We start from the raw sequence: 57,671 nt of genomic DNA, 5'->3' as shown, positions 1-57,671 counted from the left end.
AGAATCATCGGAATCCATCGTGAATAACGCCCCGTTATTTCCACTGGTGTAGACGTTACCCGAAGAATTGAATTCCGTTCCTTCACCTTGGATAGTCGCTGTCGCTTTATTTGTAAATTTCCAAACTTGACCAGATGTATTATTACCACTCTTATAGCTATTGGTTGTTACTTTCGACCCTTCGTTAATGGTAATAACACTATCATCAGCCGTTGTTTCAAAAAATGACGTTGTTTCAGAATTAACGACACTCTGGTTAGTAATTGTAAACAACTTAGCCATCACACCTGGTGTAGTACTTGAGGTTTGGTCATACTCCACATTTGCTCTATCGAAGACCACTGAACTTTCCTGTCGATTGTCAAAATTAGCAATCCTAGCATTATTTGTTTGATCACTTTTTAAATTACCAGTAAAGGTCAAATTAGCGTTCCGTCCATTAAAAAGCATTGAGGTCCCTGTAAAATAGAGATTGTTTACCACTACATCAGATCCTGCCGCTAAGGTGATGGTTCTTGCCCCAAATCCAATTAAATGGTTGTTTCCTTCGATTGTTAATTTTCGACTCACAGTTCCCAATGCGGTGCCTGCTGAGAAAGGTTTCATTATGATGATTTTATCCACACTTGTTTCTATGAGCGCCGATTGAAAGTCTCCCCAATTTGAAACCTCTTTTTCGACAGCATCAACTTTGGGTGTAAATGTTATCACCATTACAACTGCAAATATAAGTGACAAATATATCAGTTTGAATTTCCTCATTGCTGTTTCCATGGTTTCTCTCCTTTTCTCGATGCTTCTATAAATAACATTGTAAATCGTCTGACAACCTTTCTAAGTAAGTGAAATGACGTATTATAAGACAATACTAATCTAAAAAAGTTACTTCTAAAGACAGTTGATATGACCTATTTATAAGAAATGAACTGCTTACAAGCAAGAAATAAGGTCTCACTTAGAATTAGATGTTTTGACATTCCATGGAGAAACTACTCCTATCGTTGAAGTTACACAAGGAAGAAAGGTGTCTATCTTATCTATGGCGTATAGACAGACACCTTTCTATTTTGATACATGAGTAATGCGTTTTTTCTAATTTGATAAAAATGATATCAATACAACTTATTCAAAATCGTTTTATTTTAACCGAATCAAATAGTCTATTTTAAGTTTATACCCTATTAATAAATAATTAATCAACAGTTCATCATTATTTATTTGCTGTACATAATCGTTGTGTATACTAATAATTAACCGATATATAAGGAGGAAAAAAATGAAAACACAAGAGAAGACATTTACAACCTTTTTGATGGCTATTCTAATGATTATTTTAGGTAGCAGAACAGCCTTAGCCACTGAATTTGAACCAAATCAGGTGCTTGGGGCAACAAATTGGGAAGGGACGTTTGTTTACGACGAACAAGGGAATGATGTTACAGCTAGTAACAGTGGGTTTATTGGTCGAGCCAGATATGATGCTGAAACCAATCGTTATGAATTTTTTGATAAAGTCACGAATGAAACCAGAGGTGATAGAGGTGTTTTCTTTATTACACAAGACGGCAAGAAACGAATTTTAATGTCACAATCGGCTAACTACAATGCAGTGGTTGACATGGTTCGACTTGATCATGAAAAATTCACTTATCGACGAGATGGCATTCAAAAAGATAATTCTCGCGGACAAGTTTACGTTGAACATGTTCCTTATGAAGGTCAATTAACCTTTACAATGGCGCCCCCATCTTTAACCACTAGTACTGGTGTCATCGATAAGACTAGATATGGACGTGATATATTATCTTCCACTTTTTGGCAAGGAACAGTGGCTAAAGATCAGCAGGGAAATGATGTGTCTGATTATAACCGAGGTTATCTTGGGTTAGCCCGTTACGATAGCCAAAGTGGCCGTTATGAGTTTTTTGATACGGAAGGTAACTCGCGAAATGATTTCGGATACTTTGACGTAATTAACGGTAACAAAGAGAGAACTCACTTCTCTTTAGGGCGTTATGCGGCAACTTTGGAGCTAACGGAATTAAATGACAAACGATTTACTTATCAACGAAATGGTAAAAACGCAGCTGGTGACGATATTACAATTACAGTTGAACATGAACCGTATACAGAAACACTTCCACTAGAATTTACCTTTGGCAATGAGCAAGAAGGCCCTATTGTGATGCCACCGATTAAAACCGGGAATGACGATAATATAAATTCAAATGCCATCGTTGAAGTTGTTAGTCCTTTATTTGCTGGGACAGTCCGTTTCGCTGAAACAGCGAATATGGATGCAAGTATTGTCTTCGATAAATTAGACACTAAAAACCAACCAACTCTCATTGATGAGAAAGAAAAAGGGTTATCAAAAATATCAGTTGTCGACACACGATCAGGTGCATTAGAAAAAAATGACTGGTCAGTGAGAGTTAAATTATCAGATGGTCCCTTTGGTAATAAAGGATTTTTATTAAATGAATTAGGCATTCGATTACAACCGACCACTAACGACAACACGATAAGCATCAACGGCCCAGTAGACTTAACAAACACGACTGAAAAAGAAGTATTTTCCGTAAGTTACCAGGAGGGAAATGCTCAAAACAAAGGCATTACACTGAATCCTCAATTAACTATTGGAAATATTGATAATTTACAAACAGGCGTATATGGAACCAATGCAATATGGACATTAACACCGAAAGTTTAATTTAATTGTCAGGAAAAGTACCATAAGCTTAAGGTTTATGGTGCTTTTCTGAATTGGAATAGCTAACTAAGGAGACCATCATGAGATATAAGCCACTGACCGTCAAACTACTTATGAAAGGGATGATGTGTTTAGTCATTTTACTGGTTCCAGTCACGGCTAAAGGGCAAAGTGCTGTTAGCTCTGCCATTGTTGAGGTTGAAAACAACGAAACAACTAGCCAATCAGTTAGCGAGATGCCCACTAAACAAACCAAACCTTTACCTCAAACGAATGAAAAACCAGTAGAAAACATACTTTTAATTTTACTAGGGGGTTGGTTGATACTTCTTAGTAGTAAAAAGTTATTAAAAAAATAAGCGCTTCGGACTTAAATTTATATCGGAGGGATAGAATGACGATTAAACAATCACTAATGAGTATCCTGATTCTAACAATAGGCAGTCTTTTAATGGCGTACTCAGTAAATGCTGACGAGGAGACTTCCTTTTATGTCATGCCTGTTTTACCACAAAATCAATTACCTAGTACCTCAGAATATTTTCATCTCCAGACAGATCAGGATATAAATCAACAAATAGAAGTAATGATTATTAACGACAGCGATGAGGATAAGACCTTTCATCTATCTGTTTTAGATGGAATGACAACAGATTTAGGTGATATCAGCTATGATACGCAACATGAGTACGATAAATCTCAAAAAATAAAATTATCTCAACAGATTGATGTTGAAGAGCTCCATACTATTAAAGCAAAAGAGTCAGGTAACGTTGAATTACAACTGGCAGTTGCAGTAGGGGATTTTTCAGGACAGTTATTGGGCGCTATCAATGTCTATGAGCAAACAAAAGGTAATGACAATCCCACCGGGGTCGTTAATCAGTTTGCATACAATATACCGATCAAAATCGATGTTAAAACAAGCCAAATAACAGCCAAATTAGTTTATGATGGATTGAAGGTCACAAATAACGGGACCAAATCAGAGTTAACAGCAGGGTTCATCAACCCTACCTCCACCATTATTCGTGATTTGTCGCTCACTTATAAACTATCGACTAAACAAGATAAAAAATTAATTGTCGAGCAACATAATAATAAGTTGGAAGTTGCACCAAACAGTAACTTTCACCCCAGTATTTTGATAGGAAGTAAGGCTCTTAAGGCTGGAAAATATCGCATCGAGATTCTTGCGGTGTCTGAAATAAGCGGTATTAATGAAACGTGGCAGGAAGACTTTACCATTACTGGCAGGGAATCGAGGGCTTTAAATGAAGGCTTGATCGTAGAACAGACAGGAGTCCCTTGGTATATTTTAGCTAGCCTAATCGTTATTGGGATTGTCATCTTAGGTTACGGGTATAAAAGGCATCGAGGTAAGCGAATGTTATAAAAAAGGTTATGACCGTTATTACTATATTAAGTATCATTTGATACTCTAAACCAACATCACGAAGTGAAATAAAAGTGTCTCTAGTTTGTTACGCTGACGGTTCTATTTTTGGAAACATTCAGCGGAATACGAGCCAATTGTTTACTAGGAGCCAGCCACTGGGAAGGCTCCTATTTGACTGGACTCGTTCTCAATGCCGTTAGTTTATGAAGGGGGTTACTGTTCTTGCTTCAGCAATATCAACTGTCTATCGGTCATGTAAGGATACCTGATGGATTGATTAAGGAATCATGCACAGCTTCAAAGCCTTGAGCCACACTTTGAAGCTTAATTGAACAACAGTCTAAAAGTATACAAACAACCACGTCTTATTTTTTTATACATCAGGGATTAATAATTTGCTCCCCCCGTCTCAACGCTTATCAAGTTCCCATCACATGTTAATGATTCTACTATTATAAGAATAGATGGATTGAATCTCGATAAAAATATGGTTTACTTATTAGTTGCTTATATTAATCACCCATTTTATAATGTATTCAATACCATGAGGTGACTTAATGAAAAAAATAACGCTTGTTGAATTTGATGAATTATTATATGCAGCTACATTTTTAAACTACTATTAGATTGTACTTTGTGTTATGAGTACAAAGTAAACGATACTCACTCATCCTTTATTCGGGATTTTACCGAAAATGATCGTATTGCTCAATTTACTAATCTTAAGCGTAGCCTTTTCAAAATAATAGCGCTCATAAAGCAACAATTGGCTTAACTAAAAGAGTGTTTCGATATAACCAATGAATTGAAATCTATTATTTGGCACGACTAACTGTGGACATAAAATAAGGAGGATTTGGAATGGATAATGAAGAATTGTTTATGAAACGAGCCATAGCTTTGGCGACATTAGCAAAAAAGAACGGGAACGAACCCTTTGGTGCTGTTTTAGTTAAGGATAGCCAGATTGTAAAAGAAGCTAATAATCAAATTCACACTCATACTGATCCCACTAACCACGCTGAACTAGGGTTAATAAGAGACTTTTGCCGCGAAAGTGGCGTGACGGATTTATCTGACTATACCCTCTATACTAGTTGCGAACCCTGTTGTATGTGTTCTGGCGCAATGGTTTGGTCTCGATTAGGTAAAATGAGATATAGTGTGAGTCATTCAGAGCTAGCTGAAATTGCCGGATCTAATATCATGATTGGTAGCGAAGAAGTCTTTTCTAAAAGTCCTAACTTTCCTGATGTTATGTCTGGCCTGTGCAAAGAAGAAGGAATAGAACTACTAACAAGTTATAAATGGGCCTAGGTCTATTAGAAAGAGAGGATATTTCTTTTATGCCTTCCGCAATCCTAAAAGGGCTAAACCTTGAAGTGTTAAGGTTTAGCCCTTTTTTCTATTAACTTTATCTTCAAGAAAACATAGTGTCTTCTATCAAACCCATCATACCGCCACTCTGAAAGAAAAACCTCATTACTTGTGATACGCATGTCATAAGTAGTATATCGCACTCAGATTTATGGTTAATTTGCGAGTTTTTTCTTTATCATCAGTTAACAATTCTAAATTATGAGTTTACCATAACATCAAATATAAATTATCTCAATTTCTAAAATTCATATAGTTTATTTATGTATAGTCATAATAGTCTAAGGTCTGAACATTTCTTCTTCTTCCCAAGAAGCTACTAATCGATCCAATCTTCTTAGCCTAGTTTCTTCTTTTTTAGCACTCATTATCCACCAAATAGAATCTCTCTTATAAGAAGGAGGGAGCTGATTAAAAAAGTCCCAAGAACGTAAATTTTTTTTAATCCTACTCTCATACGCTTTCGTTAATTTAGCATGCCTATTATCCGAAGAATATCCTGTTCTATCCTTTCTTTGATTAAAAACGTTTAATCCTTCAGACCTCATTTGATTCAACTCCATCAATTTATTGACCTTTTCGACATTAACTTTACTCCACACACTATTAAACTTACGCGGCGTATAACGAATTTTATAACGGTCTTCATCAACTTTTTTTCGTATTCCGTCAATCCAACCAAACAACAAAGCACAATCGACAGATTCAGACCAAGTAAGACTCTCTTTATTAGTCTTTTTCTTAAAGAATCCTAACCAAATCTCACTAGTTCTTTGATGATTAACTTCTAACCACTTAATAAAATCTTTTTTATTGTTAAAATAGATTACTTCACTCATTTTTCCAGCCATTTCAAAATCATTTGATTAAGCTCTTCCGGTTTTTCTTCTTGAATCCAATGACCAGAATCCAAAGTTTTAACCTCTATATTGGGTACAAAATCTTTTATATTAGGAAGTGGCGGAATGACATCTTTTTCACCATAAACCATCAATGTTTTCTGAGAAACTATCGGAGATACTTCACCTAATAAATGCCAATTATGATTTAGATTTCTATACCAATTAATACTTGGCGTAAAACCATTTTTTTGGAATCCTGAGATATAAACAGAAAGATCCTCATCACTCATCGCAGGTTCGCCTAAAGGTTTCGTTGCTTTAGCTAGATTAATCATTTCCATTCCTTCACCAGAAGCTTGGACAGGTGTATTTTTTCGATATAAGTTCTTAAAAAATCGAGAGATATTTTGGTCTAATATGGCATCTGCTACACCTGGTTGTTTGTTAAAGTGAACAAAATAGTAATCCTCTCCCAAGAATTCTTCCATAAAATCAATCCAAGGTCTATCTCCACGCACTTGATAAGGTAAGCACAAATTAATCATTTTGCTAACACGTTCTGGATGTAGCAAAGCCATACTCCAAACAACACTTGCTCCCCAGTCATGCCCCATAAAAATGGCATCTTTATATTGATAATAATCCAACAGAGCAACAAGGTCACCTGTTAAATGTTCAATGTCATAGTTTGTCACTTCTTTTGGACAAGAAGAGTCACCATACCCTCGTTGGTTTGGAATAATAACGTGATATCCTGCATCTACTAGAGGAGCTACTTGATGTCTCCAAGAATAGGCATGTTCAGGCCATCCGTGACAGAGAATGATCGGTTTACCTCCATTTTCTTGCCCTGCCTCAAAAATTTCTAGTTCCACACTATTAACCGAAATAAGTTTTGCTGTTGGAAATTTATTATTGTTTGTCATATACTCCTCCTAATTACTGTGAAAGTCACTTACAAAAACAATAGTATCATGGAGGTTTGACAACAGTGTGTCAGCTTTGAAAATATTATTATTTGTATTTATTAGCCATTAATCTAAGTTTAGAAGTAATTGTGTGACGAAAATCGCTTGGAGCTAACACTTCTATATGCTCACCAAAACTAAATATGAGAGAGAATAGCCACTCTTTTTCAGGGAGTGTCGCTGTCACAAGGATCTCACCTGTTTCTATGATCTCGATATCATCTTCATTAAAAATATCCTCGACACGAGACTTCATGATAGGAGAAACTTTTAAGACAAGGGTTATCAATTTTGTTTGTTCATTTTCTAATGCGGTAATTTCATGATAGGATTTTTCTCGACGTTCAAATGATTGCTCCCCAATGTGATAATCACTTATACGGGAAACTCTAAACACTCTAAATTCTTCTTTTAAAAGACAATAAGAAAATAAATACCAAGTGTAATTTTTGAATACCAGCGACATAGGCTCTATTTGTCTTTCACTAGTGACGTTATCATAATTTCTGTAGCTAATGGTCAGTAAACGAGTGTGTGTGATAGCCTGTCTAATCGTTTTAACCAAAGATTTTTGATTAGGAGAATCACCATAAGGATGTAAGTCTATGATGATTTGCTCCGAATGCAGGTTAAGGTAGTCCGCTTTATTTTTAGGAACAATGTTTTGTAATTTTTCTATAGATGATTCCAACTCAATGTCGTCAACTGTAGAATTAATGTCCTTGAGGACAGAGAGGAGTGAAGATAAATTATTAAGCGTTAATACTTGATGAGTTAATTTATAATTCTCATAAATACTGAATCCCCCGTTATTTCCAGAATGAGAAATGATAGGAATACCTGCTAGATTAATTGTTTCAATATCTCGGTAAATCGTTCTAACTGAAACTTCAAATTTCTCAGCTAATTCATTTGCAGTTAAACGATTCCTATTTAGTAACATCACTATAATGGTCAACATGCGCTCTATTTTCATCTTGTCCTCCTTAAAAGTAATAGGTATTTGGTTCACTATTTCATTATCAATTCAGCTCTGTGTGTTTAAATAATCTGATTTCATTCTATATCCGTTAGCAGACTTTGGTATTTCGACATAAATTTTATCTTTTTTGTCATTAAACACACTAAAATCCATCTTATCATTACAAAATCATAATATTTTGCATTCTATTTTTAATCTCTTTTACTATGGTGCGGGTTTGAATAATCACTCAAAAATTCAGTGGAACTAACAACAACACTTGAAAGATAGCAAATAATCGTAGCTTTATCCCCTAACTTCTAAACTATCACATCCATTAGTAAAAGTTGCTATCTCATCAAAATTTCGCTTGGCAAGTAATTGAATTCACTACTTACTTGAGTGACTCAATAACTAGAAAATTTTCTTCATAGACTTTTATTTAGCCCCACATATCCAATGTTTGCTATTCTGTTTCCTACATTGGTTTACATTTTGACTTAAGCCATCTCTATAATCTACTTTTTTTAACTTACATGCCGTTAATTCCTCATGACAATTGCTTTCAATACAAATAAAGAAGCTATTTCACTACATCAGAATGGCCTCTTCGTTTTGGATTACTCTTCACTTAAGCGTTCACCCATTTTTAAAATCGCAATCATTTTTCTAATTTCTCGATAACCAATTCAGTGATAAAATCTGTAAATGGGACAATGTTTCGATCTACCTGAGCTGCCTCCAATGTTCGATTGTACTTTAACCGGGCGGTTGGGTCTGCTTTAACTATTATTGGAGGATAACCATTCCTCGTTAAAGCGAAATTCATCAATAATCTTGCCGTTCGACCATCCCCATCAATAAATGGATGGATAGTTACAAATTTCTCATGTAAGAGTGCTGCGTACTCAACAGGAATTCGCCTATATTAACCAACATTGGATTTATCCATTGCTAATTTATCGTAAACGATACGGTGAATATCTTTGATCAAGCGCTCACTTAAGTGATGCTTAGAGCTTACTAGCTCTTCAACAAAATCAATCGCTTCGTTCAGATTAACCACCTCTATGTACTCTCTCAAAGACTTTTCTGAGATAGTAATGCCTTCTGATAAGATCATTTTAGTCTCAAAACGCGTGATAGTATTTCCTTCCAGAGCATTACTATTATACACTTCGTCAATTCGATCAATCTCTTTCAATTTCGCCACTTCAACTTTATTACGGGGCCTTAACGAATTTAATTGTTGTTTTAACTCAGTTACTTTTACAAACTCCATCCAAACCACTTCTTCAAACATTTTCTTCTAGTCATTATAACATATCCCCCTTTGCCTAATACATTTTGTCTATCAAAAAAAAGAAAAAGAGCCATTGTACGCTTGCAATAGCTCCGTATTGTCATATTTTTTCAAAACATCGTCACTAAAAAACAGATGGAATTTAAGCCAGTTTCTTTCTTGTCTAACGTAACCTTTTCAATAAAATGCTCGCTTGTACAGAATCACATCTATCGCATCCATCATTTTATCAAGATGAGTTGAATCGATCTTTATACCTCCTCGGTGCTCCCATAGCGCCTAATTCAGCTATCTTTTCATAAAGAACTGCTTCTTTTTTGGATAAAACCAATAATAAAGTCTAGCTAGATAATACTGTAAAAATGTAAAAAATACCTTGTTCTTTGCGATATCCATCCTTAAATGAAATATTTACTAATATTTTCTCTATATTACCCAGTTCCTATGACTTATTGATAAAGCATGCCCGTAAGAGTTTGATCCCTTATCTTAAAAATCATCTAATAATTTTGTCTGATTATCAAGTACTTCAACAACCTTATCTCCAAACTGACCTTTAACAGATTCACCTAAACCACTTGTAGCAGTTTTGATAGATGATTTCGCAGATTTCAACTCTGTTTTACCTGATTTTTTCACTTTAGATTTTTTTGTTTCCTTACTCTCATTACCTGACCTACCTACTGCTTTTACCTTTGTCTTCTGTACATTTTTTCTGTACTGCTTCATTATTTTTTCTAGTGCTTCTGACAAATCAATCCGCCTCTCTTAGCTTCTTTAACTCTCTTCGGTAATAATCTTCATTATCATCTTTTTGTTCTTGTACTTTTTTCTTCTCATAAGAAAGTTGGTCTAATACATCTTCTTCTAAATGCGCTAATTCTATACGTGCTTCATTTAATGAATCGACACTTTCTGAAATATCGCTAAGTGTAAAGCGTAATTCAGAATAAGCTTCTGATGCAATTTGCTGAGTTGTACGTTCTAAATCTTTAATGTCATCTTCTTGATTTTCCAATTCTTGTCTGCGAAGTTTATGTTCTCTTAATAATTCTTCTTCCTGATCCATTAATACCACCCTTTAGTTGAATTGCCGTGAGAGTTCTTCATCTTTTTGAACCATATCTGCAATCGTCGATTTTATTTCCAACGCTAATTTTTTCAACTTGTCACCCATTTTATTAGCTTTTTCTATCTTCTTTTGAAATTCCTCACTAGGAATAGTTACCATACTATTTTTATTACATCCGACTGATTCTAAAGCATCCATCACTTCCTGATAACTTAACTCCGACGTATCATTAAATGCTTTACTCTTAATCGTTTCCCATAATTCTTCTAATTCTCTGATTCCATCTTTATATATTTTTATAGTATTCGTCATTACTAGGTCGAATTCGGATGAAAGCAACTGAACAACCGCTAGAGCTTGGCTATCATCCAAATATATACGTTCATTTTTTGAAATACCTCCGCCACTAGCTTTGAATTTCTTTTCTAAAAGACTCAAACTTGCAAGACTTAATATAAACTGATTTCTTAACTCACGTTCTGCCATTTGTCTATGTGCGGTCTTATTGTAATCATTTTTAGGAATGATGAGATTGCCGTTCTCAAATTTCCATGTAGATAAATTATGAAATAGTAAAGGATCAGGCTTAAATCCCATATTCAAACTAATCAAAACTTCCGCTCCAGTTCCATTGCCCATTAAATTTCCTATTCCGTCCCCACGATTACGATAATTAGTTAACCATCCCGGATTTTTTTTAATCCATTCTTTTGCTCCTTTACTTAATATTCCATAAGCGTCTGGCCCATTAAAACCAACGTTTTTCCACTTGTTTTCAGCAGCAATATACATGGCTAAAAACTCACCAAGTGAATGACCGGTGGTAGTAATTGTCGAGTTTGGATATTCATTTTTAATTTTAATAGCAAAATCTTTGGCAGAGACTGTTTGGGAAGGAACTTTATTAGGACTTTCCCACCATCCATTAGTGTTTATCCAATCATTTCCGCCACCAATAGTTGAAAGGTCTGTATTTCTATCTAATCTGTCATCAAAATTCGTTCCTGCATATGCGATAACAACATTAGATGTATCTACTTTTCCATCTTTTATAGGTGAAACCGCCATTGATTGCATTCCGTTACTATCTTTATTATCGTGAATTTCCAAAACTTTAAATTGACCTAATTCAGGATTATCTGGATTATAGTAGTAAATTTCGTTCTTTTTTGGTACATAAGGTGTATCATCTCGCCCTTTTTCTACCCAATAAGATTGCTCTGCTAGAAAGGATAACTGCTCGTCATTCATCTACCGTGACTCCTTCAAATAGACTATTTTTATTTGGCTTATGTCGATCTCTAGGTCACTTGGATTATTATTAGGATTAGATTCTCCAAAAACAGAAACAGGATTTAGTCCTACAAACCCTTCACTTTTATTTAAATCATCATACATTCTAAAAGAAATTCCACTACTCAATGTTTTGTCATTATTTAAAATAAAATTAATTCCATAACTTCCTGTTTTTTTATTCTGATAAAACTTTAAAAAATTTATTTCATCAATATTTTCATAGCTTCTTGCTATCCTTTTAACTATATTGTTCTGTTGTTCAATTGATATAGTATCATTTTTCTTAAACCTCATGACTAATCCTCCTATAATAAACAATAATATAACTACTACCACTAACATATACTTTTTCCTCATCTGTTCACCCCTCCTGCAAGAAATAAGAACCACTTTTACATAATACTATTAATATCTAAAGACGCTTGTGATACCTATAGAACTTGTTAAAATGACACCAATCATCGTTATTATTACTCTTTTTCAATTTCTCGCCACTGTTTTAATAGTAAACACCTGTTTACCTGTTCATCCTAGGATGTATCTCACTATGTTTACATCAGAAACTTAACACGTATCCTACAGTAAAAGATAAACTAATTTGTATATTGCTTATATTTTTATAAATAAAAAAAGGAAATCTCTTTCCTTTTTCTACTTCTATCCGTTGATCTGTGATGCAATATCCCGGTCCGTTTGTTCGACAATTTCTGCCACTTTTTTCAATTGCATGTCAATATCTTCAAGTAATTGCGAAAATTCTTGAATCTTCGGCGTTAAGGCTTGGAACTGATCGTCAAAACTTCTAAACGCTGCCCCATCCCAATTACTACGAATTGTTTCCTGTTCTCGAGTTAACATTTGAAGTGTTTCAGTAATGTTTTGAGACCCCTGTTTATACTTCGCAGCGGACGCTACTAACTCTGCTGGTGTTAATTTAATTTGACTCATCTTAATCCCTCCTCAGTTCTCAACCGCCTTTTTATTATACGTTAAATACAAAACATAAACAATATTTTTGATGATATTACAAAGTTATCCCCATAAAAATAGACAAATACGTCTTAAACTATTATTAATCGCTTTTACAAAATAGAATTAAATGTAATTTTTGAGGACAGATAATTTCTCACTATCAAGTTTAACCAACTCGAATCTGATAATACGCGATCCCCCGATCCATATAGCTTTGGCAACATTAGGAACAAACCCTTTGGTACCATTCTAGTTAAGTTTAACCGCATTGTGAAAGAAGGAAATAATCAAATTCACACTCATACTGACCCCACTAACCACGCTGAACTAGGGTTAATCAGAGACTTTTGTCGCGAAAATAACGTGACTGATTTATCTGACTATACCCTCTATACTAGTTGTGAACCATGTTGTATGTGTTCTGGCGCAATGGTTTGGTCTCGATTAGGTAAAATGAGATATAGTGTGAGTCATTCAGAGCTAGCTGAAATTGCCGGATCTAATATCATGATTGGTAGCGAAGAAGTCTTTTCTAAAAGTCCTAACTTTCCTGATGTTATGTCTGGCCTGTGCAAAGAAGAAGGAATAGAACTACTAACAAGTTATAAATGGGCCTAGGTCTATTAGAAAGAGAGGATATTTCTTTTATGCCTTCCGCAATCCTAAAAGGGCTAAACCTTGAAGTGTTAAGGTTTAGCCCTTTTTTCTATTAACTTTATCTTCAAGAAAACATAGTGTCTTCTATCAAACCCATCATACCGCCACTCTGAAAGAAAAATCTCATTACTTATGATACGCATGTGCTTATCGCAAGTAGATGAGGTTTTTTTAGGATAATCCTAGGCTGTGCACATCATAAATGAATGAGGTTAATTATTCTAAAAACTAAATTTATCAGAAATCAAGTAAAGATTTTATTTTGGGCTTAATATTATATTTTCTGGAAATCCCATTAAAGATAATGAATTATTTATATTACTCGCATTTTTACATTTAAGTATTTTTTTTATATCAGCTTTTAGATGAAATTCCCCCTCGATTTGTAACCACATTCTTTTCCTTATTGTCTCTATACTCGCTATAAGATTCGAATTAAATTTATTTTCTAAATAATTATCTATAAACTCAACAATTCTTTCCTCTTGTTTAAATTCCAAGTTCAACCATTCCAAAGGAGAATAGAAGTACATTTCTATTGTAATCTCTTTAAAAATGCTACTAATCGTTGTTTGTTTATTAATATTATCAATTTTCAGTATAAATTTTTTGATTAATATAGCTGTCAATGTCGCATTTACTTTATAGTAAGAACTTAAAACAGCGGTAATTCCTTGCTCAATAAGATTCTTTCCAAGCGAATATGATTGACCAAACACCACATTAGTTTCACATGCTCCCAAAATCACAAAATCAGGTTTCTTTTCGATGCTGTCGAATACCTGACTGTCTATTTTTTTGTCACCTATAGCTATAGTATTCTCCTTAACCATTCGACTCTCTATGTACTCACCATGCCCATAAATTATTAACACATCAGGCTTTTCCATATTTACAACTTTTTTAAATACTTCTAAAGAACCTACTTCAACAAATTTATAACAATTATTATCATGACTTATTGAACTTAATTTTTTTGTACTTTGATATATATGATCATCACTCTGATTTATTAAACTTATACATAAAATTTTACAAATATTTGTTTTTATTATTTTTGATTGATTAACAGTAGATAACGATTTTGTCACCGCTCTTATTGGTACCCTACTAATTTCTTTTAGCATAACCAATGGTATTTCATTTAACTTTATAAATTCTATTGGTATTTCTGTTATAAATTTTATCCTCTTTATTTTTTTTGAAAAAAATAGTTTTTCTAAAAGCACAATAGATTTCTTAACTTCTATATCAATTTTTGACATTTTTTCTTCTACAATTTCGATTGAGTTCAAATTATTTTTTAGTTCTAAATTTAATTTTTCCATGTTTGTTATATCTACACTATTCGTCCTTACATACGGAGAATAACTCGGTATTGAATACCACAAGAACAATGATGATAAAAACTGCTTGTCTTTTAATCTATCTAATTCTAATCTTAAAATTTCATATAAATCATCATCACTATTAGCAATTTCATATTGTGCATAATTATTAGTATTTTTAAAAACAGTTCTTATATTTTTCTTTTTAAATTCTTTACTTAGCTTTGGTTCGCTATTTAAAATTTCATTAGTATTATTAATAGACGGAATACATACAATCATTTCGTCTTGTTTAAATTTAATAAAACTCTTTCTAATAATTTGAGGTATTAAATTATTAATCTGCCTTTCTCTAGATTTATACTCACTAAATTCAGCATATCCATCTAATATGCTTCGAACGTTATAATCATACAGTCCTTCTCTTTTGTTAATAACATACATCATGGGATCAATAATTCGATTGTTGGGTAATTCTATACTATACTTAGTGTCCTCTTTTGACGTATCATATTTTAGCGATAATGAATTTAGTACATCATTGACTAAACTAGTTTGCTGGTTTTCATCTCCAAAAAAAATTTTGCTCTCACTACTCTTTTTTACTGCACAAAAAATTGTTTCATCAAATACTACTGTTGGATGATTTAACTTCAAACACTTGTAGATAGTATCTTCTAACTTTTTTCTATATTCGATTTTTTTATTTTCTACTAGCCTATCAATCTCACTCTTGCAACATAATTTATTAATATCTTTTTCTGTAATTTGTAATGGAAAGAAAAAATCTTCTATATTCTTAACTAACTTTTTCAATTCGTTTATATTTTTAATTTCTTTTAATTTTCTTTCCTTTATTGTATCTTTGGAGATCAACCTACTATAACCTTCTATAAATATGATTGTATTTTTTGAAAAAGCAGTTTCTTGGCCTACTAACTCATCAATTGTTAAGTATGTTATATCATAAGGTAATTCATTATTACAAAATTGTCCATCAATACTTGTAGGAAATCTTATAAGAGTACTATTAATATATTCTATTCTACACAAATAATCATAAAAACTGTTTACTTTTGTGACTTTTTCTTTCTCGAGTACAACTATAATATATTTCAAAAAACCGTTCATTTTAAACTCCTTTATTTTTATACAATCTCAGTACTGAACTAATAAATATTTTTACGATTTCTAAAATATATGGTTTCTATTTAATAATCGTCATCTTTCGTTAATCATCAGCTGGAAAATCGCTGACAATCACTCTTCGCTGACGATTAGGCTGTTAATAAAATGAAGCCGTATGTTTGATTTTTTTTAGAATGTATATACATTAAATTAATGATTCATTTCTAAGTACATTTTTGGATGAAGTTTTCAATTTATATGTTTGCACGTAATCGTTCCTCTTCAAAAAACTAACCATAAACTTATTATAGAATATGATTAGTTTTACTTGTTATTGAATATTATTTTGAGATCAACCAAACTTATATTGAACTTATAAACTACATGCGCATGTCACAAATGAATGGTTTTTTTATGATAATCAATTCGATACATAAATGCTATCTATATAACTTATCAAACATCTATTTTATTTTTCACCATATCCAATTAAATTAAAATTTATGTTTTTTTAATACACTAAACAACTTTTGTGCATTATCTAAATCTTCTTGAGAATTAACTATCAATTTTAATGTATTATTAGTTTTATCAATAATTAGTTTTTCTACGTCTTTGTCTTGTAAATATAAGCTTCGATAATGATGAAACCTGTTGTAGTCAAAAGAAATTATCATCTGTTTATAAAAAGCTATTCTAAATAAGAACTTATTAACTGCTAAAGACTCATCAGTACTATTACTATATATATGAATATTCGATTGATACCCTGTACTGTGATCTGAAGAATCATAGAAATCTGTTAAGAACGTCTTAAGAAAACTATATGCGTACTCATTAGATATTATCTTCTGAGAAAATTCTTCAAATATTTTTCTTTCTAAAACACTTAGTTTGTCCAATGTAAGGATATCAAACTCTTCAACTTTAATAAGTCCAATATCCAGCTTCTCTTCGATACTTTGGTATAATTTTTTTATAAAAGTATTGTTCTTCATGACTGTTGGAATGTCTTTGTCAGTATTAATAAACAGACTACTCTCTAATAACTTATTGACTATTTTTCTTGTTCTTTTTTCTATAGAAAAATTTAAAATTTGATTTTCATCTAGTATCATTGAATCTGAAATTTTATCAATTCTTATATCATCAAACACTATCTTACTAACTACTTCTTTAGAATACGTAAGAATAGATTTCTCTTTATCTGAAGTAAGACTTATAGTTATACTAGTCATTTGCTTGTTTATTTCTCTTTGAATCAATATACAATTCCACACATAAATTCCAGTTACTGAATCGTTAAAAATTTTTTTATACCTTAAGTGGTTCAAGTCAGAATAAATGTTAGTAATATTAGTTTTTGCTAAAAACGTAGATTCAATATCTTTAGCAAATGATAACGCTCTAGTTGCTTCGCGAACAGTAAAACTAGACTCTGTTTCCAGTTCATGCTCCTCCCTCATTAAATGATAGGTTATACCTTCAATCGCTAATTGGCTTTCTATCCTTCTCTGAGTCGGCTCTTGTGCGAGAAAATCTCTAGGTGTTATTTGATTCTGTCTATTATTTGTTTTAGTTACTTTCTTCAAAAAAGCTTCATCATAGAAAACTTCCTCTTCTTCACTTTCTGAATACGTAGAAATAATTCTAAGCTGCACCTTTACTAATTTTAATTTTTCCCTATTGGCCTCACTTTCTACACCATATCTTCCAATGGTTCCTAAAGTTTGTGCACCATTCACTATACTTATATTTTTACAAGCAAAAACTCCCGCTTCGTAACTAGCTCCGAACATTGATTTTTTCGCTACTTCATCACAAACTAATGTAATTCCATTATTAAAATACCAAAAATTTTCAGGCTCAATTTCAATTGTATCTCTCATCTCAGTATTAATATCAGTCTCGCCCAATAATTTCCGAATATTTAAAGTACTCAAACTATCACCATACTCATCCCACCATTCACACAGTGTTTCAGCAAAAACCTGTCCATAATATGCTTGATTAGTTTTATTATCCTGATTATCAATATTATACTTTCCCCAATAAGTTAGCGGAATATCTAAATCAATACGCTGAGATTCAGCCCTCAATGAGTTGTGCAACCTTTTTTGATTTATTATCTCAAAATCTGCTACTTCATTTGCATTATTTTGAGAAGCCTTAAATTCATTAAACTCTGTTAAAGAGTGTTTGGATAAATTAGTGGCAGTATAAACAAGAACCGCCTTGTATTTTAAACCATCAGTATTAAGTATAGAAATTATTTCGTCTTTTCTTTTATTAACATTATCATTAAATTTATCAAATTTCATGGAAAGTAGATCCTGTATCCCACTTAAAAACTTTTTTATATCTCCTAAGCTTGGTTCAGAATTTCCTTTATGGTTGTATTTAGATTGAACAAAGCATAGCTTATTTGTATTCGAATCATAATATATTAAATCAATACCATTATCGTCTGATCCATCAACTAAATTGTCTATAACAATATCCCTATTTGATTCTGGAAATAAGACACAAATTGCGTATGCTGCTAATGACTTAGACAAAGAAGCATCTTTAATATCTTTAGTATCTAAATCCGGAAAAAACTGTGAATATTCCTGAATTAAGCGGTTTTTTATTTGGGTTAACTCTAGTACTCCCATTGTTTCTCCTCCTATAATAAGAACGGTTTTATTCTATTATAGCATTTAACCCTTACTCTATCAGCTATCTATCCAAATTGTCTAACTTTTTAGTATAATTTTCTTTTATATCTTCATCTACTGTATCTTCCCATATTAAATTTAGTTCTTCTTTTTTTAGTTTGAAACAACTAAAAACATTAATACGTCCCTTCTTCGGTTCTAACATATTAGTTTCTACAAATTCAAATTCTTGCCCCTGCTCTCGATAGAAGTAATAGCTTTTATCAAACTTTTCATACCCAAAACTTTTTACAGTAATCACAACTTCTAAACCAAATTTTTTAAGTTTTGATTGTTGGATTATTTTGATTAAACTGCTAAGCAGTATTTTGCTTTGCTCATTCTTTGAGATGTAACAGAGTTCTACTTTTGCATATTTATCTGTGCGTTTTTCATGATTAAAATTTATATCAACTTTGTCAATACATAAGTATTCTACATTAAGGTCATCCAATGAATTGTTCTTTTCAATTTCCTTATTTAGTATCTTTACATATTTAAGCACTCTTAATAAAATAATATTCCGGTAATATATAGGTTTTATAAGCGATTGATACTTATAATAACTGACAATGTTATCCCACCTCTTTTCAACAAAAGAGCTAGTAGCTTTGTAAAATATCTCTTCAGATTCACTAGATATATCAAATCCTAAAAAATTGCGATCTAGCCTTTTCGCAACTTCTAATGAAATCCCTGTTCCTGCGTAAGGATCCACAACAATATCTCCTTTATTTGAGGATAGTAAAATAATCCGTGCTAACATTTCTGGTGGGAAAGGACACGCGTGTTTTAAAACTTTACTTTCGTCCTTTACTTGAGACCCCCAACTCCCTTGAGGAGGGATCGAGAAACTCCAAATATTTGAAGGGGACACGCCTTTGGGGCTATATTTCTCAGGATGTTTAAACCACCAATGCATGGGTTTTATACTTTTTATTATTTCATCGTTATAAGTGTAATCTTTTTTATCTTTCGTGAAATAAAGTATATACTCAAATACATTTCTTGACTGCCCTTTTCGAGCATATGGTAAAGTTTTCACCTTATCCCATATTATTGTATCTTGATGTATCCATCCTATTTCCTCTAATACTCTAGCAACATCATCGTTAAGTCTTAAAACTTTCCCATTCCTTTTTAACGTATCAATATTTAGATACAATGACGCACTTTCCTTAGATATAGCATACAATCCTTCAAACGTTCTCTTTAAACTGTCTAGATATTCTTTATAAGTTTGATTAACTCCGATTTCTAAGTGGCTATCAGTATATTTTTTTGCATCAAAGTATGGTGGAGAGGTAATAATTAAATCTACAAAGGGATTATTTTCCTCATACAAGGAACCAATTTCTTCCGAAGACTTTAAAATATATTTGTTCAAGCTATTTTTTCTTATAGTTTTCTTGTTTGACATTTCATTCACCTATCTTCTATTTCATAAATTATAGCAGAAATTCATTCTCAGATCTACTTATTACGATTATTACTTTATTTTTAATCATCTCCGCTGTTACACTACTCCGTAACACTCACCCTAGCGTTTTATAATCGCTAGGGTGAGTGTTATGCTCTACCACGTATTCATAGCGGTTAAATCGTTAGTAACAGGCTACCAGTATAATCAAAAAGGGCCGCATCCATTTTACTGGATACGACCTCTCGGTAATGTTCGTTCAACTGATTAATAATCCCCTCGTCAAAATACATCGTCATTTGTAAGTGCGTTTTATCTTGTACATCAAACGTAATTTCTTTAACAAAGGTACGGTAGATCGCTTTTGTTTTAGCTTTTTCACGTCCTTCTAGTAGCTCATCCAATGCCTTGACCAATTTCTTAACATCCTTTACATGTACTTTAATATCTTGATGATCAAGAATGGATAGAATCTCATAGCTACGACTTTTCAGCTCATTTTGTTGCTTTATCAGGGAGTTAATTCTCGGCTGGATATCTTCTATCATTTCAGGTGTCACGTCTAGTACTTGACGAAATCTTGTTAGTTTTTCCTCTAACGAGGTTTGTTCCACTTGATTGACGGCTAATTCTTGTTCTAATGGGGTAACTTGGCGAACTTTTTCTTTGTTCAATTCTTTTACAAGTTGCTCCACTATCTCCGGTATCTGAATGATTTCTTTCAAACGGTCTGCCACAAACGCCTCAGCGACCTTTGCCTGAATGGAATTGGCATGACAGACACTGGCTCCTTTGTTTCGGAAGGTGGCACATGAGTAGTAACGAATTTTTTTCTTGGTGCCATCTTTCAAGGTGTTGGTGGTATTGCTTGCTGCCATAGCTCCCCCGCATTCTGGGCAACGTAATAAACCTGTCAGTAGGTTTTCTCCCTGATGGTTCCAAGTTGGCTGTTTGTTTTCGGTAAGTAAACGCCGTTGAACCTGTTCAAACAACTCTTCTGATACAATAGGCTCATGGGTTCCCTTGACTAAAATCGGGGTTGGATTCTTTCCCTTTCGTCGTTTCTCCTCCCAATTTTGATATTTCGCGTACAAGAGGTAACCGCCATAGACTTGATTATTTAGGATATCCTTAACTGCGTTGGTTGAAAATGAATTGCCTTTTACAGTTAGTCGCCCTTGATTATTCAGCTGGTTTGCTATCGCCCGGTACCCTTTCCCTTGAACGTACTGGCAAAATATCTGTTTGACTATACTGGCTTCATTGGGCTCAATGATGAGCTGCTTCATCCCATTTTCGTCAACTCCTGCGACATAGCCAAGACGGCGTCCACCCGCATATCGTTTCTTGTCTTTGACTAACGATTTCATCCCCAACTGAACGTTTTCAGAAATTTGATTCCGCTCAAATTCACCAAAACTTCCTAGTAACTGCAACATCAGTCGACCAGTACTTGTCGTCACATCAAAGTTCTCTGAGATCGAGTGAAACCCGACACCATGCTTAAATAGCGTTTCCGTCGTGTTTAGGACGTCCCGCATGTTTCTGCCTAATCGTGTCAGCTTCCAAACAAACAGCTCATCATATAGGCCTGACTGCGCATCTTTCATCAATTGTTGATACCCGGGACGATTTTCGGTCCGTTTGCCACTTATGCCCTCGTCGGCGTATACTTTCACGACCTGATAGTCATGTTTTAGACAGTACTCACGGAGAACCTGTTCTTGTGCGTGTAAGCTATAGCCATGTTCTGCCTGTTCCGCAGTTGAGACCCGAATATAAAGAGCCGCGCGTTTAATCGCCACTGTTTGTGTCGGGCTTGATACTTGTTGGCAATCCATCTATCTTAACCCCCTTCAATTTCTTATTGTTTGTTAGATCAATTTGGTTAATTTTATCAAAAATAAGTGAGGTGACTTTCAAGTCTCTCAATTCTAATAACTTACCTAACTGCAATTCCTTCTCATTACTCCAGCTTAGTCTTTGAATTCCTTGTTCTTTCGCCGTTAATGCTTTTAATTGAGCCGTAAATGCCTCTAACGCTAGTTCTCCTCGCTCAAATCGATCCATTAAACGAGTCTTATCAGCTACTATACGCTGAAGTTCTGCTAGTTTATTATCGTTCAAGTCAGCTACTTGGGCGATCATCTCATTTACCAGAATGGCGAACACGTCTTCCTTCATTAAATAGGCAGTTACTAGAGCCAATACCTCTTGTTCAAGCTTCGTTGCCGAGAGATTAAACCTTTTACATATTGGACAATAGTAATACCTGTTGTGCTCATTTCTCGTGCCACAAGTTAGCGTATGTTGGCAACTAGGGCATCGTATTTTTCGTCTGAGCGGAAATGGGTGTTCCTTCCCCTTAGTGATGTGTCTGCTTTTACGAATCGCTTGAGCATGTACAAACTGTGCCGCTGTCACCAAAGGGACATGTTTCCCGTGATAACTTCCTTGTAAGCCCCCCTTAATCATCCCCGTATAAAACGGATTAGTTAAAATGCCCCTAACACTATTGACGGAAAAAGGCTTGTCTCTCTTCACTATTCCCATATCTGTTAATTTTGATGTGAGGCGCCCAAAGCCATATTCGCCACTGGTATACCATTGAAATAGTTTCTTAATAATCTTCGCTTCGTCCTCTACTATAATAGGCTGATTCGTTTCCCATCGATAACCATACGGTACCCTGGCGGATAGATACTCCTTTTGAGCCACTTTTCGGTTCAACGCGATTCGCTGATTCTCAATTAAGGCACTGCGACTAAATTCTGCCATTGAAAATAGGATCGTCACAAAAAGCGATTCCAGATGGGGAGACCCCCTCACTGATTCCGGCAACGGCTCCATGATCGACACAATCTGGACACCATGGCTGTGACAAAGAGACAAAAATTCGATCGCTAAGCGCACATCTCTAAATAGACGGTCGTAACGATAGACGTACAGCTTGCGAGGTTCTGTAGAAGTTTTGATTGCTTCCTGCAATGATTGAAATGCTGGTCGACACACATTCGCACCTGAAAAAGCCTGGTCTAAATAAAATAACGGAACTGGTTCCTCTAACCTATTTGTCATTTCCAGAACTTTACGTTGTTGAGTACCTAAGCTAATCTTATTTTTACGGTGCACTGATGTTCGACAGTAGGATATATTCATTTTACCTTCCCCCAATTACCCAATCTTTGATTATCTGATTGATCTTTCCGATACGATACGCTGTGCTAACACTCAAGTTTTGTCGTGTTAACTGTTTCAACTTATACTTAAAACTAGCTACCGAGACCTGATGAGGTCTCGCCATGTCTACATTACCAAAACCGTCAAAGAGGCTATTTCCTAAGAATTTAAAGTCTGGATGAGTAGGTCTTGTCACCTTAGATTTTGCCCAATTCACGACCAATCCTAGCTTCCTTTCAATAAAGGTCGTCATATTTCGCAGGAGTCACCTAACTGACATGCCACTTTTGACAAAGATAAGGCAATCATTCGCATAACGACCAAATCCCCCCCGCTCTTCCAACACACGATCCAATTGGTTCAACATAATGTTACTCAATAATGAAGATAGGTTGCCACCTTTTTTGGCCCTATAATCGACTCTTTAAAGCCACCGTCCATCTGTATCCCACTCACTAAGTATTTTCTGACTAAAAATATCACGTCTCCATCCTTGATTGTTTTTGCTATCAAGGTCATCAAGTGATTGTGATGAACCGTGTCAAAGATTCCCTCTAAATCAATATCGAAAATCCATTGACATCCATCATTTATATTCGTCAAGGCTTGGCGAATTGCCATCTCCGCGTTTTTATGCAGACGAACCCCATAGCTAGTTGAGTGAAATATCTCTTCATAAATGGGGCTGAATTGTTGGGTAATAGCTTGTTGAATAGCTCGGTCAATCACTGTTGGTATCCGTAGTAATCGTTTGTCTCCATTGGACTTTGGTATCTCCACTCGCATAACTGGTTGAGGGAGATACGTACGGCTGAGAAGTTGATGTCTAATTTCCTCAGAATGTTCTGCGAAGTATCGAACAAGCTCCTCAATTGTCATACCGTCTACGCCTGGGGCTCCTTTATTCTTTTTGACCCGTTTGATCGCTTTTTTAAGGTTTTCTTTGTCTAAGATTTGACTCATTAATTTTTCAATATATATAGGTATTATTCCTTTCTTTCTCGTAAAGTCGGCATCCACTTTTACGCTCTTTGCCAGTGGTCTCTTTCCTCTTTCAATCGAGATTCCCTAACAATAAAGTTGTTCAGCCATTCGCTCTTCAAAGCTTTCACCTTGCGTCATCACTACTATGGCTTCGGCTGACTACTCACCTTCCAAACTCATATCACTATGAGCGTTTGGGGCAGATATGTGAGCCCTCCCCAGTTAGGGACAACCTCTTCCTCTCCATCTATCCGCCACATTTACGCCATCGGATTGTTGCGGTAGTTATGGGACTTTAGCTTCTTTCGCAGCCTTATCCTCAGATGTCACCTCTTATGTGATTTCTGTTCGTCGGACCAGAGATTTGCTTTAAACTTCCTTCAGATTCCACCTCACGATGGACACCCTTGTTCTCAGCTAGGTACTTTCCACTACCGGACGTACTCGGGACTTGAACCCGTTAGAGTTTGCCCATGCTGGGCAAACAAAAGACAGACGCAATGAGACAAATCCCACTACATCTGTTGTTTTATTTTTACGTTTTTTGATCCTCATCAATGTCTAAATGATGAAATAACACCGGTAAGAGTTGCGTCGTCAATTCCTTTAAAAACGTATCATTCATGCTATACTCACCTCCTATCATTCAGCTGAAAGTATAAACTCAGCTAACTTTAAATAATTAAATAATACGTGTAACAATCATTAAATCTAAAGCATCTTGGTTTGAAAGAATTTAAGCAATAGGTTTACCATCTACTTGATTAGCCAAGCTGTCACCTACTTCACACTGACTACATTTATGAGCCCCTTTTTTTGCCAGCCTATCAGGCATGTCATTATATTTGTTCCCACTATGACTTTTTACTTTGATAAATGTGATATCAAGTTGGTCCTTATAGGTCTCCAAATGATAGACATAAGCACCTCCGATTGATGATTTTGTTGACCAATCACCAATCACCCAACTCTCAATTCCTTGATAATCATAGACGGCTTCAACATGCTTATACTCTTTAAAAACAGCTCGGCTAAGTCCCTGAAGAACAGCTACGACCTCACCACCAATCTGACGTTGACTGATGTAGCTTGGGTTCCTTCCTGCACCATAGCCGCTAGAAACCGTTCTCCCACACACAACAATAACAACCCCCCACCCATACTGCTGGTTGACGTTATTCCATGACCCATCAACGTATAATTGAGCATCTATAGGATTTTTGGGTATCTTACGTATTGAGCTGGAGTTCTCTTCATCCAAATAAGCCGTTGCCTCCGGTTCGGTGGCAAATGATTTATATCGGGCATTTGAAAATCCTTTTACTTGCTGTTGACAATCACTCCATGTTGAGTAAATCCCTGGTACTCGCCCTTCTTTTACTGCGTATAGTTTATTAGTCATATCGTTCCTCCGCTATCCTATTTTAAGACTGTGGTTATAAAAAGTAACCTGTTTCTACTTACACTCATCAAAATGATAATATATATTTTAAACTTGTTTTATTGCTATCTCTCTCGTCACAGTCTTCGAATGAAGAAATGGGGCAACTCAAGTGCCTCTGACAAGCATTGGTACTATACTAATCGTTTCCATATCCTTGCTCTTTGTTTGCCTGTATTAGGGTTGTATCCTACATTTTGAGATAAGTTCGGCCTATTTGAAAGCTCACCTTTTTTTTTGAGATTATTTAATCCCGCCCCTATTTGACTCTGAGTATAATTCAGCTGTTTAAAATACACATATAACGCTCGCGTATCAAATTCAACTCCAATTGAATAATGTACCTGAAGATAGTCTCGCAACAAATTTGTCATTTTAATTCTCCTTTTTTTTCACCATTTCCCCGTCGAATTTGAATGCATACGGTCGATTATTTTGCAGCCAATTACAAAATATCCTACGTATTTCAACAGGGTTTTGAATAATCCATTCCTAACGAACGAAGTTCCACATGAGATAAGTGAGCAATAATCACCTGTTAGGATGTTTCTTTGAAGTATTCGGACCTAATTTACATTTTCTAGCGTTAATTAGGTCCATTTTTACCTAGTCCTTCAGATAGTGTGCCATCAGTGCCGACAGGGCTGATTATTTAATCCATCTTACAGTTACTGACATACCGAATTCCACCACTTTTTTTTATCTCAACTTTTCTCTGAAAACGCTCAAAGTACGCCTCTTTAAACTTCTTCCAAAACATCTGCGGACTCATAGCACCTTCAAGTAACTCTTCATTTTTTAATTTCCATTGTTCGTAACGCTCTAAAATGTCGGAGCACATCGCTCTAGCTCCTACTTCAACTATTATTGTCTCTTCTATGAAATCAGCTACCGGGTTCGATATATGTAGGTAATTCTCTTTAGCCTTTCTCATCGACTCACTGACTGTAAAATTGAAATCGTTAGACTTGAGGCGCTTCAAGCCAGCTATCGTCCACATGATAATGCCTGGAATTTCGTTTTCTAATTTAGCAGCTAATTTAGAATCCTGCTCATGCGGAACAAATATTTTACTAAATGGAAGTAGTATTAATCGACGACTAAACCCATAAGTACTTTCAGTGGGGACTGGTAATTTGTTCACCAAGAAACACAGTTTAGTTGGTAGAATCATGCTAGCGGGCGCTATATTCTTTTGGTCAACCAGCAACGGTTCCCCTGCTGTAATGGCCTTTACTCGACTTGTTCCAAAATTTTCAGCGCTTCCCTCGCTACTAACATTAAACTTTCGTCCTATTAGCGATTGTAAACCAAAATGACGATTCAAGTCATCCAAATTGGCGTTCGATATGTTTCTGTTATCAATTACCTTTTCTAACACTTGAAAAAGTGTGCTTTTGCCATTGGCACCATCACCAAAAGCAATTAAAAAAATATTTGCCTCAAAGGAATCACTTAGAACATATCCAAAGAATTCTTGTATGAATAACACCGTCTTTTCATCAAACATACTACCTAAAAATTCTAAAAATTTTGGACAGTTTTCAGCGCCTCCCTCCGGATCAACCTTAGCGTTACTTCCAAAAAACAAATAGTTTTTTGGACTATGCTCTTCTAACATCAAAGTCGCTTGATTGAACGTGACATTAGAAAAAGCAAATTTAGACGGCACACTGCTTTCAAGGATAGTAGTTGCTTTACGTTTAATTAACTCTAGAATTGATTTCTCCAACCTTTCCGTCCATTTGTCCGTTAATAATTCATTCAAATAATACGTCATGATCCTTTTTAAAACGAACGTTTCTGGTACGTAAAATCCTATTTGCATGTCGTAAATGTATAGTTGCTCTGGTTCCGTGCTCTTCACAACAATTTCTAACCGCTTCATCAAGAAATTCGCATATTTATCCTTGTTCACTTTCCATTTTTTTTCTTCCATATAGAAACCAGCTTGCAAAATTAACATATCTTTTCCAAATCGCTTTATCTCACTTAGCAACGGTGGTGCTAATGTGATCCCCTCATCTACACTCAATTTATTGAAGTCAGAATAGGTGATCTCTAAATTTTTACGCGCCAAGATATTCCTAAATAGATTGTAGCTATCCTTACTATAACAAGCTTTGCAATAAGCTTTCAATGTTTCAAAGTCCTGACTTGTTAGTCGGTCGAGCCACTCAGCTAGTACTCCACCTTTTAACGTATTGCACTTCACTACTTCCACATAATCTGCTTTCAAATATCTTCCATACTGGTCCATTTGATTCCTCCTAGTGTTTTTGTGACAACTTATTTTCTCTGCCCTAAATGCCCTAGATGCCCTAACCCTTTTTCTTTAAAATGCGATTGGAAATCTCTGTCACAACACCATCATACCAACATAGAGCGAATCATTTTAACGGCTTTAATGGGCTCTTTGAACTATTGTCGGACCTCTTTATTTTAGAGGTCGTTTCATGTATAATTAAAATTGACAAATTTCAAGAAAGCTGGTGGGAATCAATTTGGTAGTTATAAATGACCTTTTAGAAAACTCATTCTATATAAAAAAGAACGGTGAAATTATTTCCTACGCTGACAATTTTTACACTCATAAACAAGATTTAGTTACTAAAATTAACAATATCGGCACCTTATTAGCTTTTTTAAACGACAGACATCACAGGCCATTAATTGATCAATTAGAAACATGTACGACATGTAACTTAGAAGCATTAACAAAAACAAAAATAGATAGCAATATTGCATTAACAATGTTGATTCTCTTTAGCTCTCACTATATTTGGGACGGCAGCAAAGTAAAACTCCCCTTTCTCAAAGAAAAATATCGGTACCCTGATTTATTAAGAGAAAATCTCTCACTTATCAATGCGCCTCAGTCAGGATTGATTGAAAGAATAAAAAAAGAAAGAGAAGCGCTTTCACATGATAAACAAACCATCCTTACCCATACTGAATACTATAAAGTTTTCGATACGAACCTGGTTGATTCAAAAAAAAGAACGGGATTACTCTGCTTATTATATGATTTCTATTTTTGCATGACTAATAGTGAGTACTATTTTGAACGTTTAGTCAATGATATCTTTGATCTAGAATACATTAACAATAATGGACTTTCTTTTAATACAGATGATTTTTTTTTACCAAATGATTTCAAACGTGAGATTTCGGACAATCACGATAAAATCACAGTCCTTTCTAATTTGGAAAATATTGTCTTCCCTCAAATAGCTCCCTCTATTGTCACAGCGCATGAACTTAAAAAGAAAAACGCGACTCTTCTTAGTAGGGTCAGAACTAGTCTCCGTAGTAAAGATAGCTACTCAACTAAACAGTCCATATATACTCACGAAAATGGTAACGCGGTAGAAAAAAATACTTGCTATAGCTTGACTCGATTTGAAAATGACCTTCAAAAATTCCTGAATGAATGGCAAAATAAAAACCAGTCAAACAAGTAAAAGATAAGGAGCCTTAGTTCCTTATCTTTTTTGGTACTATAATTATTATCCGTCACTAGACACTACTTCTACATAGCACTACAGCGAACAAGAAAAAAATGGTATACTAAATAGAAAAGGAGGCGCCAACAATGGTGAGTCAGCTAGAGAGCTACCGCTCAAATTGGTCTGATACGCTCGGTTTATCAGAACTTTCAGATACGGAACTACTCAATCAATTACTCACTTATTTGGACTCGTATAAAAACTGTTTTTCACATCCGTCTCAATTTCGTTATTTTTCTACGTTTGAAAAGGGCTTACTAAGCGATTTGGATCGTAAAAGTATTGAACCGATTGCATTAGCTTTCTTAGGCGAGTCCTCCGTTAGAAGCCTCCAACAGTTTTTCACCCGCTCGACGGGGTTTGAAGAGTCGCTACGACGCTCCTACCACCAACAACTTTCAGATACTCTATCAGCTCCTGATGGCTTTCTTTGTGTCGATGGCAATTTTATCAAGAAAGGGAACAACAGTGCCGGAGTGGCTCGTCAATACTGTGGTCGATTAAGGAAAACAGAGAATTGCCAAGCAGGCATTTTTTCAAGTTATGTTTCGGAAAAAGGCTATGGCTTAATTGACAGTCAACTTTATTTGCCAAAACAGTGGGTATCAGATGACTATGTCGCTAAAAGAAAAGACTGTCGTATTCCTGACGACACTTGCTTTCAAACAAAAAATGACTTGGCACTTGAATTGATTCAACAAGCGGTCGCTTCCAATGACTTCGATATAAAATGGATAGGGTGTGATCATGCCTTTTTACGTGGGTTGCCAGATTCTATCTATTATTTTGCTGCCGTGAAAGAAGATGAACGACTCTACCTTGAAAGACCCACTATGTCTATTCCTGACAATCTGAAAAAGAAGGGACGTCCTTTTAAACAATCCCTCCCCGATCAATCACCTGTTACCGTGAAGGAAATTGCTTTAAGCGACGACTATTCTTGGGAAAGGAAACTCATTGCCGAAGGGGCTAAGGGGCCGATTTACGCTGATATCAAGGTCATAAAGGCAGTTGCTTGCCGAAGTACCACTCGTTATGGGAATTATTTAGCACCAGAAGAAGACGTTTGGGTCTACATCAGACGATATGATGATGGGAAGTTCAATTATTTTCTTAGTAACGCCACAATGAACACACCTATCGAAACTCTTGACCAACTGGCTACAAAAAGGTGGTCGATTGAACAGTGTTTTCAAGAGTGTAAAAGTTATTTAGGGATGACCCATTACGAAACAAGAACGTGCACAGCTTGGTATCGTCATATGTTATGTGTGATGATTGCCCACTTATTTACGACTATCTTTCGTCTTGGCTATAAAAAAAACTCTTTTTGACGATGCCAATGATTAAGCGTCTCTATTCAGTTACACTTGCCAAAGACTGGTCGTTTCAGCAAACTCTCTCAATTGTTCGGTACCACATGATAAGGAATTCGAGTGTCTATGCTTTCCACAAAAAGGCTAAACTCGCTTATGAAGAGTGTTCGCTATAGTGCCAGTTACTTTTGTTAATTACTTTGCCCAAATATAATCAGGTCCCTTACTAAAATAACTTTCTTATCTTAGTAAGGGAGAAAAATAGCCCCACATGATTAATAATCATTTCGTCAACTCACTTTAAATACCATTTTTTTCGAACTTTAGGTGATAACGGATGATAACAAGTTTTTCCTAGACTATCTGTTAGCATCCTCACATTTCCCGTTTCTGCAACTAGTTTTTCTACTTCTTCAGCTCGTTTGGCCCCCACTTTTAACTGAGTCACACTTCCCCAAGCTAAGATCACGTCACTGGTGGCCTCTGCGAACGCCTGGATGACGTCATCAGAAAAAGAGTCATTTAACTCTTTTTCATTGCCTAACTTCATTTTATTCAACCCTAACTTTGAAAACAGATTCACTAAGTAAAAACCACCGTAATCAGTAATCAACTGATTCGTTATCAACATCGTCGTTAAATCCTCTTTCAACACATCATCTGACCCAGGGTATATTGTGATAACTGTTGCCATGGGCTTTTTGGTATCCCACTTTTTCATATAACTATAACGGTGCTTACCGTCATCCGATAGTTGTGCTTCCACTTTAAACGTTGCCTTTGAATTTTTCATCTTTTTCTTCCTTTCTTAGCTTCCATAATCGTAAAGGCTAACTCGACAACTGCTATCAACAAGCTTAGTACCTTTGGTTTCATACATATCCACGTTTCCTTTCATTGGTATCTCTTCATTAATATAAAAAATAGGTGATACTTTTGGACCCGACTCATTATTTAACCCTTCATTGAGTTGAGCTGTAATCTTATTTGAACTAAAGAATGGCCTCAACATAATTTCAAGGAGCACCGTCCGCCCAATATTTCTCTCACAAATACCCCACTGTAACGTAGTGAATTTGTTCTATAAAAATAAAACCGCAACACAATTAGCTATTTAGCTAACCATGTTACGGCAGTTCCCCATCCTTATTAATTTTAGTAGACAATAAGAAACTTCCCCTCTTTTGTCCTACTAAAAATGACAGTCATTTATTTAGTCCACATACGCTTTTTGGCGTCAATCCTACTTTGTAAAATTATTTTTGCCGAACGTTTGTCTTCCATTGAATCACTCGATTGCATTACTCTTTCTAATTCGTAATCAGACAATTGATTCAGCCTCGCGTGACGTTCAGAGATTTCTTGTTTGTTTTTATGATCACTTGCCGCAATCATCGCGTAAATAGCAAACAACGCCATGATTATTGCAATAGGAATTTGCCACCACTTAAAATGTGTGTCTAATTTAAGGTTAATCCATGGCAATAGTCTTTTTGCCAATAAATACCAACTAACAACCACAATCCCCACTAAAACTAGTAATATACCAATAGAACTACCTGAATTGGCCTCTTCATAATAATAGTTATCCATCTTTTCCTCCTTTGATCTTGATCCTAATACTACTTTTCACTTTAGAACCCTGAGGTCTCGCCTGTTTCAGTATCAATCGAGCCTACCGCATGAGAGGCTAGTTCACCTGTTTCTTTATTTTTAATGAAGACATTCATAACTGTGGCCGTCACCTCTTCAAAACTGGCTACTTCAAACGTTGGAAACTGACTGGCTACTTTACTTCTAGCGATCTGTTCCCAATCTATGCCTTTTGTCGCTGGACTGGTGTCTTCCACCATGCTTTCAGATAATTCCCCAGCTTGATTGACCGTCAACTCCCAACGTGCTAAGCCCGATATCGCTGTAAAATAGTAGACACCCTCTCGTTCTTCCACAAATTGAGCACCTGCTACTTGCGGCATTCCTTCCGCTAGTTTTTGCGCGGCTTCTTCTTTATTATGGACCACTATTTTGGCTTGTTCATCAAGTTTAGCTTTGTTGCCATCAAATAGTGTTTGAGCACTTTCTTTCAATTTAGTATCACGAGCCATCGAAAAATCTTTCTTTAATATCAGTTCTAGCTTGCTATTAGATTCTTCGTATTTGTCCCCTTCTGCTAGTCTTTTTGCCAGATCAAATTCTGTCATTAACTCTTTTTCTGCTCCTAGTAACGTTCTTAGGTTTTCAATTTCTTCTGTTGCATAATCTACTAGTTTTTCTGAACCGTCTTTTAACTCACTCACTGACTTGAATTTTTCTTGGGCTTTTTCATACTCTTTAGCTTCTTTTAGACTAGTTCCTTCTATATAAAGAATCAATTGCTTTAGCATGTTTTTGGCCTCATTATTGGTTGAATCACTTTCCAACGCCAACTCTATAAATCCTTCGGCTTGTTCAAACTTTTTCTCAACGATTGTCTCTTTTGCTTTTTGCATGGCTTGTGTATATGCCTGATTGACTTCTTCTTTTTTGCCACACCCCACCAAGAGCAGTAATAAACTTACCATCACAATAAACTTACGTTTCATTTTCCCCATCACCTTTCTGTTTCTTTATTTTGTTGAAGCCAACTAGCTAAATAAGGGATGGATATTTCCTCAATTTTAGGCCCATCACGCATTAAACGGTCATTGATCTCTTTCAAGTAACGTCTAATTTGACGTTCTGAATAATCATAAGTCACGGCCATCTGTTGGATATCTTGTCGAGAATACGCTTTACCGCCTAAAATACTTTTCTCCAATTCAAGCTTAACAAATGCCGAATCAATCAATTTAGTAGGAAAGGTGACCGTTATTCCTTTAAACTCCTTGTAAATAGCTAAACAATTATCCAACCCTACCACCTTAGCTAATTGTTTATAGACGCCGTTCAGCCCTTCCGCCTCGTTTTGTTTAGTCAAGATACTCTCCTTTCATCTTCACCTTTTATCATACCTATATTAAATTGACTTTGCCTGTCCCGATGTCACCACTAATTTCTTAACACTTGGCAATGACATATGCTCTATGAATGACCCAACCTAAAAGATGCCTTATTTAGTATTCATTTGGCAATAGCATCGTTTGAGTGCCACCATCATCGATGATCCAAACTTTTTCAACAGAGCAATTGCGATACTCCTCTAATAAGATTAACTCATATTTCCGCTGATACTCAGGCTCTTCTTGACGATGCGTAACAATTAATTTCTCTCGCACCTCGTCTTTTTCAAACTCAACTATCTGAAAATAATCCAGCTTCACCTCGCCTTTCGCAACTAGCCCATCAATCACCCGCCAACAAAACAGCTTAAGATTTTCTGGCAGCTCTAATGCAATTCCTTTCGTGATGTAACGATTGTCTTTTCGTTTAAACATGTTTTAATCTCCTTTAATATTTGGTAATAAAAATAGCCCATCATAGATTTTCATTGTGATAGACTTATAAATAACACTCATTGACTCAATTTAACTTATTCATGATGACCACCTGTTTGATACCAGGCTATTTCCCCGTCTAATAGCACACCTCTAACGTACTCGACCTCACTGGTGGGATTTGTAATAAAGTAAACGGTATAATCAACTTTGGTTCTTCCAGCATCCAATAGATAGACATGTGTCATCACTAAGTCAGGAAGTTGACTATCTTTTGGTAAGGATTCTGGATCGAGTTCCTCTTTTTCCATCGTCACACTTTCATACGCCCAATCCTCCTCACTTGATTCAATTTGATATTGTTTTAATAATAATTCTTGTGCTAGTTTCAACATACACTCCACTCCTTCCGCATATCCTGGCCTAATAGTTAACACAAGCCAAATTCTTTTAGTGAGTAATACTCTCGGTCATTCACGATTAAATGGTCCACTAGCTTAATCCCAATCAGTTCCCCAGCCTCTTTTAGCCGTTTCGTAAACAAAATATCATTCTCTGATGGCTCTAGATAGCCACTCGGATGATTATGACCAATGAAAAAGGTATCGGCATTACTCAAGATTAATGGTTTCATAATTTCCCTGACGTGAACAATACTTTGTGTCACACTACCAATATGGGCCGTATTAATCAGAGTGGGCTCATTTTTGGCACTCACCCCGATGACAACTAAGTATTCTCTATCCCGATCTCCGATGAATTGACGAATCAACTCAAATAAATCACCTGAGGTGGATACCTTTCTGGGTTGGTATAGGACCGATGACTCTTTGACTAGTTTGATACTTACGATGTCGATACGTTTTGCTGGTTGATTTTTGATGATAATCTCCTCCTAAATTTTCAGATACAAAAATAAGCCAATCTCCTTTGTATCAGGTGATTGACTCATAGATATAATATATATTTACATTTCGGATTGTTTCTTCGAATGCTATAGCTATAATACACTTTTACTTACAATTTATTTTTTCTGTATCCATTTCATACTTTACTCTTCGGTGTCAATTCAATTAACCAGAGCCTTTTTACTTGTTTTGTTGCAAAAATGCTTCTAAGATTTTTTTTACTGGCAAGCTGGCATCTTTCAATAATGTTTCTGCTTTTTTTATTATTTTTTGGTCAGAAGAAATCAATTTTTTATACGGTTCCTTATTAAAGGAACGTAACGAATCTAAAGCATATTCAACGACTTCATCATTTTCATTGAGTAGCCCTAATAGCAATTTAAATCCATTCATCCCCGCTTCTTCTTCAACTGAATAGGCTAGTCTAATTTTATACCTATCATTCTTTGCTTTCATAGTTCGCGTTAGCTCTTTCCAATCATCATCAGTAAATTTCTCTAATAATTCTTCAGCATAAAGACAACCATCATCGTACCATGAATCTTCTGAACTATCTTCAATTAATATTTTATCTAATTCATCAAACATAATTTAACACTCCTTATTTACTAAAACCTACTGGAGGTGGGCCATTAACGGTTCCTGTAGGATAAGCACTCGTTATTTCATTTCCTCGTTTAATTACATCAATTTCTACACCATCAATTATGCTCCTATGCCAAGTTGCACCATCCCTCGCCCTTACATTAACGGGGGTACTATTTCCAATTTTTTTCGAGCTTTCAACTATCTTAATATCACTCCATCCCTCTGGAAATACTGTACTAGTCTTTATTTTGGATAAATTACCGTCTGGAAACTGAGTAGTATATTTTAATTTTCTTGTTCCATCTGGATTTAAAACTATTTCCTCAACAGCATAATTAGGATGACTGTTGCTAATTTCTGGAGAATGACCACCTATAATTTTATTTTTATTCGGATTTGTTCTCTGTCCCCAAAGAATTTTTTCTTCTATTTCAGGGGTTATAATTGACTTAGTTGAATTTGTAGCCATTTTAGCACTATTGCCAAAATACTTCGCATCGTGCAATATTTTCAACTCTTTTTGTGATAGCTGTACCCCTTTAAGGAGTTTATTACCTGCTCTAACTTCCTTGGTTATTTGAGCTAACTTCCCAATAGGAAGTAATGACATACCTAACCATCCAGCAGCTTCTAATCGACTTGTCTTATCTCCACTTAACCAATCTTCACCATAGAGTAAACGATAGATATCATTAACATACACAAACTCGCCGATAAAATGACTTCCTTTGGTTAATTCTTCTGCATACTCACTGGTAAGTAATTTATTTCGCATGGCAATATAATTTTGAGTTTTTTGATCATCGTAAACACCATCGACGTACACTTCATACAAGTAAATTACGCCTACTTTGGAGTTAGTCTGGTGACTGGTGACACGTACCTCTGTTTTTAATACCAAACGCTCTTGCCAAAGAGCATTAACATCTTTTGTCCAACTCATTTTATCTGACTTAGGTATTGAAAAAGTCCCTACACTTGAATTCCAAGAACTACTCGCAATTCCAGTTCCCGTTTTAACAGCTTGTTTCAGTCCCTCTATCTCTGCAAAAATATCAGGTGACCTACTATCAAATTGCAACAATTTATCTAGCTTCTCTTGTAACTTTTGCTTGGCTCGACCATAAGTTGCCATCAATGAATGAGCGCCAGACATCCGAGACGCGATGGATCCATCTAAGGCACCCTCTTGTTGCTGACGAAATAACATGCTCTGTAAACGATCATGAAGATCAGACAGTTCTGACATCTGACGGTTCAATTGTTCAATTTTTTCTCTCAGGTCTGATTCTCTCAAATCACCACTGTCAACTGTCGTCATGTAGTCTTTTGGGAATTTCTGACAAGCTTCCATAACTGCCTCTGATAAAAGTATACCACCTTTTGATAAGGGGATTAAGACCGCATTAAAAAATTGTTTAGCCGAATCGTAAGCAGCTCCCTGCAGTTGTGGGCTACCGACGACAAAGTCATTAATCGCTCGTTGTAGCTGCTCGTATCCTTGTTTCTGTTGACGGCAAATAGCCGCGACACTTGACGCTTGGCTTTGGGAGGATGAGACATACATATCCACACTCATGATGATTGTTCCTCCTCTTCTCTCATTATTTTTTGTTTGTCTTCGTAAAGGTCATCTAGTTGCTTTTGAAGGGATTGATGTTGGTGTGACACATCTTTTCTCATACTTGAAAGTGTTTCTTCCATCTTTCGTGAGTCTTGATAGACATCATGAGATAGTTCTTCAAAAAACAGAGAATCATCTGCCCCACTAAACAAATAGCGGAGATCACTGAACAAATGATTAGCTTTTGAAAAATGACCAAAACAATCCTCTTCTAAGCGTTCAAATTTTGTTTCCTCACGATATAAATCGACTTCTCGTTCATTGAGTTGTTGTTCTTGCTTCATCAACACCAACTGTCTATCGGTCATTTAAGGATACCTAATGGATTAATTAGAGAATCCCGAACACCTCTATCCACTGCTTCAAAGCCTTGAGCCACACTTTGAAGATTACTAGTAGCCAATTGCACCGCATCTGAAATACTTTTACCGCTATCTATAGTGGCGTTAACTGCTTCTTGAGCATTGGTATTTCCTTTAACAGTAGTTTGACTGTCCAGGGAAGGATTGCCTATTCCCGAAAGGGTTCCTATGGCACTGGCAATCGCCGTCGCTTTTTGTTGTGCTGTCCCCAAATCACTTGATATTGTCATTGTCGATCCCCTTTTTTATTGTTATGTCTCAATAATATCGAATAACGGACTAAAAGTATACAAAAACCCACTTCATATTTTTTATATCAGGAATTAGTAATCTGATAGACTCCTCTCAATGCTTATTAAGTTCCTATTACATGTTAATGTTTCTACTAAATAAGAATGGATGGTTTATATCTCGATAAAATGAAACTTTCATCAAAGACATACTAAAAATAATGTTTACTTCTTTGTTGCTTATATTAATCATCCATTTTATAATGTATTCAATACCCTGAGGTGACTTAAATGAAAAAAATAACGATTGCTGAATTTGATGAATTATTATATACTGCTACATTTTTAAACTACTATTGGATTGTACTCTGTGGTATGAGTAAAAATAACCAAGTAAACGATACTCACTCATCGTTTATTCGCGATTTTATTGAAAATGATCGTATTGATCAATTTACTAATCTTAAGCGTACGCCTTTCAATAGAATAGTACTCACAGAGCAACAGTTAACCTATCTAAAGGAGTGTTCGGATATAACCAATGAATTGAAATCTATTATTTGGCACGACTAGCCTTGGACATAAAATAAGGAGGATTTTGAATGTATAATGAAGAATTGTTTATGAAACGAGCTATATCTTTGGCGACATTAGCAAAAGAGAACGGGAATGAACCCTTTGGTGCTGTTCTAGTTAAGAATAACCGTATTGTGAAAGAAGGAAATAATCAAATTCACACTCATACTGACCCCACTAACCACGCTGAACTAGGGTTAATCAGAGACTTTTGTCGCGAAAATAACGTGACTGATTTATCTGACTATACCCTCTATACTAGTTGTGAACCATGTTGTATGTGTTCTGGCGCAATGGTTTGGTCTCGATTAGGTAAAATGAGATATAGTGTGAGTCATTCAGAGCTAGCTGAAATTGCCGGATCTAATATTATGATTGGTAGCGAAGAAGTCTTTTCTAAAAGTCCTAACTTTCCTGATGTTCTGCCTGGCCTATGTAAAGAAGAAGGAATAGAACTACTAACAAGTTATAAATGGGCCTAGACTTGTTAGAAAGAGATGATGTTTCTTTTATGCCTTCCGCAATCCTAAAACGGCTAAACCTTGATGTATTAAGGTTTAGCCGTTTTTTTCTATTAATTGTATCTTCGAGAAAAACATAGTGACTTCTATCAATCCCATCATACCGACAATCTTTAAGAAAAACCTCATTATTTATGATACGCATGCCCATGAACAATCCTAAAACAACGGTAAATCTGCTCACTCAAAATCAAACGCATCAATTGATGAGGATAAGTCACTCGGCCAAAGGAGATCTGCTGATCCGCCCGCTTAATAACCTCATCCGACAAGCCCAGAGAACCACCAATCACAAAGTTTATCGTACTTTGACCTTGAGTCGTCACCTTATCCAAAGAAGCTGCAAACTCCTCTGAGGTATAGTCCTTACCATTGATTGCCAGAGCATATACGAAGTCTTGGTCACCTATTTTGGCTAAAATCTTCTGCCCTTCTTTTTCTTTGATTTGTAGCATCTCTGCCTCACTTAAGGTTTCAGGTGCCTTTTCATCACTGACTTCGATAATCTCAAACTTACAATACTTCCCTAAACGCTTGGCGTATTCATCAATGCCTTGCTTTAAATACTTTTCTTTTAACTTCCCAACTGCAATAATACGTACTTTCATCTAACCCATCCTTTTATATAGTAGCAATTAGCTTTCTTACTTTTGTCCAGTCTTTCTCGACCGCTCTTCTTAAATACTAATCTACTCTGGCCAAAAAACCAAGTAAAAAGTTATCCACATTTGTCCACAGCTTTATCCACAGGTATATGACGATTTTTTTTCAATCTTATGATTCAATCCTTATTATATCAGTTATCCTCAAATCTTTTGCACAATCCACAGTTTCTGTGGATAAACCTTGTGGATAACCTGGATTAAAAAAGCATGAGAGACGTCATTTCTTCATGAATTTCACAAGCCAATGGTTATTTTTCAATAATTGTCTGCCATTTTATACGAGCTTTTTCATAAAATATTCAAACTAAGATATTAGACTAAAGGTGTAAGGTAAATGTATAATGAATATAATTAATAAATGACTAAGAGGAGGAAAGGTGCCTAGCACCGCATAATATGAGAAAAGACGTAACCCCATACTCACCAAAAAAACAAGGTTCTGGATTTATTAAAGGCATCGCAGGAGGTGTCGTTGGCGGGTTGTTAACCTGTGGCGTAGCTTTGATGCTCTACAGTCCAGCAGCCCCTAAAGATGATCTAACAACTAATACTACTTCTAATAGCACAGCCAACACAGCAAAAGTCAGCAACATTAAATACGACGTAGAAAGTGATACAACCAAAGCCGTGGAAAAAGTTGAACAAGCGGTCGTATCTGTTGTTAACTTGCAAAAACAACAAAGTACCCAAAGCATGGGTGGCTTAGGTGGCATCTTCGGACAAGAAGAGCAACAGCCTAGTGAAGACAGTTCTGATGGCTCTGACTTAGAAGCAAGTAGTGAAGGTAGTGGCGTGATTTACAAAAAAGATGGTAAAAAGGCCTATATCGTCACGAATAATCACGTAGTAGAAGGTTCTGATGGTCTTGAAGTGATCTTAAGTGATGGCACAAAAGTTGAAGCCAAATTAGTCGGTAGTGATGTTTACACTGACTTAGCCGTATTGGAAATCAACTCTGAAAATGTCAAAGCAACTGCTGAATTTGGCGATTCTGACGCTGTTAAATTAGGCGAACCAGCTATTGCTATCGGTTCTCCTTTAGGCTCACTTTATGCTAACAGTGTAACCCAAGGGATTATCTCTGGTAAAGATCGTAACATTACCAGTCAAAACGAAAGTGGCCAAACGATTCAAATTAATGCCATTCAAACAGATGCAGCGATTAACCCTGGTAACTCTGGCGGACCTTTAGTCAACGCAGCTGGACAAGTAATTGGCATCAACTCCATTAAAATTGCTTCAGCTACTTCAGGTGTTTCTGCCGAAGGAATGGGCTTCTCGATTCCAAGTAATGATGTAGTGGAAATCATCAATCAATTGGAAACAAACAAAAAAGTCTCTCGCCCAATGTTAGGTGTTCAAATGTCTGATTTATCAGCTATTAGCAGCGAACAACAAGAAAAAATCTTAAAAATTCCTGCTGACATCACAGGTGGGGTGATTATCCGTGATGTAGAAGCTGCTTCACCTGCTGAAAAAGCTGGTTTGAAACAATACGATGTGATCGTCGCGATTGATGACAAAGAAGTTGAAACAGGTACTGATTTACAATCTGTTTTATACAAGAAAAAAGTTGGTGATAGTGTTAAAATTACCTTCTATCGTGAAAGCGACAAAAAAACAACTACAGTTGATTTAACTCTAGATGCTGAAAATGTTAAGAGTACTCAAAAAACACAAGGTCAATAATCAAAAAGACTCAACCAAGCTGCTTAGAGCAGTTTTGGTTGAGTCTTTTTTAGGTGTTGAACCATCATTAGATGGCAAAGATAGCACTGGCAACATCTGGATCTGTATCGTAAACCATTAAATCATGGCCCACTCCAAAATCGTGTTCCCGCAAGGTGTGTTCCATGGTCATATGAGCTAATTCTTTGATGTTATTTTCTCGACTCAGATGTCCTAGATAAATCCGTTTAGTATTATTGCCGATTAATTCCGTCATTACCAAGGCGCCATCTTCATTGGACAAATGGCCTTTATCGCCTAAAATCCGTTGTTTTAAACTCCATGGGTATTTCCCCATGCGCAACATGCTTAAATCGTGGTTACTTTCCATCAAATAAGCATCTGCATCTTTGACAGTCCCTTTGATGCGATCGCTACAGTAACCCGTATCTGTTAATACCACAAACCGTTTATTATTACGGTGAAATTGATAAAATTGAGGATCGGCCGCATCGTGAGAAACGCCGAAACTTTCGATGTCCATATCACCAAAGGTTAGGGTTTTGCCTCTTTCAAAAATCCGTTTATGTTCGGGATCAATATTCCCAACATTCTTGGTCATGGCTTCCCATGTTTTTTCGTTGGCATATACGTCAATCCCATGTTTACGGGATAAAACACCGACGCCGTGAATGTGATCCGTATGTTCGTGTGTGACCAATATAGCATCCAGTTCAGCTGGCGAACGGCCAACTTCATTCATCAAGCTGGTAATTTTTTTGCCACTAAGGCCAGCATCCACTAATATTTTTTGTTTATCTGATTCGATATAAAGGGAGTTGCCTGTACTACCACTGGCTAAAATACTCACTTTAAACGCTTCTTGACTGTTCAAGGCGTGATTCCCCTCTCTGCTTGCATACTCTCACATTATAGCAGAAATCATTAAGAAATTCATTGAAAAGAATTAAGTCTCCCATAATCCCTTACCGGCTAGTGGTTAAGTGACAAAACTCCACTAAGACCTCTTATTTCAGTAGGTCTTAGCGGATTTGTTTATTTTTTCACTTCTGGAATACTGGCAGAAATCACTGAATTAGTAAAGGCATTAATCCGTTCCAACTGAACGTTATTTTTGTTGGTCTCAATCCAGACAAACCAAGCAGGGATATAGACATTCTTATCCCGGACTGTAAACAAACGGGTGTATGCCAGTTCTGTTTTCAATACCTTGGATTCACTGGGAATCCGATTGCTCATATACAAGGTTTTGATTGCCGCATTTTCACTGATAACTTCCTGTTTTTCACGGAGTGGTTGAATTTCCGACAAATGCGTTTGGGTATAACTTTTCAACGTAACCTTATCATCCTCATCTGGCACATCAAACTGTAACTCTGAGGTTTCATCATAGAATGGCAACCCTTCAAATTCCTGTGACAAAACAATTTCCGAATTCTCACTAGAAGGGTGATCTCGCAAGTGGTAATCAGCACCGAAGATAATCGGCTCATCCCCAATTAAAAAACTTTTTAACTCCCTTTCCAACCATTGACGCTCAATAGTGATTTGGCTTGATAAGGGCAAGGTCCGTGATAAACGGTGATTTTCAATCTTATCGTAACTGTCTTTCACAACATCGTGGAAATTAGTTGTCTCCGCGCTTAAATAATACCCATCATAAATCTTAGCTGAAAAGGTGCCTTCAAAGGTAATCTTATCAGCCTTTAAGCGGCTTTCAATGTCTGCTACTGTGGTCATTTCTGAGGTTGGCACTTGATCAACCTGACTTTGGCGAAAGGTGTAGAGAAGAAATAAATTTAAACTGAGAAACGCACAGAAAAAAATCAACTCGATTCGTTTAAAATCCATTACTCCTCACCTCGCTTTTCTTGAGCTTTTTGAATCACATGGGCCACATTATCCCAATAATGATCAAGTTTGACATACCATTCCGGGACTAAATCCACCACCTGTTTGGTCTCTTGATTGACTTCCCAAGTGTAACCAATTTGTAAATCTTCCAAGTCTTTGCGCTGAATGCCTACTTCTTCCAATTGGCTTACGACGGTTTCAGTATTAGGCAAGGTCACTTCTTCGTCAGAAGGGATCGGTACTTGAATCGTTTCCTGATTGGTCATCACTTGAATGTTTTGATTGTTACGGGTGACTTCAACCCGTCCTTTTGTATCATCACTAAAAATCGGAAATCCTTCAACAAAATTTCGGTAAGTGACTTTATTGCCCCGGCCTTCAAAATAACGAATGGTTCCCATAGAATTTCCGATGCTTTGAACATAATAAAAGGTGTCCGTATAAATATTGTGCGTAGGGTTAACTAAAACCGTATCGGGTTTAATTCGTCCGCTAAACTGAACTTCACCAGTGCCATAACTAATTTTCAAGCTATCCCCTTCAGCATTAATCAAATCAACGTCTTTGCTATTTTTATTGCCGTCATTTGGCATGATTTCCTGAGGGTTATCAAAGAAGGCTTGAGAAAATAAGGTATAGGATTGGGTCGATAAAATGTAACTGTATTTTTTTAATTTAACGTCGTCAATAAACTGGTAAAAGACAGGTAATTCCGAATCTTCATGATGGACTTCTATAAACCGATTGTTATTGTCTCGTAAGAGACGCTTAATCTCACTCAGATCCCCTTTAAACTTGATGCGATAAACCTGATGATTTTTATCATTCAAGGCATAGATCACCTCTTCATCAAGAGAGACGACTAACCGTTGAAAACTCATACCTGCTTCAATTCCCCGAGTCACATCCTGATCGTTAATTTCCAGAAAATAATCCAAGGAAAGAGGGCTGGCCATCACTAATTCAAAGGAATTTTCCTTCGTCTGAGATTCTAAATATTTGGCACTGTCTTTTTCCGAATAGGGTGTTAACCGTTCCCGTGGCAAACGCAAGACTTCTTTGGTCATCGAGGAAATCAAGTTTTCCTTATTGGTATAAAAATGTTTGCCTTCATCATCGTGATAGATTAATTTTACTGGACTAAACACATCTTTTGGTTGTTTCATGTTCATGGTATTTTCAGCAGATTTAGTGTTGTCCACCAAATCTTTACTACCCGAATTTGTCCAGATTTTCCAAGAGAGAAAGAGACTTAAGGCGATCATTGCCACTAAACCAACACGAATTAATCTACCGCCTAATTTCATATCCAATCATCCTCCTCTATCGGTTCGTATGGCAAGGAGACGTAGAAGGTTGACCCTTTGCCCTCTTCACTTTCGGCCCAAATCGAGCCACCATGGTCTTGAATCACTTCCCGTGAAATCGCCAAACCTAAGCCAGATCCGCCCATTGCTCGGGAGCGGGCTTTGTCCACTCGGAAGAAACGATTAAAGACCCGTTTCACATCTTGTTGGGGAATCCCCATTCCTTGATCGGAAATCGAGATAATCACATTATTGTGGGTTTCAAGTAAGGTACAGGTAATTTCACCACCATCTGGTGAGTATTTTAAGGCATTATTCATAATGTTATCTAACACTTGGATAATCTTATCTGGATCAACTTCGGTCCAAATAGTACGGCGAGTAAACTCTTTTTTAATTGTGTAGTTTTGATTCTGACTCTTAATCATCATCTCAAAACGCTCTAGAACAAAATTAACCATTTCATTCAAATTGACTAATTCCAGTTGAATTGGGCTCTTTTGAGCATCAATTCGCGATAAATGTAGTAAATCATTGATCATCCGAATCATCCGATCCGTCTCTTCTAACGTAACGTTTAAGAAACGAGGCGCCAGTTCTGGATCTTGCCAAGCCCCATCTGTCAATGACTCCAAATAACTTTTCATACTGGTTAAAGGCGTCCGCAATTCATGGGAAACATTGGAAACAAACTCTCGTCGTTCGCTTTCGTTTTTTTCCTGCTCCGTCACATCGTGCAGGACACAGACCAATCCGCTAATAAAGCCGGATTCTCGGCGAATCATGGCGAAATCAGCTTTTAGAATCGTCTGTTCCTCTTCCGAGACGCTAACATCGATCAACTGCTCGTTTTGTTCTTCCAACAGCTGACGTAGTGTATAGTCCTCATGAATGTTTAATATCTCTAAAATCGATTTATTAATGGCCTCTTCATTCGTCGTGTTTAAAAGCATTAAGGCCATTTCATTGATAATGATCACCTTGCCCCGACGATCGGTGGCAATTACTCCGTCGGTCATATGAGAGAGCACACTGTCTAATCGATGGCGTTCTGCTTCCAGAGTATCCTGAGCTTCTTCCACCCGATCAGAGAGCTCATTAAAGGTCTGAGCCAACTGGCCTAATTCATCTTGTCCATGGACTTCAATTTCACCACTGTAATCCCCTTGGGCAATTTTCATGGCCTGTTGCTGCATCTCGCCGATTGGTTTGGTAATAGTCCGAGCAACGAGCAATGCAACGGCTAAAGAAATCGAAATGGCGATCATTGAAGCAGAAAAGAAGATTAACGCCGTATCATTGACATCTTTATAACGACTTTCAATATCGCTTTTCACGTAAAGAGCGCCAATCACCGCATCTCCTGTTGGTGACTTAATCTGTTGAACATTGATGTACACCCGTTTATTCGTCGTAACATCCTTGATTTCTTTACGCTTTTCGGTAAAATCATTCAGCTCAGGAATATCGTTCTTTTTGCCGATATCGCTTTGTCGGTTGGCATCACTAGTGGCTCTCACAATCGCTTTATCATCGACCACTCGAACTTCGAAGACATCTTTCTTGGAAAATTCATTGACTGCCCGTTTTAAGGTAGCATCGTCCACATCATCTGAAGAGCTTAACTCCGCACTGAGATTGGACGCCAATTGTTCCACATTAGCATTCATACTGTCTTTAAATGCTGAAATATTATTTTTTTCTAATTCACGAATAAAAATAGCCCCGATGATTTCCACTGATATCAATAGCAGCAGAACAAACACCATGGCGATTTTGAAATGAACAGATTGGAAAAAACGGATTTTTTTCCGCATGTTCTAGACCTCCTAAAGTAAAAACTATGTACTGCCTGATTCCTCCATTTGGCAGAGGGGACTGGATCAGGTTTATTCTGCCTATCTATTTTAGTGTAGATAGAAACCCATAGAGTTGATAACAATCATCAGATCTATGGGTTAAGAAATGTCATGCAAAAGGTGCTTATTAATCTTGATCCGGGTTGCGTAAATAATAACCTACGCCACGACGAGTGACCAGCCAAGCAGGGTGGCTTGGGCTGTCTTCGATTTTTTCCCGTAAACGTCTGACAGTTACATCAACCGTCCGAACGTCACCAAAATAATCATAGCCCCAAACGGTTTGCAATAAATGCTCCCGTGTCATCACTTGTCCAAGATGCTTCGCTAAATAGTGCAACAACTCAAACTCACGATGGGTTAATTCAATTTTTTCACCACGTTTAGACACGATATACGCATCTGGGTGAATCGTTAAGGCTCCTATTTCTAATTCATTGGATTCTTCTTCTTCTTGAACTTTAGTGCTGACAGATCCTTGTCGTCTTAAGTTAGCTTTGACACGAGCAACGAGTTCCCGGTTTGAGAATGGTTTCGTGACATAATCGTCTGCGCCTAATTCCAAGCCTAAAACTTTATCAATTTCTGAATCTTTTGCCGTCACCATAATAATCGGCATGTCGTAACTTTTACGAATTTCACGGCAAACTTCCAACCCATCGATCTTTGGCAACATTAAGTCCAACAAGACTAGGTCTGGTTCAACTTCTTTGACTTTTTCAATGGCTTCTTCACCGTCATAAGCAGTAAAGACTTCGTAGCCTTCCTTAGTTAAATTAAATTTTACTATATCGGAAATTGGTTTTTCATCGTCTACAACTAAGATTTTTTTCATACTTTATTTCCTCCTCTTGCTACTTAAAGTTTTTCTTCACAAGGCTGTCTCATCTATTATACCTTATTTCGCTCTGAGTTTAAACTATATACGTTCCATTAAGTCATCAAACAGATTTAGCCATCGATTTCCTTTGATGATCCACAGCTCTTCCCCTTTTTTTCACCACCTGTTTTTTTGCCAATGACAATCCTTTGTTTAACAAACTACTCTCCTAATTGCCGTTAAAAAAAATATTTTGTCAAAAACGGTCGATTTTTTAACGAACCTCTAGTAGAATTAGGACTAGTAGGATTTAGCTGAGGAGAAGTCCTTTCAGACTTTTACTTTAACAGTTGGATTCAACTTCAAGCGTTTTTCTTATTAATCATCAATTATCGGACATTAGAGCGGAGGAAAAAGGGATGTACTCAACTAACACCCTGCTGATTGCACTTATTTTAGCCATTGTGGCATTAGTCATCTCCATCGGCAGCAGTATTTATTTCCATTTACAAATTAAAGGGTTAAAACTAGACGGGAGTTACTATAGCGAGGACGACGTCGAAGAGGTCCCTCACGAAAGACCCCCTAGACCTGACGCTACCGCCATGGGCGACACACGGATTGAATGGATGAATCAAATTACCGAATACTCCGAAGAATTAATTACCTACACATCGGAAATTTTTAAAGCCTCACGGACTGTGATTCAGCAAAATATTGCCATTCAAAAAAGTATGGCCACTGCTGAGACCCATCATCTAAAGACGGAACAAATCGCTAACTTCAACAACAGCCTGGATGAATTTAACGTCGTTACCTCTAAACTGAGACTTACTTTTTTTGGCGATAAAAAAAATGCCGAGATTCTTTCGACCCTAAAAAAAATAACTTTTGTAGTAGACGGTGAATACGAAGCCCAAATGGACAATGATATGAGCAGACACGATGCTCTAACAGAAGAATACGATCGCTTAATTGAAACGTATATCGACTTAACACGTAAGCATCTGGCAGTCGAATGGGAAAAAATTAAACGAGGGTTGTAACAAAAAAGTAGCTGCCAGACTCATGGATGAATCTGGCAGCTGTTTTTTTATGTTAGAGAAAATGTAGACCACTTTAGAATGAGTTAGTACCTAAAGAATGGCATAATTTGAACCGGCTTTTGCTTTCAAAAAACAACCACAGGATGCTTAGTCCTTATTTAAAACTTCAAAAAACAACTGACTACGTAAATAAATCTTTTCCCCCCCTCTTTCTTCCTGATGTTATTTCATTCGAATCATTGAATACATAGTGTATGGTCTGTATTTTCATTTCTATCATAAGTTTCAGCGACGGTTGGCTCTATTATCATCTCAGATAGATAGGTAAGCCAACTCCATATATTTCCAAAAACAGCCCACAACTCCCGTTTTGGTTCTAACTGGTTTTGCTATAACAATAATATAATGACTTATTTTTCACGAAATCAATGAAATTTAGGTCTTTATTAATAAAAAGTTATGGACTCTAAATATGTGAGTAGTCCTGTTAGGCTGATTTAAGTGAAGAAATTAGTCTGATCACCCATAGACAAACAAAAGAGAACTCTTAGGCTTCAGAGTTTCCTTTTGTTTGTACTTGTCATAAATGGTGTCACGCCCATTCACAAAAGTGATATAAGTGAAGGTTCTGGCTCTTTTTTCAGTTACAAGGAATTCCTTCGATTTCCAATAAGCGATACTTCAAAGGCAAGCCACCGGCATAACCACCTATGCCACCATCTTTACGTAAAATGCGATGACAGGGCACAATAATCGGAATGGGATTTTTTCCAACTGCCGTGCCAACTGCTCGAGTTGCTTGTGGTCGGCCGACGGTTTCAGCTAATAGGCTGTAGCTGGAGCTTTCACCAAAAGGCACCCTTAACAGTTCCTGCCAAACAGCTTGTTGAAAAGCAGTTCCCCGTTTACCAAAGTCCACTGGCATCTCAAAAATCTGACGCTGCCCCTTAAGGTACTGGGCTAATTTAGTTTTGTAGGGGGCCACTTTTTGAGGGTTATGTACCAGAGTGACCTCCTCTTTGTATTTGGCAAAAAAAACTGTCACGTTGTCTAGTTCCTTTGACACAATGTCCAAATACACCAAGCCTTTTTCGCTGATAGCGATTAAAAACTCATAGTTGTCAAACTGCAAGTCGTCATAATAAATGGTCTCACTCATCTCATTCATCCCTCTCTAATTGCATTTTTTTATTCGGTCAATACAATAATCGCCACAGGTAAAAGGTGCTATAGCCACACCATTGACCCCAGCGCTCTTTCAATGGTAATAGCGAAGACTGTTGGGGTTTCTCCGATAATTCCAATACCACCTTCAACGCATTAAGCAGGCCCACATCAGCCATGGGAAAAGCGTCTCCTAAGCGAAAACAGCGCATCATCACATAATTAGCTGTCCATGGGCCAATGCCTCTAATACTGGTCAAGGATTTTTCCACGGCGTTGGCGTCAGCCAGTTCTAAATAAAATTCTTTGGAAATCTGCCCATTGAGAATAAGGCGAGCCACCTCCTGTAAATATTCACACTTACGGCGACTGAGTTTAAGAGCAAGCAAGTCATCAACGTCAGCTGCTGCAATTATCTCCGCTGTTGGAAAAGACCAATAATCTTGCCCTTGATACACAAGCTTTTCTCCAAATCTTTCGACTAGCCGTCGCTTCAAGGTATAGGCAAATCCCAAGGTAATTTGTTGGCCAAGTATTCCCCAAGAAATAGCTTCAAAAAAATCGGGTACCCCCATTAAACGCAAGCCATAAAACGGTTGCTCTACCTCTTTAAGAATTGGATCATCTTTGGCTAATTGATAAAATGGGGCCAAATCACGAGTTAAATCGAAAAAATCCGTCACATAAGCTAGCAGTTTATCGGTCTGTTCTTCCTTTAGCACAACTTCATTTAAGACAGAAATAATTAGATATCTGGCTTTATAGGATATCCGTACCAAAACCGCCAATTTATCAATGTCGATGACCCGAATAATCTGCTCATCGACAATTTGATACATCACCTCATTGGATTCCCGTAATAAATAATTCAAATTCTGTTGAAAATCAAATTCCCTTGGCACTTTTAAGCGGTATTCTTCCTTTAATGACATACTCTTCCTCCTAATGGTTTGTTTAACAGGAACGATTTGACATAAGTTTACCAAATAATTCTTTCACTATCTTGCTTTTTAATCAGAATATGCTAAAAAAACTGCAAGATGATCAGACAACTTTTCTGAACTCTTCCAGCCACACAATATGTTAATTTTTTCTCTTTTGATACCTTTATATTACCACAAAAAGAGCCCAATTTAAAGTCTATTAATCAATCTCTTTATGTGATATTAAGTATATACAGACTTAATTAGTTTCTGTTTACAGGCAATACCTAAACTAAAATCACTTAGGAGGTTTGATTGATATGTCAAAAAAAAATGATTTTTTACAGTTGCAAAACGACCCATCGTTAGCTAATTTAACAGCATCACTTAATCAGCGTCTAAATCCCCTTGTACCAAAATTAACCCTTAAGGAGAGCTGTGAGCTCTTGGAGATTCGTCAGGAACAATTGATCGCTACTCATCGTTTAGAGCTGTCTACTAAGCCTCTGGAGTCTCTGACTGAAGGCTTAAGCTTTTCCCCTCATCTGATAAAAGGAGACTTATTGTCCATAGTTGGGAATTGCTTAGAAATCTTTTACTGGCTTCGCCATGAATCGCCTCGCTCCCATACAGATGACGATCTGATTGACCTCATTATTAAGGTCTTTAATCAGATGGGAGGATCTCTAGAAGGAACCCGTAATTATCTTGAAAACACGCTTTCCTTTGAACAAGAGCCATTAACATTGAAGGAGACTAACCATGACCAATAATGTTTTAACCTCACTGACTTTTTCTGACAGAAGAGACGCCATTCTGGCCCTTTTACGAAAGGAACTTACAAATTATTTAAGCGGCTCTAGTTCTTTGCCTGTGGAGGAAGTCGAAAGCCTACTACAATCTTTACTTTTTGTTTTGTCCCATGCCGCTCCTCATGATTCCCTTGAGACACAACTGACAGAGGGCAAAAAGCAACTGTCCAAACAATTAGCAGTCACCCAAGAACTCTATCAGATGGTTTTAGATACGATGCTCCCTCTGGAAGTGGATGCTTACAGGCAAACAGTTGACGCTATTGGTCAGTTTTTTACAGACTATGATTACGATTACCACGCTCATGACGTCCCGGTCTACATCGATTATTGGCTGGCTCTGCCAGTAGATGACCTGCGCCATCAAGGTCTTGATTTCATCGACCGCTACTTGCAGCATTTAGCCATTGAAAACTACTTTTGCAGCTTCTACATCGATGACCTAGCTGACTTGTTTGACAGCTATGAACAACAACTTAAGGTCAATTATCGACATGATATCAACAATCTATTTAAGGTAGTTTTTAAGCAGGCTTTAGCAAAACAACTGATTCACAGCACAAAACCTGGCCTTATTTTAAGCCCACTTGAATCCAGTCAAATTGCGCTGCTGTTAAAAGACACCCCTGATATTCATGGTCAGTTGGCTTTGAGCTTAGACCAGTTGCTAGCTAATCAAGGCATTACTGATTCTTCTTATTACAAGGCTTGTTTAAGGGATATCCGTGTGGAATTAACGGGCCTTCAACACGATTCCCTCAAATCCTATTTCGTAGTCTCTTCTAAAGAAAGGGACATCTTTATAAGCCATCCCGGGTTAGATAACCAACAATTCACTCGCATTATCGGTGAATTGGCTCAGATTGACTCATGGCGATTACCACTTTTTTTAAGTGAGCAGTTTGCTTCAATCACCGATTACTTGGATTTGTTTGCTTTAGAGATATTGGCTGAAGTTGAACTTAAAGGAATTATTGCCAGTTTTGATCCCCATAGCTTAGCAGTTTTATTACGGTTTGCCAGTCGCCAAGTGGATGAACCTTTCAGTTCATTTTCGGAAACACTTCACGCCCTAACTGCCAGCGAGACTTGGCATCAGCTCTTAGCTGAGGTCTGCGAAGCAGACCCTCACCCCCATTTGATCGACTTATTTGAAGCCCTGACTCTTGTGGATGACTTTGACTAAATCCCTTTAATATTAGAAGCCAAATAAAGCCATCTATTTTTAACAGATGGCTTTAAATCAACCTGGACTCGGTCCACAATCAGCGCTTAAGTCCAGCCATTAGTTTAAGTCGATATAATGAGATGGCTCACCCACATATGGCAAGTATAGCTCATGCATGGCACGTGAACTAGCTGTATACAACAAGTTTAAATCCTGACTGTCTCTAAAGCGTTTCTTAGACACATTATGAACCATTACCACATCGAACTCTAAGCCTTTTGCTAAATGAACTGGCATGATTAAAACTGGTACGTTTAATTCCATTCGAGATGAATCGGCAATTAGCGTCACATCTTTGGGCTCACCTAAGTCATGGTAAAGGCGTTTTGCCTCATCGCTATCTTTAGTTAAAATCACTTTACGGTAACCATTTTTAGCAGGTATTAACTGTTTGCCCAAGTAAGCAAGGTAATCTTCTTGAGTGCTGAACTGGGGAAATTCTGGCTCTTTCCCTGGACGATCAATGACTTCAACACCGCTGTCGGCTCCGCCTAATAAGTGTTTCATAAAATGACTAATTGGTCCACTTGAGCGGTAAGATTTTAATAGTTGAACTGATTTAACATTCCGGTGGCTATCTTGGAATATTTCCTCTACCCGCTTAAAGCTCGTTCCTTGAGCAAAGATCGATTGATAACCATCACCAACTAAGGTAAAGTGGGAATCACCATAGACTTTTGATAAGAAATAAAGTTGAGCTTCACTGTAATCTTGAACCTCGTCTAAAATCACAAATTTTATCTTACGATTATTACGTCGTTCGATCATCAAATGATACAAATAAGCAAATTCAGTGGCTTGGTCTAATGACATAGGGTTGTTGATTCGTAAACCCGTTGCCAAAATATAATGGCTTTCAATGTCAATCCAACTAAAATTGTTGATGACCCCTTTTAAATTACTGTAACGGCGATTAACTAGACGATTGATGACTTGCTGAATGTTTTCGTCTTCACTGCCTTTTTTCACCTTAGAAAACAGCTGATTGTATTCTTCATTGCTCATGTTTTCTAATTCATCACGCCATTTTGGTTTCTTACTTTCAGTCCGAATAAACTTCGCTAGGGCTTCGTTCATTTTTTCTTTTAAGTAATCCAGTTTACGATACAATTCAACTTCTTTTGGTAAGGACATGATTGTTTGTTGCATCCATTTAGTTGAAATAATCAGCTCACTGCCACGTTTAATCGGAGTAAAGTCCATTAATTCTGGTTTTAATTCCGCCACATACTCTTCAATGGCTTTCATGTTATCCAGTGAGTTTAACACCAATGGATTTTTTAATTGCTCTTCTAAATTTTCCACTTCATAATGACGCCCACGGTTTCTCATTAAATCTCGGTAAGTCATTTGACGCGGATTTTTTTCTCCTAAGCTAGGTAAGACTTCTTCAATGTATTTACTAAACATCGGATTCGGCGACAATAACAAGACTTGCTCTGGCATTAAATCATCTTTGTAGCGATATAAAAGAAAGGCAATTCGTTGCAAAATAGTCGATGTTTTACCACTGCCAGCAATTCCTTCAACAATTAAAACATCACTTTTAGTATCGCGAATAATCGCATTTTGCTCTTTTTGGATCGTACTAGTAATGTCAGTTAATTTAGCTGTCGATTCTTCATTTAACACTTCCAATAACATGGGATCTTCAATGGCCGTGCTGGTATCAAAGAAATCAACTAACTTACTCTTATTTAATTTCATCTGACGACGATTTTTTAAATCAACTGGCACTTGTCCCATTGGCGCTTCATAGCTAGTTGGTCCAAGGTTATTTTCATAATACAAATTGGCAATTGGAGAGCGCCAGTCATAGACATATTGATGGTGGTCTTCATCACTAAACCCTGCCACTCCAATATAAAACTGTTCGACTTCCGATTCATCTGGGTATTGGACATCCAATTTAGCAAAGTAAGGTCCTTCCAATAACTGACCAATATTGCGCTTTTGTTTTTCCAACCACTCGCGTTTATAATTCAACTGAGCCAATTCCTGATTCTTTTGCTCAACTTCAATTAATGATTCAAAACTGTCAGAGGCAGACGACGTATTGATCCGAATATCATCCGATAGATTCTTTAGAAAATTACGAGAATCCAATTCAGCATCATCGAAATCATTGAAGACTTTCTCCTGCATCTCCAACAACTTACCATACACCATGGTTAAATAATCTTGTTCTATTGCCCATTCATTTTTTTTAGACATAGATTCTCCTCCTAGTTGAAAAGTTTGGCACATTTAAAGGGACAAATCAATGATTTGCCTCTTCACTCAACTCAATTACCTTCACGACTGAGTTCTCTTCACGAATAAATAATTTTACGCTGATATGGCGGTCTTGTCAATCTTTTCAAACAAATGTTCTCGTTTTTTTTAGGAATTCATCATTTATGGACTTTTTCAACCAGTTTCTCGTAAGAAATTAGACTGAGTAACGTGTTCAAGCTGAGTTCTATCCCCTTTTTTATTAAACAGATGCATACGATTAATGGGGAATAGTGATGAAATTAACACCCATAAGGATCGCCCCTCTAACAAAATGGTTTCCTTTAGTTAGCAATATTGCTATACTTGCTATGATAAGATATCTATCAACCTAGCCATTTCATTAGGTTAAAGGGTGTCGTCTACTAACAGACAGTTAATCAATAGAGGAGATGCTGAGATGACCTATTTTGAGCCATTTATTCATGTAATCGTAACCTTGCTTAACGCCGTTTCAATTATTATTTTAGTTTTTGGTGTTGCCAAAGCCACCTATGACTTTGTTCGCAATGAAGCTCGCCGTTTGCCACGGTTGGAAACAGCTAAACACAACAATATTATTAAAAATTATTTAGGTACCTACATCCTACTTGGATTGGAAATTTTGATTGCCGCTGATATTATTGAATCGATTATGAATCCAACCCTAGAAGATATTTTGGTATTAGCTGCTGTTGTTGTGATTCGAACCGTTATCTCTTACTTCCTAGGCAAGGAAATTGCTGAAACGAAAATAGAGTGATATCACGGGGATTACACAATGTACTAATGTGTAAATCCCCCTGAAATCCCCTTTTTAAAAAAAAGAAAGGCCGGGCAGGCTTTTTTTATTTTACCTCAAATCTATAGATTCCTAAAAACAAAAAATATCCCCCAATTACTCAATTACGAGTAACTGGGGGCTGATTGCTTTCGATTGTATGCAAGAATAATAAGATACCTGCTTATTACCTTTTATTTTGTTACGTAGACTAATTACTGCGACAACTTCGGAGCTGTTTTATGCCAATCATTCGGAAAACCTAAGCTTTTAAGTACATCGTTTATCGAAATTGAGTGTAATCTATTTTCAAGAGTACAAAATCTTTTCCTTATAGTGTTGTGTAACGTAGCGTACTGAGTTTGACTAAGAAAACACTGCATTATAATAAATGTATTATATACATCTTTTTTTTCATCATTTTCCACAATATTATAGACTGAATGTAAATCTGAATAATACTTAACACTCGCTCTACATTTAAAATCTAATAACCTATTATTATGTGCGCACACATTTCTTATTTCTCGGATGTTATTGGTAAAAGATTCCATTATTTCTGGTGTAAATTGTTGAGTTATACTAAGACTTTCTGAAATAAAACTACATAAATTCTTAGCTATTAAATTTTTTAGTTTTATAGGAAGATTGTTTAACAACGTGTTCATTTCTCCAAAATCAAGATAGTGAATAAGCACCCAAATGGGTACATCACCATGTTTGTTAACATAATGCTTTATAGAGTTGCTTTCTTTTCTTTTCTTATTATTGTTAATAATTCTTGACAGTTGGGAAACTAACCACCCCAAGTTTAGAACTTTTGAATTATCATAACAATTTATATCTAAGTAGGCATAAGGTTTATTCGGATTAGCTTCTGCAAATCTGTAAGCTAAGATGCTCTTAAGATGGTTCTCAGCTTCCGTAATTGACTTAAAAAAAGCGTGTTTTATTTCCTTATCAAAAAAGTACAAATGAGAAATCTCATCAAAATTCGCATTGGGTACATACCTAGAAGTCGTAGTATCTATAAAATATTTACTATACCCATTTATGATATTGTAATAATTATTTGTTAAAAGGTACTGTTTTGCATGCTTATAATCATTAAATCCAAGACCTCTGCCGTGTAAAATAGCAATTTGACTATGAAGATATTCAAACTGTTGCAAAAAAAAACCTCCATCCTACGTTAAATAGAATGAAGGTTAACGTATTGGTCCCCGTAGAGATACCAACGCTTATCTTATAATTCATTCTATCTCTTATTATAAAAAAAAGCAATAGATTTAGCTCTTTTCCTTATAATTTAATATATCATATAAACTAGAATAATAAAAATATTAATATATTAATCAACAAAAAGCACACTACAGAAACAACGCGAAACTAATCGATTAGTTTCGATAATGTAAAAAAATAAACAGCTAAGAATATCTTAGCTGTGTGCGACTAATATTAAAAATGTGGTAAACTCATCAAGCTATCGTAAACGCCATCATAATTACATGAACGAATATAAGCACCTTTGTACAATGGATGAACCGATTCTATATACGTTATACGCCCCGCGGAGTCGAAATAATAATATTGTCCTCCTATTTCTAAATACTCAATCATAGTTGTAATTGGTCTCGTTTCACCTGTAGCTAATAAAACTTCTATGATACTTTCTGTTCCCTGACTATCAGTATTTCGTATCCTAATATGAGTAACAAGTTGAATCATAACTCTCCCCCTTTTCAGAATATTATATACTGACTTAAAGTAAGTTGTAAATTTATTTACTCAAAATAAATCTGTCTTTCGCTGAATATTTTTTTAGACTGAGTATTGAATATTTCTCAATAATATTGTAAATTTAATATAGCTTTAGTACTTCATTACTAAGCGCTAACTCACACTAGCCGTATATTACGGCACCTTAACTTTTATTTGTAGTTCCATTTTACTTGAAAGCGAGGTGAATACCATGAGTGTCCTTGATCTTAATCAACGAATCAAGCAGTATCAATATTATTACACTACAAAGAATCCTACATTAGGCAACAGTCACGTCATTCATAAAAAGGGATGCGAATCATTAACTGAGGAAATTCTTGACCGTGTGTTCATTGGATTCGAGTTTTCTCCGGCAGATGCCTTTACCAGGGCGAACAAAGAAGACAATAAGAATTCCTATCTCTTATGTGAAAAATGTTGCGACAAAAATTAAACCATAAGTATACCAGTCCCTAACTTGTCTAAGGGACTGTTCAATTTTTAAAGTAATAAAAACATCGCCATTTCATATAATATGCGATATAATTTAAGAGCTATCAATTATTATGTCCACACGTTATATTATCTGGTTTACACTTTTATTATAACGTTGATAGCAATCAGCCAGACACCTTACCAGGCAAGTTTGGCTGTCTTTTTATTCTGTAAAGTAATAGAAAGAATAGTGTGTTTTTGTGATACAATTAACTAAAAAGGGA

The 57,671-nt window shown here is 36.3% G+C and carries 56 protein-coding genes (1 of these 56 running past the window's edge); 14 read left to right on the top strand and 42 right to left on the bottom strand.

Going from position 1 to position 57,671, the window contains the following annotated elements; translation table 11 throughout:
• Positions 1-774 carry the start of an isopeptide-forming domain-containing fimbrial protein gene (locus RWN13_RS03640; protein WP_314060611.1) on the bottom strand. It extends 2,571 nt beyond the left edge of the window, so the window shows 774 of its 3,345 coding nt (coding positions 1-774); its start codon is at positions 772-774; the stop codon falls past the left edge of the window.
• Positions 775-1,276: 502 nt separating this feature from the next.
• Between RWN13_RS03640 and RWN13_RS03635 the strand changes: the two genes are divergently transcribed.
• From RWN13_RS03635 to RWN13_RS03620, 4 genes are all read left to right on the top strand, one after another.
• Positions 1,277-2,716 carry a DUF4822 domain-containing protein gene (locus tag RWN13_RS03635; protein ID WP_314060609.1) on the top strand — a complete coding sequence of 480 codons (1,440 nt, stop codon included), beginning with the start codon at positions 1,277-1,279 and terminating at the stop codon, positions 2,714-2,716.
• 80 nt (positions 2,717-2,796) lie between these two features.
• Positions 2,797-3,075, top strand: coding sequence for a hypothetical protein (locus RWN13_RS03630; RefSeq protein WP_314060607.1), 279 nt, complete (start codon positions 2,797-2,799; stop codon positions 3,073-3,075).
• 35 nt (positions 3,076-3,110) lie between these two features.
• Complete coding sequence (locus tag RWN13_RS03625; protein ID WP_314060604.1) at positions 3,111-4,112, top strand: WxL protein host-binding domain-containing protein; 1,002 nt, start codon at positions 3,111-3,113, stop codon at positions 4,110-4,112.
• 864 nt (positions 4,113-4,976) lie between these two features.
• Positions 4,977-5,432, top strand: coding sequence for a nucleoside deaminase (locus RWN13_RS03620; RefSeq protein ID WP_314060602.1), 456 nt, complete (start codon positions 4,977-4,979; stop codon positions 5,430-5,432).
• 341 nt (positions 5,433-5,773) lie between these two features.
• On the opposite strand, the gene RWN13_RS03615 is transcribed toward RWN13_RS03620, so the two are convergent.
• From RWN13_RS03615 to RWN13_RS03570, 10 genes are all read right to left on the bottom strand, one after another.
• Entirely contained in the window at positions 5,774-6,343 is a 570-nt protein-coding gene (locus tag RWN13_RS03615; protein WP_314060600.1) for a YdeI/OmpD-associated family protein, read from the bottom strand.
• Entirely contained in the window at positions 6,328-7,260 is a 933-nt protein-coding gene (locus RWN13_RS03610) for an alpha/beta hydrolase (RefSeq protein WP_314060598.1), read from the bottom strand. Before RWN13_RS03610 ends, RWN13_RS03615 begins: the two co-directional genes overlap by 16 nt.
• 88 nt (positions 7,261-7,348) lie before the next feature.
• Positions 7,349-8,278 (bottom strand): YafY family protein, encoded by a 930-nt coding sequence (locus RWN13_RS03605; RefSeq protein ID WP_314060596.1) that lies wholly within the window; start codon positions 8,276-8,278, stop codon positions 7,349-7,351.
• A gap of 646 nt (positions 8,279-8,924) precedes the next feature.
• Positions 8,925-9,182, bottom strand: a complete 258-nt coding sequence (locus RWN13_RS03600) for a Fic family protein (RefSeq protein ID WP_314061002.1) — start codon at positions 9,180-9,182, stop codon at positions 8,925-8,927.
• Positions 9,183-9,191: 9 nt separating this feature from the next.
• A complete protein-coding gene (locus RWN13_RS03595; RefSeq protein WP_314060593.1) occupies positions 9,192-9,545 on the bottom strand; it encodes a hypothetical protein in 354 nt (117 codons plus the stop codon).
• Positions 9,546-10,055: 510 nt separating this feature from the next.
• The gene (locus RWN13_RS03590; protein ID WP_314060591.1) at positions 10,056-10,319 is read right to left on the bottom strand and encodes a hypothetical protein; all 264 of its coding nucleotides are present in this window, start codon (positions 10,317-10,319) and stop codon (positions 10,056-10,058) included.
• 1 nt (position 10,320) lies between these two features.
• Complete coding sequence (locus RWN13_RS03585; protein ID WP_314060588.1) at positions 10,321-10,635, bottom strand: hypothetical protein; 315 nt, start codon at positions 10,633-10,635, stop codon at positions 10,321-10,323.
• 12 nt (positions 10,636-10,647) lie between these two features.
• Positions 10,648-11,889, bottom strand: a complete 1,242-nt coding sequence (locus RWN13_RS03580) for a lipase (RefSeq protein WP_314060586.1) — start codon at positions 11,887-11,889, stop codon at positions 10,648-10,650.
• Positions 11,890-12,291: a hypothetical protein gene (locus tag RWN13_RS03575; protein ID WP_314060584.1), complete on the bottom strand. Its 402-nt coding sequence runs from the start codon at positions 12,289-12,291 to the stop codon at positions 11,890-11,892.
• Between the two features lie 300 nt (positions 12,292-12,591).
• Entirely contained in the window at positions 12,592-12,882 is a 291-nt protein-coding gene (locus RWN13_RS03570) for a WXG100 family type VII secretion target (protein WP_314060582.1), read from the bottom strand.
• 183 nt (positions 12,883-13,065) lie between these two features.
• Here RWN13_RS03570 and RWN13_RS03565 point away from each other — a divergent pair, with 183 nt between their 5' ends.
• A complete protein-coding gene (locus RWN13_RS03565; RefSeq protein ID WP_314060998.1) occupies positions 13,066-13,524 on the top strand; it encodes a nucleoside deaminase in 459 nt (152 codons plus the stop codon).
• Between the two features lie 296 nt (positions 13,525-13,820).
• On the opposite strand, the gene RWN13_RS03560 is transcribed toward RWN13_RS03565, so the two are convergent.
• The 9 genes from RWN13_RS03560 to RWN13_RS03520 all read right to left on the bottom strand — a co-directional run bounded on the left by RWN13_RS03560 (position 13,821) and on the right by RWN13_RS03520 (position 28,003).
• On the bottom strand, positions 13,821-16,022 hold the full coding sequence (locus tag RWN13_RS03560) for a CHAT domain-containing protein (protein WP_314060580.1): 2,202 nt from the start codon (positions 16,020-16,022) through the stop codon (positions 13,821-13,823).
• A 491-nt stretch (positions 16,023-16,513) separates the two neighbouring features.
• Positions 16,514-18,676 carry an AIPR family protein gene (locus tag RWN13_RS03555; RefSeq protein ID WP_314060579.1) on the bottom strand — a complete coding sequence of 721 codons (2,163 nt, stop codon included), beginning with the start codon at positions 18,674-18,676 and terminating at the stop codon, positions 16,514-16,516.
• Positions 18,677-18,740: 64 nt separating this feature from the next.
• Positions 18,741-20,138, bottom strand: a complete 1,398-nt coding sequence (locus tag RWN13_RS03550; RefSeq protein ID WP_314060576.1) for a site-specific DNA-methyltransferase — start codon at positions 20,136-20,138, stop codon at positions 18,741-18,743.
• 176 nt (positions 20,139-20,314) lie between these two features.
• Entirely contained in the window at positions 20,315-21,979 is a 1,665-nt protein-coding gene (locus tag RWN13_RS03545; protein ID WP_314060574.1) for a recombinase family protein, read from the bottom strand.
• Positions 21,933-23,297: a recombinase family protein gene (locus tag RWN13_RS03540; RefSeq protein ID WP_314060571.1), complete on the bottom strand. Its 1,365-nt coding sequence runs from the start codon at positions 23,295-23,297 to the stop codon at positions 21,933-21,935. Before RWN13_RS03540 ends, RWN13_RS03545 begins: the two co-directional genes overlap by 47 nt.
• 396 nt (positions 23,298-23,693) lie before the next feature.
• Positions 23,694-24,281 carry a reverse transcriptase domain-containing protein gene (locus RWN13_RS03535; RefSeq protein ID WP_314060569.1) on the bottom strand — a complete coding sequence of 196 codons (588 nt, stop codon included), beginning with the start codon at positions 24,279-24,281 and terminating at the stop codon, positions 23,694-23,696.
• Positions 24,282-25,038: 757 nt separating this feature from the next.
• Positions 25,039-25,704, bottom strand: a complete 666-nt coding sequence (locus RWN13_RS03530; protein WP_314060568.1) for a ribonuclease H family protein — start codon at positions 25,702-25,704, stop codon at positions 25,039-25,041.
• Positions 25,705-25,877: 173 nt separating this feature from the next.
• Positions 25,878-26,117: a hypothetical protein gene (locus RWN13_RS03525; protein WP_314060566.1), complete on the bottom strand. Its 240-nt coding sequence runs from the start codon at positions 26,115-26,117 to the stop codon at positions 25,878-25,880.
• Between the two features lie 278 nt (positions 26,118-26,395).
• Positions 26,396-28,003, bottom strand: a complete 1,608-nt coding sequence (locus RWN13_RS03520) for a phage/plasmid primase, P4 family (protein WP_314060563.1) — start codon at positions 28,001-28,003, stop codon at positions 26,396-26,398.
• 244 nt (positions 28,004-28,247) lie between these two features.
• Between RWN13_RS03520 and RWN13_RS03515 the strand changes: the two genes are divergently transcribed.
• Positions 28,248-29,207: a hypothetical protein gene (locus RWN13_RS03515; RefSeq protein WP_314060562.1), complete on the top strand. Its 960-nt coding sequence runs from the start codon at positions 28,248-28,250 to the stop codon at positions 29,205-29,207.
• Positions 29,208-29,338: 131 nt separating this feature from the next.
• A complete protein-coding gene (locus tag RWN13_RS03510; RefSeq protein ID WP_314060560.1) occupies positions 29,339-30,586 on the top strand; it encodes an IS701 family transposase in 1,248 nt (415 codons plus the stop codon).
• A 277-nt stretch (positions 30,587-30,863) separates the two neighbouring features.
• Here the strand turns inward: RWN13_RS03510 and RWN13_RS03505 are convergent, their stop codons facing one another.
• The 11 genes from RWN13_RS03505 to RWN13_RS03455 form a co-directional block, all read right to left on the bottom strand.
• Positions 30,864-31,361 carry a DUF1643 domain-containing protein gene (locus RWN13_RS03505; RefSeq protein ID WP_314060557.1) on the bottom strand — a complete coding sequence of 166 codons (498 nt, stop codon included), beginning with the start codon at positions 31,359-31,361 and terminating at the stop codon, positions 30,864-30,866.
• Positions 31,362-31,777: 416 nt separating this feature from the next.
• The gene (locus RWN13_RS03500; protein WP_314060555.1) at positions 31,778-32,161 is read right to left on the bottom strand and encodes a hypothetical protein; all 384 of its coding nucleotides are present in this window, start codon (positions 32,159-32,161) and stop codon (positions 31,778-31,780) included.
• A 41-nt stretch (positions 32,162-32,202) separates the two neighbouring features.
• A complete protein-coding gene (locus RWN13_RS03495) occupies positions 32,203-33,150 on the bottom strand; it encodes a hypothetical protein (protein ID WP_314060553.1) in 948 nt (315 codons plus the stop codon).
• An 8-nt stretch (positions 33,151-33,158) separates the two neighbouring features.
• Positions 33,159-33,524: a hypothetical protein gene (locus RWN13_RS03490; RefSeq protein ID WP_314060551.1), complete on the bottom strand. Its 366-nt coding sequence runs from the start codon at positions 33,522-33,524 to the stop codon at positions 33,159-33,161.
• Between the two features lie 136 nt (positions 33,525-33,660).
• Positions 33,661-33,981, bottom strand: coding sequence for a DUF960 family protein (locus tag RWN13_RS03485; RefSeq protein ID WP_314060548.1), 321 nt, complete (start codon positions 33,979-33,981; stop codon positions 33,661-33,663).
• Between the two features lie 95 nt (positions 33,982-34,076).
• Positions 34,077-34,376 carry a 4'-phosphopantetheinyl transferase gene (locus RWN13_RS03480; protein WP_314060546.1) on the bottom strand — a complete coding sequence of 100 codons (300 nt, stop codon included), beginning with the start codon at positions 34,374-34,376 and terminating at the stop codon, positions 34,077-34,079.
• Positions 34,377-34,411: 35 nt separating this feature from the next.
• Positions 34,412-34,825, bottom strand: coding sequence for a JAB domain-containing protein (locus RWN13_RS03475; RefSeq protein ID WP_314060996.1), 414 nt, complete (start codon positions 34,823-34,825; stop codon positions 34,412-34,414).
• Positions 34,826-35,069: 244 nt separating this feature from the next.
• Positions 35,070-35,477, bottom strand: coding sequence for a hypothetical protein (locus RWN13_RS03470; protein ID WP_314060545.1), 408 nt, complete (start codon positions 35,475-35,477; stop codon positions 35,070-35,072).
• Between the two features lie 13 nt (positions 35,478-35,490).
• A complete protein-coding gene (locus RWN13_RS03465) occupies positions 35,491-37,056 on the bottom strand; it encodes an EndoU domain-containing protein (RefSeq protein ID WP_314060543.1) in 1,566 nt (521 codons plus the stop codon).
• Positions 37,053-37,409 carry a DUF3958 family protein gene (locus RWN13_RS03460; RefSeq protein ID WP_314060540.1) on the bottom strand — a complete coding sequence of 119 codons (357 nt, stop codon included), beginning with the start codon at positions 37,407-37,409 and terminating at the stop codon, positions 37,053-37,055. The genes RWN13_RS03465 and RWN13_RS03460 overlap by 4 nt, the downstream gene beginning before the upstream one ends.
• On the bottom strand, positions 37,406-37,693 hold the full coding sequence (locus tag RWN13_RS03455; protein WP_314060538.1) for a TIGR04197 family type VII secretion effector: 288 nt from the start codon (positions 37,691-37,693) through the stop codon (positions 37,406-37,408). The genes RWN13_RS03460 and RWN13_RS03455 overlap by 4 nt, the downstream gene beginning before the upstream one ends.
• A 291-nt stretch (positions 37,694-37,984) precedes the next feature.
• Between RWN13_RS03455 and RWN13_RS03450 the strand changes: the two genes are divergently transcribed.
• A complete protein-coding gene (locus RWN13_RS03450; RefSeq protein WP_314060537.1) occupies positions 37,985-38,266 on the top strand; it encodes a hypothetical protein in 282 nt (93 codons plus the stop codon).
• Between the two features lie 29 nt (positions 38,267-38,295).
• Complete coding sequence (locus tag RWN13_RS03445; RefSeq protein ID WP_314060534.1) at positions 38,296-38,751, top strand: nucleoside deaminase; 456 nt, start codon at positions 38,296-38,298, stop codon at positions 38,749-38,751.
• Positions 38,752-38,918: 167 nt separating this feature from the next.
• Here RWN13_RS03445 and rlmH read toward each other — a convergent pair whose 3' ends face one another.
• On the bottom strand, positions 38,919-39,398 hold the full coding sequence (gene rlmH / locus RWN13_RS03440) for a 23S rRNA (pseudouridine(1915)-N(3))-methyltransferase RlmH (RefSeq protein ID WP_314060532.1): 480 nt from the start codon (positions 39,396-39,398) through the stop codon (positions 38,919-38,921).
• Positions 39,399-39,851: 453 nt separating this feature from the next.
• On the opposite strand from rlmH, the gene RWN13_RS03435 reads away from it, so the two are divergent.
• Complete coding sequence (locus RWN13_RS03435; protein ID WP_314060530.1) at positions 39,852-41,144, top strand: trypsin-like peptidase domain-containing protein; 1,293 nt, start codon at positions 39,852-39,854, stop codon at positions 41,142-41,144.
• A 67-nt stretch (positions 41,145-41,211) separates the two neighbouring features.
• On the opposite strand, the gene RWN13_RS03430 is transcribed toward RWN13_RS03435, so the two are convergent.
• The 5 genes from RWN13_RS03430 to yycF all read right to left on the bottom strand — a co-directional run bounded on the left by RWN13_RS03430 (position 41,212) and on the right by yycF (position 46,999).
• Positions 41,212-42,018 carry an MBL fold metallo-hydrolase gene (locus RWN13_RS03430; protein ID WP_314060528.1) on the bottom strand — a complete coding sequence of 269 codons (807 nt, stop codon included), beginning with the start codon at positions 42,016-42,018 and terminating at the stop codon, positions 41,212-41,214.
• A 161-nt stretch (positions 42,019-42,179) separates the two neighbouring features.
• The gene (locus RWN13_RS03425; RefSeq protein ID WP_314060527.1) at positions 42,180-42,995 is read right to left on the bottom strand and encodes a two-component system regulatory protein YycI; all 816 of its coding nucleotides are present in this window, start codon (positions 42,993-42,995) and stop codon (positions 42,180-42,182) included.
• Positions 42,995-44,305: a two-component system activity regulator YycH gene (locus RWN13_RS03420; protein WP_314060525.1), complete on the bottom strand. Its 1,311-nt coding sequence runs from the start codon at positions 44,303-44,305 to the stop codon at positions 42,995-42,997. The genes RWN13_RS03425 and RWN13_RS03420 overlap by 1 nt, the downstream gene beginning before the upstream one ends.
• On the bottom strand, positions 44,302-46,122 hold the full coding sequence (walK, locus tag RWN13_RS03415; RefSeq protein ID WP_314060524.1) for a cell wall metabolism sensor histidine kinase WalK: 1,821 nt from the start codon (positions 46,120-46,122) through the stop codon (positions 44,302-44,304). The genes RWN13_RS03420 and walK overlap by 4 nt, the downstream gene beginning before the upstream one ends.
• Positions 46,123-46,291: 169 nt before the next feature.
• Entirely contained in the window at positions 46,292-46,999 is a 708-nt protein-coding gene (yycF, locus tag RWN13_RS03410) for a response regulator YycF (protein WP_209530088.1), read from the bottom strand.
• Between the two features lie 404 nt (positions 47,000-47,403).
• On the opposite strand from yycF, the gene RWN13_RS03405 reads away from it, so the two are divergent.
• Complete coding sequence (locus RWN13_RS03405; protein ID WP_314060521.1) at positions 47,404-48,030, top strand: hypothetical protein; 627 nt, start codon at positions 47,404-47,406, stop codon at positions 48,028-48,030.
• Positions 48,031-48,670: 640 nt separating this feature from the next.
• On the opposite strand, the gene RWN13_RS03400 is transcribed toward RWN13_RS03405, so the two are convergent.
• Together RWN13_RS03400 and RWN13_RS03395 are read right to left on the bottom strand one after the other, a co-directional pair.
• Complete coding sequence (locus RWN13_RS03400) at positions 48,671-49,189, bottom strand: methylated-DNA--[protein]-cysteine S-methyltransferase (RefSeq protein WP_314060519.1); 519 nt, start codon at positions 49,187-49,189, stop codon at positions 48,671-48,673.
• Between the two features lie 37 nt (positions 49,190-49,226).
• Positions 49,227-50,126, bottom strand: a complete 900-nt coding sequence (locus tag RWN13_RS03395) for a DNA-3-methyladenine glycosylase (protein WP_314060517.1) — start codon at positions 50,124-50,126, stop codon at positions 49,227-49,229.
• Positions 50,127-50,437: 311 nt separating this feature from the next.
• On the opposite strand from RWN13_RS03395, the gene RWN13_RS03390 reads away from it, so the two are divergent.
• The gene (locus tag RWN13_RS03390; RefSeq protein ID WP_314060514.1) at positions 50,438-50,890 is read left to right on the top strand and encodes a DUF6323 family protein; all 453 of its coding nucleotides are present in this window, start codon (positions 50,438-50,440) and stop codon (positions 50,888-50,890) included.
• Positions 50,880-52,115 (top strand): DUF6179 domain-containing protein, encoded by a 1,236-nt coding sequence (locus RWN13_RS03385; protein WP_314060512.1) that lies wholly within the window; start codon positions 50,880-50,882, stop codon positions 52,113-52,115. Before RWN13_RS03390 ends, RWN13_RS03385 begins: the two co-directional genes overlap by 11 nt.
• Before the next feature lie 99 nt (positions 52,116-52,214).
• Here the strand turns inward: RWN13_RS03385 and RWN13_RS03380 are convergent, their stop codons facing one another.
• On the bottom strand, positions 52,215-54,371 hold the full coding sequence (locus tag RWN13_RS03380; protein ID WP_314060511.1) for a UvrD-helicase domain-containing protein: 2,157 nt from the start codon (positions 54,369-54,371) through the stop codon (positions 52,215-52,217).
• A gap of 460 nt (positions 54,372-54,831) precedes the next feature.
• Between RWN13_RS03380 and RWN13_RS03375 the strand changes: the two genes are divergently transcribed.
• Entirely contained in the window at positions 54,832-55,173 is a 342-nt protein-coding gene (locus RWN13_RS03375; protein WP_314060510.1) for a DUF1622 domain-containing protein, read from the top strand.
• A 233-nt stretch (positions 55,174-55,406) separates the two neighbouring features.
• On the opposite strand, the gene RWN13_RS03370 is transcribed toward RWN13_RS03375, so the two are convergent.
• Positions 55,407-56,363 (bottom strand): Abi family protein, encoded by a 957-nt coding sequence (locus RWN13_RS03370; RefSeq protein ID WP_314060508.1) that lies wholly within the window; start codon positions 56,361-56,363, stop codon positions 55,407-55,409.
• A 286-nt stretch (positions 56,364-56,649) separates the two neighbouring features.
• On the bottom strand, positions 56,650-56,919 hold the full coding sequence (locus tag RWN13_RS03365) for a hypothetical protein (protein ID WP_314060507.1): 270 nt from the start codon (positions 56,917-56,919) through the stop codon (positions 56,650-56,652).
• Between the last annotated feature and the right edge of the window lie 752 nt (positions 56,920-57,671).

This window comes from uncultured Vagococcus sp. (genome assembly GCF_963518325.1).
Taxonomy (GTDB): Bacteria; Bacillota; Bacilli; order Lactobacillales; family Vagococcaceae; genus Vagococcus_D.
This window is presented reverse-complemented; position numbering and strand designations above follow the sequence as displayed.

Bases quoted from the DNA above. Each gene is read 5' to 3' on its own strand.
- RWN13_RS03365 (WP_314060507.1), bottom strand. From the start codon at position 56,919: ATGATTCAACTTGTTACTCATATTAGGATACGAAATACTGATAGTCAG.
- RWN13_RS03595 (WP_314060593.1), bottom strand. From the start codon at position 9,545: ATGGAGTTTGTAAAAGTAACTGAGTTAAAACAACAATTAAATTCGTTA.
- RWN13_RS03395 (WP_314060517.1), bottom strand. From the start codon at position 50,126: ATGTCATTAAAGGAAGAATACCGCTTAAAAGTGCCAAGGGAATTTGAT.
- RWN13_RS03620 (WP_314060602.1), top strand. From the start codon at position 4,977: ATGGATAATGAAGAATTGTTTATGAAACGAGCCATAGCTTTGGCGACA.
- RWN13_RS03605 (WP_314060596.1), bottom strand. From the start codon at position 8,278: ATGAAAATAGAGCGCATGTTGACCATTATAGTGATGTTACTAAATAGG.
- RWN13_RS03500 (WP_314060555.1), bottom strand. From the start codon at position 32,161: ATGGATAACTATTATTATGAAGAGGCCAATTCAGGTAGTTCTATTGGT.
- RWN13_RS03425 (WP_314060527.1), bottom strand. From the start codon at position 42,995: ATGGATTTTAAACGAATCGAGTTGATTTTTTTCTGTGCGTTTCTCAGT.
- walK (WP_314060524.1), bottom strand. From the start codon at position 46,122: ATGCGGAAAAAAATCCGTTTTTTCCAATCTGTTCATTTCAAAATCGCC.
- RWN13_RS03625 (WP_314060604.1), top strand. From the start codon at position 3,111: ATGACGATTAAACAATCACTAATGAGTATCCTGATTCTAACAATAGGC.
- RWN13_RS03405 (WP_314060521.1), top strand. From the start codon at position 47,404: ATGTACTCAACTAACACCCTGCTGATTGCACTTATTTTAGCCATTGTG.
- RWN13_RS03470 (WP_314060545.1), bottom strand. From the start codon at position 35,477: ATGTTTGATGAATTAGATAAAATATTAATTGAAGATAGTTCAGAAGAT.
- RWN13_RS03570 (WP_314060582.1), bottom strand. From the start codon at position 12,882: ATGAGTCAAATTAAATTAACACCAGCAGAGTTAGTAGCGTCCGCTGCG.
- RWN13_RS03480 (WP_314060546.1), bottom strand. From the start codon at position 34,376: ATGTTGAAACTAGCACAAGAATTATTATTAAAACAATATCAAATTGAA.
- RWN13_RS03545 (WP_314060574.1), bottom strand. From the start codon at position 21,979: ATGGATTGCCAACAAGTATCAAGCCCGACACAAACAGTGGCGATTAAA.
- RWN13_RS03435 (WP_314060530.1), top strand. From the start codon at position 39,852: ATGAGAAAAGACGTAACCCCATACTCACCAAAAAAACAAGGTTCTGGA.
- yycF (WP_209530088.1), bottom strand. From the start codon at position 46,999: ATGAAAAAAATCTTAGTTGTAGACGATGAAAAACCAATTTCCGATATA.
- RWN13_RS03420 (WP_314060525.1), bottom strand. From the start codon at position 44,305: ATGAAATTAGGCGGTAGATTAATTCGTGTTGGTTTAGTGGCAATGATC.
- RWN13_RS03485 (WP_314060548.1), bottom strand. From the start codon at position 33,981: ATGTTTAAACGAAAAGACAATCGTTACATCACGAAAGGAATTGCATTA.
- RWN13_RS03550 (WP_314060576.1), bottom strand. From the start codon at position 20,138: ATGTCAAACAAGAAAACTATAAGAAAAAATAGCTTGAACAAATATATT.
- RWN13_RS03385 (WP_314060512.1), top strand. From the start codon at position 50,880: ATGACCAATAATGTTTTAACCTCACTGACTTTTTCTGACAGAAGAGAC.
- RWN13_RS03505 (WP_314060557.1), bottom strand. From the start codon at position 31,361: ATGAAAAATTCAAAGGCAACGTTTAAAGTGGAAGCACAACTATCGGAT.
- RWN13_RS03580 (WP_314060586.1), bottom strand. From the start codon at position 11,889: ATGAATGACGAGCAGTTATCCTTTCTAGCAGAGCAATCTTATTGGGTA.
- RWN13_RS03375 (WP_314060510.1), top strand. From the start codon at position 54,832: ATGACCTATTTTGAGCCATTTATTCATGTAATCGTAACCTTGCTTAAC.
- RWN13_RS03460 (WP_314060540.1), bottom strand. From the start codon at position 37,409: ATGACCGATAGACAGTTGGTGTTGATGAAGCAAGAACAACAACTCAAT.
- RWN13_RS03455 (WP_314060538.1), bottom strand. From the start codon at position 37,693: ATGACAATATCAAGTGATTTGGGGACAGCACAACAAAAAGCGACGGCG.
- RWN13_RS03400 (WP_314060519.1), bottom strand. From the start codon at position 49,189: ATGAGTGAGACCATTTATTATGACGACTTGCAGTTTGACAACTATGAG.
- RWN13_RS03495 (WP_314060553.1), bottom strand. From the start codon at position 33,150: ATGAAACGTAAGTTTATTGTGATGGTAAGTTTATTACTGCTCTTGGTG.
- RWN13_RS03540 (WP_314060571.1), bottom strand. From the start codon at position 23,297: ATGAATATATCCTACTGTCGAACATCAGTGCACCGTAAAAATAAGATT.
- RWN13_RS03380 (WP_314060511.1), bottom strand. From the start codon at position 54,371: ATGTCTAAAAAAAATGAATGGGCAATAGAACAAGATTATTTAACCATG.
- RWN13_RS03445 (WP_314060534.1), top strand. From the start codon at position 38,296: ATGTATAATGAAGAATTGTTTATGAAACGAGCTATATCTTTGGCGACA.
- RWN13_RS03510 (WP_314060560.1), top strand. From the start codon at position 29,339: ATGGTGAGTCAGCTAGAGAGCTACCGCTCAAATTGGTCTGATACGCTC.
- RWN13_RS03520 (WP_314060563.1), bottom strand. From the start codon at position 28,003: ATGGACCAGTATGGAAGATATTTGAAAGCAGATTATGTGGAAGTAGTG.
- RWN13_RS03630 (WP_314060607.1), top strand. From the start codon at position 2,797: ATGAGATATAAGCCACTGACCGTCAAACTACTTATGAAAGGGATGATG.
- RWN13_RS03575 (WP_314060584.1), bottom strand. From the start codon at position 12,291: ATGAGGAAAAAGTATATGTTAGTGGTAGTAGTTATATTATTGTTTATT.
- RWN13_RS03560 (WP_314060580.1), bottom strand. From the start codon at position 16,022: ATGAACGGTTTTTTGAAATATATTATAGTTGTACTCGAGAAAGAAAAA.
- RWN13_RS03555 (WP_314060579.1), bottom strand. From the start codon at position 18,676: ATGGGAGTACTAGAGTTAACCCAAATAAAAAACCGCTTAATTCAGGAA.
- RWN13_RS03635 (WP_314060609.1), top strand. From the start codon at position 1,277: ATGAAAACACAAGAGAAGACATTTACAACCTTTTTGATGGCTATTCTA.
- RWN13_RS03615 (WP_314060600.1), bottom strand. From the start codon at position 6,343: ATGGCTGGAAAAATGAGTGAAGTAATCTATTTTAACAATAAAAAAGAT.
- RWN13_RS03450 (WP_314060537.1), top strand. From the start codon at position 37,985: ATGAAAAAAATAACGATTGCTGAATTTGATGAATTATTATATACTGCT.
- RWN13_RS03535 (WP_314060569.1), bottom strand. From the start codon at position 24,281: ATGAGTCAAATCTTAGACAAAGAAAACCTTAAAAAAGCGATCAAACGG.
- RWN13_RS03465 (WP_314060543.1), bottom strand. From the start codon at position 37,056: ATGAGTGTGGATATGTATGTCTCATCCTCCCAAAGCCAAGCGTCAAGT.
- RWN13_RS03390 (WP_314060514.1), top strand. From the start codon at position 50,438: ATGTCAAAAAAAAATGATTTTTTACAGTTGCAAAACGACCCATCGTTA.
- rlmH (WP_314060532.1), bottom strand. From the start codon at position 39,398: ATGAAAGTACGTATTATTGCAGTTGGGAAGTTAAAAGAAAAGTATTTA.
- RWN13_RS03530 (WP_314060568.1), bottom strand. From the start codon at position 25,704: ATGACTAATAAACTATACGCAGTAAAAGAAGGGCGAGTACCAGGGATT.
- RWN13_RS03585 (WP_314060588.1), bottom strand. From the start codon at position 10,635: ATGGATCAGGAAGAAGAATTATTAAGAGAACATAAACTTCGCAGACAA.
- RWN13_RS03610 (WP_314060598.1), bottom strand. From the start codon at position 7,260: ATGACAAACAATAATAAATTTCCAACAGCAAAACTTATTTCGGTTAAT.
- RWN13_RS03525 (WP_314060566.1), bottom strand. From the start codon at position 26,117: ATGACAAATTTGTTGCGAGACTATCTTCAGGTACATTATTCAATTGGA.